Origin of the sequence: Micromonospora sp. AKA38, from assembly GCF_027925725.1 — a bacterium.
GTDB lineage: Bacteria > Actinomycetota > Actinomycetes > Mycobacteriales > Micromonosporaceae > Micromonospora.
The window spans coordinates 1-57,671 of sequence record NZ_BNEI01000002.1 but is presented as its reverse complement, the minus strand read 5'-3'; the positions used below and the strand labels follow the sequence as shown (position 1 = coordinate 57,671).

The following is a 57,671-nucleotide window of genomic DNA, read 5'->3' as shown; positions in this document are numbered from 1 at the left end:
CGCACTTCTCCGCCACGCTGCCGAACGTGAAGGAGCTGTTGTTCGAGCCGAGCCCGACGAGCACCAGGTCGATGTCGTGGGTCCGGGCCACCGAGCGGAGCTGGTCGAGCTGGGCGGCCACCTGCCGGCCCTTGGTCCGGCTGGCCGAGGCGTTGGCGATGTCGTACGGCTGCCCACCCGAGCAGGCCAGGTTGAACCGCGCGGCGATGCCCGGCAGCTCGGCCCGGAACAGCGAGGCGTTCGGTGAGCGGTGGCAGAAGTAGGCGTTGGCGTTCGCCGCCGACCATCCGGGGAAGCCCTGCGCGACGCCGTTGACGTCGACCACCGGGGAGTACCCGCCGGCGCCCTCGCCGCTGATGAAGCTGTCACCCAACGCCACCGCGGCGGTCGGCAGCGCCGCGGCGGCGGGCGCGGCGGGCGCCACGGCGGCCGGCAGCGCTGCCGTGGCGAGCGCCAGCGCCGCCACGAGCACGGAACGACGGAACACGGACATGCCCCACCTCACCCTCACACATAGAAACGTGAAAGATCCTCTGAGGTGGCGATCACATCACGGGCGTGTGACGGGCGTCAATGCCCGGACGCGTGGTCACGACCGGTGTTAACAATCCGCCCGCGAGCGACCGGGAAGACGAGCGGCGGCCCGGTCGTTGTCGGGCACGGACGCCGTCCCGCCCGTCGTCGGACAGCGCCGCCGGGGGTGGCCCGCGGGTCGACCCGGCAACACCGCACCCGGGTGCATCGGACCTGTCGGAGCGCCGGGCTAGGCTCGCTGCGGCGCGCCGCGCCCGGCGATCGCCGTGGGGACCGCTCACGGTGAACGGCACCACACCGCCGAGACCTGGGAGTACGACCAGTTGACCGCACAGCCTGAGATGCTCTACGGGGCCGACGACCTGACCCACCTGGAGGGCCTCGACGCCGTCCGCAAGCGCCCCGGCATGTACATCGGCTCCACCGACAGCCGTGGTGTGGGTCACCTCGTCAACGAGATCCTCGACAACTCCACCGACGAGGGTGTCGCGGGTCACGCCACCGCCGTCGACGTGATCCTGCACGCCGACGGCTCGGTCCAGGTCGACGACGACGGCCGCGGCATCCCCACCGACGTGCACGCCAAGTCCGGCATCTCCGGCGTCGAGCTGGTGCTCACCCGGCTGCACGCCGGAGGCAAGTTCGGCGGCTCCGGCTACAAGACCTCCGGCGGCCTGCACGGCGTCGGCGCCTCCGCCGTCAACGCGCTCTCCCGCCGCTTCGACGTCACGGTCCGCCGCGCCGGCAAGGTGCACGCCATGTCGTTCCGCCACGGCGTACCCGGGATCTTCGACGGCGACGGCCCGGACGCGCCGTTCACCCCCGGTCCCGGTCTCCAGGTCGTCGGCGCCGTGAAGCGTGGCCAGCGCACCGGCACCTCGATCCGCTGGTGGCACGACCCGCGGTACTTCGAGACCGGCGCCACGCTCGACACCGAGGCGGTCCGGCTCAAGCTGCGCAACACCGCCTTCCTGGTCCCCGGGGTGGCCTACCGGCTGCGCGACGAGACCGGCGAGCAGGCCGTCGAGGAGCGCTTCCACTTCCCCGACGGCCTGACCGACATGGTGGAGTTCCTCGCCCCGGCCGGTGACCGCCCGGTCTCCGGCACGCTGCTTGTCACCGGCGAGGGCACCTACCGCGAGAACGCCGCCGACGCCAACGGCGTCATGCAGTCCAACGTGCAGCGTCGCGCCGAGGTCGAGATCGCGTTCCGCTGGGGCACCGGCTACGACCGCACCGTCGAGTGCTTCACCAACACCATCCGCAACGCCCACGGCGGTACCCACCGCAAGGGCTTCGAGCGCGCGCTGGCCCGCACCCTCGCCGAGGCCGCCCGCACCACCCGGGGCCTGCTCAAGCCCAAGGAGGACGCGCCCACCCTGGACGACGTCCTGGAGGGCATGACCGCGGTGGTGCACGTGCGGATCCCGGAGCCGCAGTTCACCTCGCAGACCAAGGACGAGCTCTCCACCGCCGGCATCACCAAGGTGCTCCAGGGCCTGGTCGAGGCGCACCTCAAGAGCTGGCTGGACGACCGCCGCACCAAGGCCGAGGCCCGCACGGTGCTCCAGAAGATCGTCGACGCGGCCCGGGTCCGGCTCACCCAGAAGCAGCAGAAGGACGCGGCCCGTCGCAAGACCGCGCTGGAGGGCGCGGCCATGCCGGCCAAGCTGGTCGACTGCCGCGCCGGAGGCATCGACAGAAGTGAGTTGTTCATCGTGGAGGGGGACAGCGCCCTCGGCACGGGGCGCCTGGCCCGATCCGCCGAGTACCAGGCGCTGCTGCCGATCCGGGGCAAGATCCTCAACGTGCAGAAGGCCAACCTCCAGCAGGTGCTGGACAATGCCGAGTGCGCGGCGATCGTGCAGGTGCTGGGCGCCGGCTCCGGGCGGACGTTCGACCTGTCCACGCTGCGCTACGGCCGCGTGCTGATCATGGCGGACGCGGACGTCGACGGCGCGCACATCCGGACGCTGCTGATCACGCTCTTCGCCCGCTACATGCGACCGCTGATCGAGGCCGGCCGGCTCTACGCCGCGATGCCGCCCCTGCACAAGATCACCACCAGGGGGCGTAACCCGCAGACCGTCTACACCTACACCCAGGCCGAGATGGAGGCGACGGTCCGCAAGCTGGAGAAGGCCGGCAAGCAGATCGTCACCCCGATCCCGCGCTTCAAGGGCCTCGGTGAGATGGACGCCGACGAGCTGTGGGAGACCACCATGAACCCGGCCACCCGGGCGGTCCGCCGGATCACGCTCGACGACGTCGACGCCGCCGAGCGGATCCTCGAACTGCTCATGGGGGAGAAGGTCGAGCCCCGCCGCAACTGGCTCATCGACTCCGCCGACCGCGTCGACCGCGACGCCATCGACGCCTGACCACCGCGTTCGTTTCGGAAGGAAGCTGCACCATGGCACGCCGCAAGGACGACCGCGCGAAGGCCGATCTCTCCGCCTTCGACCAGGCCGGCGCCCGGGTCTTCGACAACCCGCTGGTCACCGAGGTTTCCGACTCCTACCTGGAGTACGCGTTCTCGGTCATCCACTCCCGCGCCCTGCCGGACGCCCGGGACGGGCTCAAGCCCGTCCACCGGCGCATCCTGTGGTCGATGCACGAGTCGGGGTTTCGGCCGGACCGGTCACACGTCAAGTCGGCCCGCGTGGTCGGCGACGTGATGGGCCGCTACCACCCGCACGGCGACACCGCGATCTACGACGCGATGGTCCGACTCGCGCAGGACTTCTCGCTCAACGTCCCACTCATCGACGGGCACGGCAACTTCGGCAGCCCGGACGACGGCCCGGCCGCGGCGCGCTACACCGAGGCCCGGATGTCGCGGGAGGCCATGCTGCTCGTCGGCGAGCTGGGTGAGGACACCGTCGACGTCGAGCCCAACTACGACGGCTCGCTGACCCAGCCCACCGTGCTGCCGGCCGCCTTCCCGAACCTGCTGGTCAACGGCGCGTCCGGGATCGCGGTCGGGATGGCGACCAACATGATCCCGCACAACCTCGGCGAGGTGGTCCAGGCCGCCCGCTGGTTGATCAACCACCCGGACGCGACGCTCGACAAGCTCATGGAGTTCGTGCCCGGCCCCGACCTGCCCACCGGCGGGCTGCTGCTCGGCCTGGACGAGGTGCGCCGGGCGTACGAGACCGGGCGCGGCGTGGTGCGGATGCGTGGCCGGGTGGAGATCGGCCCGCTGGAGGGCAGCCGGGGCCGGCAGGCCATCACCGTCACCGAGCTGCCGTACGGCGTCGGCGCCGAGAAGGTCATCGCGGCCATCACCAACGAGGTCAACAAGACCAAGCGGCTGACCGGCATCGCCGACGTCAAGGACCTCACCGACCGGGAGAACGGCACCCGCCTGGTGGTCGAGTGCAAGGTCGGGGTCAACCCGCAGGCGCTGCTGGCCGACCTCTACCGGCTGACCCCGCTGGAGCAGTCCTTCGGCGTGAACAACCTGGTGCTGGTGGACGGCCAGCCGCGTACGCTCGGGCTCAAGGAGCTGCTGGAGGTGTTCCTGGCCCACCGCTACGAGGTGGTGACCCGGCGCACCGCGTACCGCAAGCGCAAGCGGGAGGAACGGCTGCACCTGGTCGACGGCCTGCTGATCGCGCTGCTCGACATCGACAAGGTCGTGAAGCTGATCCGGGCCAGCGAGGACGCCCAGGCCGCCAAGGACGGCCTGATGCAGAAGTTCAAGCTCTCCGAGATCCAGGCCGGCTACATCCTGGACACCCCGCTGCGTCGGCTGACGAGGTACGACCGGCTGGAGCTGGAGGCCGAGCAGGAGAAGCTGCGCGGGGAGATCGCCGAGCTGTCGACGATCCTGGACGATGAGAAGGTGCTGCGGAAGCTGGTCTCCGACGAGCTGGCCGCGGTGGTGAAGCAGTTCGGCGTGCCGCGGCGCACCACGCTCGTCGACGGCGACCTGAAGGAGGTCCTGGCCGCCTCGGTGCCGGCCGGCCCGCTGGAGGTCGCCGACGACCCGTGTCAGGTGATCCTCTCCGCGACCGGGCTGGTCGCCCGCACCGCGGCCGAGTCGGAGGAGGCGGCCGAGGCGCGTCGCCGCAGCGGCCGGGTCAAGCACGACGCGGTACGCGCCGTGGTGCACTCCACCGCCCGGGGGCGGGTGCTGCTGGTCACCAGCGCCGGCCGGGCGTTCAAGATCGACGTCCTGCCGTTGCCGGTGCTGCCGGAGCAGTCCGGCACGGTGTCGCTGCGCGGCGGCATGTCGGCCGCCGAGCTGGTGCCGTTGGCGCCGGGGGAGACCGTGGTCGGGCTGGCGCCGCTGGGCCCGTCCGCCGAGGGGTCGCCCGGTCTGGCGCTGGGCACCCGGCAGGGTGTGGTGAAGGTGTGCGCGCCCGACTGGCCGGTCCGCTCGGACGAGTTCGAGGTGATCTCGTTGCGGGAGGGCGACGAGGTGGTCGGCGCGTCCTGGCTGACCGACGGCACCGAGGCGTTGGCGTTCGTCTCCTCGGAGGCGTCGCTGCTGCGCTTCCCGGCGTCCCTGGTCCGTCCGCAGGGCGTCAAGGGCGGCGGGATGGCCGGCATCAACCTCCCGGCGGGGGCGCGGGTGGTCTTCTTCGGCGCGGTCCGCACCGACGACCCGCGGCACGGCGAGCCGATGGTGGTCACCTCGACCGGCGCCACGGTCAAGGTGACGCCGATGACGGCGTACCCGGCGAAGGGACGGGCGACCGGCGGCGTGCGCGCGCAGCGGCTCCTCAAGGGCGAGGTGGAGCTGTCGGTGGCCTGGATCGGCCCGCGGCCGGTGGGCGCGACGGCCAACGGTGACCCGGTGGACCTGCCCCCGGCGGATCCGCGCCGTGACGGTTCCGGCTTCGCCGTGATGCTGGGCCCCACCGTCATCGGCCACCACATCGACCGCGACTGACCCCACCCCCCACCTCCCACCCCCACCCACCCCCCACCCCCTCACGTTGATCAAGGAGTTTGCGTCTGTTCCGGCGCACCGGCAGACGCAAACTCCTTGATCAACGCTCAGTCGACGGGTGCGGGTGGGGGGAGTGGTCGGGGTCGGGGTTGGGGGTGGTGTTGCGGAGGCGGGCGATCAGGCGCATGCCGTGGTAGATCGCCAGGGCGGCGGCGGTGCCCAGCGCGATGCCGTTGAAGGACAGGTCACCGACGGTCAGCGTGTAGTTGGCGGCGCCGACGATCACCGCGACCGCGGCGGTGAACAGGTTGACCGGGTCGTGGAAGTCGACCCGGTTCTCGATCCAGATGCGGGCGCCGAGCACCGCGATCAGGCCGTACAACGCGGTGGTGGCGCCGCCGAGCACACCGGCCGGCACGGTGAGGATCAGCGCGCCGAACTTCGGGCAGAGCCCGAGCAGGATCGCCGTGCCGCCGGCCACCCAGTACGCGGCGGTGGAGTAGACGCGGGTCGCGGCCATGACGCCGATGTTCTCCGCGTACGTGGTGGTGCCGGAACCGCCGCCGGAGCCGGCCAGCACGGTGGCGACGCCGTCGCCGAGGAACGCGCGGCCCATCTGCCGGTCGAGGTTGCGGCCGGTCATCGCCGCGACCGCCTTGACGTGCCCGGCGTTCTCCGCGATCAGCACCAGGATGACCGGGATGACCAGCACGACGGCGCGCAGGCTGAAGCTGGGCGTGTGGAACTCCGGCAACCCCACCCAGGCGGCCTGCCGCAGCCCGGTGACCGCCTGCTGGTCGAGTTGGCCGGTCAGCGCCGCGACCAGCCAGCCGACCACCACGCCGAGCAGGATCGACAGCCGGGCCAGGAAACCGCGGAACAGCACGGTGGTGACCAGGATGGCCAGCAGCGTGACCACGGCGATCAGCGGTTGCGCCTTGACGCCGGTGCCGGCGCCGCCGCCGTCCCAGGCGACCGGCGCGAGGTTGAGCCCGATCAGCGCGACGATCGCGCCGGTGACCACCGGCGGCATCAGGGCGTCGATCCACCGGGCGCCGGCCACGTGCACCACGACGCCGACCAGCGCCAGCGCGGCGCCCGCGACCACGATGCCGCCGAGAGCCGCGCCGATGCCGCCGTCGGTCTTGGCGGCGATCACCGGGGCGATGAACGCGAACGACGAACCGAGGTACGACGGCAGCCGGTTACCGGTGATCAGCAGGAACAGCAGCGTACCCAGGCCGGAGAAGAACAGCGTGGTGGCCGGCGGGAAGCCGGTGATCAGCGGCACGGTGAAGGTGGCGCCGAACATGGCGACCACGTGCTGCACGCCCACCCCGACGGTGCGCGGCCAGGAGAGCCGTTCGTCGGGATGGACCACGTCGCCGGGGCGTACCGACCGGCCGTCGCCGTGCACGGCCCACGTGGGGAACTGGGTCATCGCCTCGCCCTTTGTCTCGGGTGACGGGGGCGTGATCGACCCTGGGAGTTGTTTCTAGCACGGGGCCGGGTCAGGCCACCCCGGCGGGGCGGAACTGGACGCTGACCCGGGGCCCGACCGGGCGGGTGGTCTTCGGCACGGCGTGTTCCCAGGTGCGTTGGCAGGAGCCGCCCATCACCACCAGGTCGCCGTGGCCGAGCGGAAAGCGCAGGCCGGGGCCGCCCCCGCCGCGCGGGCGCAGCAGCAGCGGGCGGGGCGAGCCGAACGAGACGATCGCCACCATGGTGTCGGTGTGCGCGGAGCGGCCCTTGGTGTCGCCGTGCCAGGCGACGCTGTCCCGGCCGTCGCGGTAGAGGCACAGGCCGGCGGTGACGAACGGTTCCCCCAGCTCGGGCGCGTAGTGCCGGGTGAGCGCGTCGCGGGCGGCGGTGAGCACCGGGTGCGGCAGCGGTCGACCGGCGGCGTACCAGCAGAGCAGGCGCGGCACGTCGACCTCGGCGTCGTACATGGTGCGGCGCTCGGCCCGCCACGGCACGTCGTGCCGGAGCGTGTCGAGCACCGCGTCGGAGCCCCGCACCCAGCCGGGCAGGTGGTCGACCCAGGCGCCCCGGCTCAGCTCGTGCCGGGTCCGCCCGGCGAGCGGGCCGAGGGTCGGCCCGTGCTCGGCCAGGTCGAGCATCGAGGGCTGGTACGCGACGTCGGACACGCAGGCGATCGTACCCCGGCGGTCGAACAGGCGTACGACGGATCAGCGTCGCAGCATCCGGCGGACCGGGTCCGGGACGGCCTGCTTGATCCGCTCGCGCAGCCCCTGCGCGCGCAGCGTGCGCACGGTGTCGGCGAGCCGGCGGTTCTCGTCGTGGAGCCGCTGGATGCGGATCAGCAGCTCGGCCGGTCCGCTGGCGGCGGCCGGGCGGACCGCGGGCGGGAACTCGGTCTCCGCGACCCGCCTGTCGAACGCCGCGGCGCTGTCGCCGTCGGCGAACGAGGTGCCCAGGTCGTGCTTGGCCAGGAACGCGGTGATGGTGTCGAAGCGGGCCTTGTGGCCCTCGGTCAGCGCGGTGTAGTCGGCCTCGGCGTAGAGGTCGGCGGCGTCGACGTCGGCCGGCACGTCCCGCATGATCCGGTGCGGGATGCCGAAGTAGCGGGCCAGCTCCAGGGTCCGCGAGTCGTGCGCGAACAGGTAGCCGGGCGTGCCGGCGATCAACGCCGTGATGGTGCCGTGGATGCGGGTGCCGAAGTTGAAGTCGAAGCCGGACAGGTGCGCCATCCAGGTCCACGGGTCGACGAACATCCGCACCTTGTCCTCGACGAAGAGCGGGTGCGAGGTGTGCAGCGGCATCTCGCTGTGCTTGCCCCGGTGCTCGGGCGCGTCGCCGTAGAGCAGCGTGCCGAGCGTGCGCAGGTCCTGCGGCACGTAGCACAGGTTCGGGTAGCGCTCCCGGTGGTGGCGGACGACCGGGGCCATCGACGAGACGTACGGGGAGATGGTCAGCGCGATCCGGGCGTCGGTGGTCAGCTCCGGCCGGGTCTTCGCCAGCGTGAACGTGTCCCCGTGCAGGAACATCGACGGGCAGCCGATCTGCTCCACCGCGGAGAAACCGAGCGTACGCAGGTAGCTCTCGGTGATCTCGCCGCGCACCCCGATGCTGTGCGACCGGTCGAGCACCGCCCGGCAGAACGCGCTCACCGGCTCGTCGATCTGGCGGAGGTACTCCCGGTCGCCGTCGACGTTCGTCTGCACGCCGACGCCGAGGACCACCACCGGGATCTTCAGCCGCTCGATCAGCCGGGTCATCGGTTCGAGGCGGTTGATGAAGCTGCGCCGGAACGCGTTGGCCAGCGGAATGACGAAGACGTCGTACCGTTCGTTGATCTCGTCGGCGTCGCGCGGGTCGGCGAGCTTCCGGGTCGACGTGACCTCCGCCGTGGAGGTGGCCAGCAGCTTGTTCGCGGCGTGGCTGAAGACCAGGTTGCCGGTGTTGTCGCTGATCCAGTTGCCGGCGAAGGTCTCCTCGGGCGTCAGGACGTCGAACGGGCCCTTGCGGGCGCGGAGGAGGATCCGCTGGTGCATCCGGTTGCTCACCTTCCGTACGGGCCCGGCGGGCCCGGTGGGGCCCCGCCGCGCGGGAACGGAAATCCTATCCGCCGCCCGCCGGGACCGGCCCGGACGTCGCCGCGCCGGAATCCGCCCCCGGCGACCCGGTAAGGTGCCCGGGATGACCAGCGCCCCGACCACCACCCGTGCTCCGCGTCTGCCGTCGCTGACCGGGCTGCGGTGGATGGGGGCCCTGCTGGTCTTCGGCTTCCACGCGGGCACCATGCGGATCATCGCGGAGCCGCAGTGGCAGGCCGTGATGGGCAAGGTCTTCAGCCTGGGCCTCTCCGGCGTCGAGTTCTTCTTCATCCTCAGTGGCTTCGTGCTCGTCTGGTCGTACCGGGACGGCGAGTCGGGGTGGACGTTCCTGCGCCGCCGGGCGGCCAAGATCTACCCGAACCACGTGGTGACGTTCCTGGCGGCGCTGGCCGTGGCGGCCTGGTTCGCCGACCCGGTACTGCCGTGGGCCGCGATCGGGAACCTGTTCCTGGTCCAGGCGTGGATCCCGCTCAACGGCTACTTCTACAGCATCAACAACGTGAGCTGGTCGCTCTCCTGCGAGCTGGCCTTCTACCTGTGTCTGCCCCTGGTGGTGCCGTGGCTGCGCCGGGCGCGTACCGGCGTGCTCCGGGCCGTGCTGGTCGCCGCGCCGCTGCTCATCCTGGCGCTCTGGCCGGGCCAGCACCTGGTGCCCGAGGAGCAGCGGTGGTGGTTCACGCAGATCTTCCCGGTCACCCGCTCGTTCGAGTTCTGGATGGGAGCGGCGGCGGCCGAGCTGATGCGCCGCAACCGCTGGCGCGGCCCCGGACTGACCACCGCCAGCCTGGCCTTCGTCGCCACCTGGGCGGTCGCCGCGCTGTGGATCCGGGCCGAGTTTTGGGCGGCGCTGCTCGCCGTCGCGTACCTGCTGGTCATCACCGCGGCGGCGAACGCCGACGTGCGGGGCCGGCGGACCCCGTGGCGGTCCCGGCCGATGCTCTGGCTCGGTGAGGTCTCGTTCGCGTTCTACCTGGTCCACGTGCTGGTCATGGTGACCGTGCTGCGGCTCACCGGGGACTGGGGGACCGGGCTGCCCGGGTGGCGGGGCCCGCTCGCGGTGCTCGGCTTCCTACTGCTCACCCTGGCGCTCGCCGCCGTGCTGCACCGCTGGGTGGAGGAGCCGATGATGCGCCGCCTCGGCCCGTCGCGCCGGGCCCGCGGCGGTCCGGCCGCCGCCGCGCCGACACCGGGCGTGCCCGCACCGCGCGCGGCCGCCGACGACACCGGCGCGGCGTCCGCCGGGGAGCCGGACCCGTCGATCGAGTACGCCGGGCGGCGCCGGCCGGACTGAGCGGTCCACCCTGGTCAACGGCGTCGCGACACGCCGGGCGACGATGCGCCGTGCCCGGATCGGCGGTAATTTGTTCCCGTGGCTCCGATCGCGCTCACCTGTCCCGTGTGGTGGGTGGCGCGCTGGGTCGCACGGATGCTGGCCAGCCTGGCCGTGGTCGTCGCCTGTTCGCTGGGCGCCGCCACGCTGCCGACCGGCGTGTCCCCGATCGCACCCGCGGCGGCCGGCCCAGCCGCCGGGTTGCGGGCCGACGCCGCCGAACGGCCGAACGGCAGTGTCGCCGACCGGCAGGGCGACACCGCCGCCGAGCGGCAGGGCGACACCGTCACCGAGCGGCAGGGCGACACCGTCGTCGAGCGGCAGGGCGTCCCCGCCGTCGATCGGCAGCGGAGCCGCGTCGGCGTTCCCGAGCCGCAGCCGGTGGGCGATGCCCCGCCCCCGACCGGGCGGCACCCGTTCCCGGTCGGCCAGCCGCCGGCTCCGGCCGGTCCGCGGGCCCCGCCCGCCCGCTGAGCCGCCACGGGCCCGGCCCGTGACCGCGCCCACCGAACCTCACCCCGCACCGCCCCTCGGCGGCCCGGCGGCGCCCGGACTCCGGCCGCGCCCCGCCCCCGACCGGCCGTGCGGAGTTACCCGCCACTGTCTCCCGTGAGGTGCCGACCATGTCGCAGACCGTTCTCCTCAATTTCCTCACCGCCGTCCCCGAGGCCGCCGCCATCTGGTCGGCGCTGACCGTGCTCGCCCTCGTCCTGCTCGCCGTGCTGGTCGCTCGACCGGAACGCGACGGCGCGGGGGAGCCGGCACTCGAACCCGTCGACGCGGAGGCGCTCCACCGCGCCGACCTGGCCCGGTACGCCGACGAGGTGGCGATGGCCGCCGCCGGGGCCGCGCAGACCGCCCGTCGCCGTCGCGAGCAGTGGCTGACCGCCCAGAGCGAGGCCGAGCGGGCCTGGACCGCCTACGACGAGGCGGACGCCGCCGCCCGCCGCCTGGCCGGCGCCGGCGCGCTGCCCGCCCCGCACACACCCCGCACCCCTGCCGAGTACGCGGCGCGCGAACGCTGGCTGCACCACGCCGCCATGACGGCGCACTGGCGGGGGGAGCTGACCGCCCGCCAGCTCGCCGACGTGCTCGCCCACCGCAACGGGTGGGACCCGCGCCGGCACCCGGCCGAGCAGGAGATCGTGCTGGCCCGGACCGTCCGCGACGGGCGGCGGGCCGGCTGGGAGACGGCCGCCGAGCGGGAACGCCTCGCGTGGCGGGACGCCGAACTGGCCGCCGAGGCGGCCCGCACGCTCGCCGCCGAGGCGTGCGCGGCTGCCACGGCGCTGCGGCCGGTGCCCACGTCCCGCGTCTCGTCGGCGAGCCGCGTCCCGGCCCCGTCGGCGGTGCGGTGGCGTCCGGCCCGCGTCGGCTGAGCGTCCCGGGGAGCACGTCGACCGAATCGTTACCCGAAACCGGTGAGGCCGGTCACCGGTGCCGTCCGCCGGCGACCGTCCGGATCGATGGCCCCTGCTGCGCCCGCTGCCCGATTCTTCGTCGGCCGGATGTCCGCTTCCTGCCGCACGGCGCCGACGTAGCCGCTTGTCCCATTGAGGGAGGTCGGTGACCGGCTGTTCCGAATCCGTAGTCGTCGAGGATGTTTACGCAGGTGAGAGCGCTTGGCAGGGCCTGTACCCGCCGGTAGTGTCGGCGCGTCCGGTGCGGTTCCCGATCGCAGATGGCGACGCCGCGCCGACCCGCCTAATCGTGCATACGAACCGGGGACCCAACGCAACACCGGGGTGAATCCGCGAGCCCACGGCCGCGGTAGGGCGTACTTCCCGCCCGAATCCGTCAGCTAACCCGGTCGGCGGCCACGGAAGGAGTTCCATCCCGTGCCCACCACCCCCCGAACGTCTCCCCGCCTCCACGGCCCCGGGGTGCCGGCGCTCGCCTGACGCGACGCGCTTCCGACCCCGTCCCGCCCGGCATCCGGGCGACTTCCCGCGGCCGTCCCGCCCGCCAGCGCGTGTGAGTTCCTCCACGCGCGGGGTCGGCGCGTGCCGCCCACCCCGTGGAGGAAACCCGTGAAGTACCACCTGAAGCGCCACCTGCGTCGCCTCGCGACCGAGCGTCCGTACCAGATCATCGCCGGTTCGGCGGCGGCCCTCGTGCTGGCCGGTGGCACCGGCGCCGCGCTGACCGCCACCGACGACGCGCCGACCCGGCAGGAGAGCACCGCCGCGGTGGCGGAACTCGGCTCCCGCCTCGGCGACACCGCCAGCCGCAGCGAGGCGCGCATCGCCGTCCCGTCGCCGAGCGCGTCGCCGAGCGCGTCGCCGAGCGCGTCGCCGAGCGCCTCGCCCCGCCGCTCGCCCAGCGCCTCGCCCACGGCGAAGGTCGCCGACCCGGACACCACCCGCAAGGCCACGCCGAAGCCGCCGTCGAGCAAGGTGCTCGACTACGACTACCAGGCGCAGACCACCTACTACTACTGCGGCCCGGCCGCGGTGCGGAACGCGCTCAGCGCCACCGGCATCGAGCGCAGCCAGGACACGCTCGCCGTCGCGCTCGGTACCACCGAGATGGGCACCAACTCGGCCGAGGACACCACCCGGGTGCTCAACCAGCAGGTCAAGGGCGACCCGTACCGGACCCGCATGATCCCCGGCACGGCCACCAAGGCGCAGATCGACCGACTCCAGGCCGACGTGGTCAACGCGGTCCGCAACGGCCGGGCGGTGGTCTCGAACGTCGTCGGGGACGCCACCGACACCAACGGCGGCTGGCACTCGTTCCCGGGCGGCCACTACATCGCCGTGGTCGGCTACCAGAACGACGGTCGGACCGTACGGATCGCCGACTCGGCCGACCCGTCGCTGCCGGCGTACTGGATCAGCACCATCGATCTGGCGAACTGGATGGCCACGCGCGGCTACTCCGCCTGACCGTACGCGTCGAAGGCCGGCACCCCTGTCCGGGGTGCCGGCCTTCGCGTCGTCTCAGCTGTTCCAGTGCTTGCCGACGAGGTCGGTGGCCTGCTTCTCCCACTGCGCGTACGCGTCCGGGTAGGCCGACACCTGCACCGTCTGCGCGGCCTCGGTCAGCGGCATGTCCTGCCAGCCGTCAACCTGCTTCAACCCCTTCAGGAACGCAAGCGTCGAATACTCCGGATCGGTGATCTGCTCCGGGGTGCCCCAACCCGAGGACGGGCGCTGCTGGAACAGACCCAGCGAGTCATGGTCGTTGCGGTCGCCGAGATGGCCCAGGTTCTCCAGCTTCGACTCCTGCAACGCGGTCGCGATCGAGACCACCGCAGCCCGCTCCGGCAGCCCGGCCTTCTTCGTCGCCGCGATGATCGCCTTCACGTTCGCCGTCTGCTCGTCGTTCAGGTTGATCGTCGACTGCTCACCCTGCACACTCGCCACCGCCGTGACCGGCTTGGCCGTAGCGGCGTGCGCGGACTCGACATGACCGGCGATCGGACCGGCGAACACACCACCGGTGAAAGCCAGACCAGCAATACCCAGCACGCTCTTACGCAGCATCGTGTTCATGGCGGGGGCTCCATTCGGGGGTCAACGCACCGGGGGGGGTGCGGGCACCGTCAGGCGCACGAGAAAGTTCTGGCTGCTCGCGGGGCGGGGGGCCTCGTCGCGGCGCCGGAAGTGTGTGCAACGACCGGGGGTCCACCGTCATTCCCAGGCGGGGGGGCTTGCCTTCCTCGGCCGTGCACCCGTCTACAACGCCGCCGCCCCGTCGACGATTCCGCCGCCAGCGTGCCGCCCACCACCGCCGAACCGGACAATCCCCCCACTGAGGCATGCCCGCTACTGGAACGCTATGGATCTCTCACGCGCGCCCACACATCCACCGTGTTCCACTCGCCGCCCGCCCCCACCCGGCCGTGGCTGCGGACAGTCAGTGCTCCAGAGCCTGCGAACTTGATGGCGTGGACGGGTCAGGAGGGCGACCCGTCCACGCCATCAAGTTTGTAGGGCTGCGAGCGCAAGCAACGTCCGGCGTGCCCTACGCGTCGACACCGTTCCGCGCCCAGGTTGTGGAACGACGCGGGAGTGCCTCCGGTGTCCGCGGGCAGTCATCGCGTTCCATTCGCCCGGGCGGTGCCGGCCGTGCGTGGTCTCGCGCGTGGTGTCCGTGCGGTGGCAGACTGCGGCGTATGGGCGATGCGACGGCGACCCGCCACCTGGTGCTCCTGCACGGCATGGGCGCCACCGGCGAGGTGTGGTTGCCCTGGGCGCCGCTGCTGGAGCGTCGCTGGCAGGGGCGTTGGCTCGCCCCCGACCTGGCCGGCCACGGCTGGTCACCGCCGCTGCCGGAGGCCGGGTACTCGTTCGCGGCCCTGGCGCGGCGCGTGGCGGACGGGCTCGACGCGCTCCGGCTCGGCCCGCACGACCGGCTGGTGCTGCTCGGGCACTCGCTCGGTGGCGTGGTGGCGCTGTCGCTCGCCGCACGGCAGCGGGGCCTGCCGGTCGACGCGGTGGTCGGGCTGGGCATCAAGGTGGTCTGGTCACCGGCCGAGCTGGCCAAGGCGGACGAGTTGGCGGCCCGGCCGGTGACCTGGTTCGCCACCCGTGACGAGGCGGCCCGCCGCTACCTGCGGGTCTCCGGGCTCGCCGGCCTGTTCGCTCCCGACCATCCGGTGGTCGACGCGGGGCTGCGGCGGGAGGACGGCCGCGGGCACCGGAGCCACCCCGGCGGCGACGAGCGGGGCGGTGGACGGTGGCGGCTGGCCATGGATCCGGCCGGGTTCGCGGTGGGTGAGCCCGACGTGCCCGCTCTGCTGGCCGCCGCCGACGCGCCGGTGCTGCTGGCGCGCGGCGAAACGGATCCGATGGTGACGGACGCGCAGCTCAAGGCGTTCGGCGTGCCGGTGGCCACCCTGCCCGGGTTGGGCCACCACGCCCACGTCGAGGACCCGGCGGCGGTGCTCGCCCTGCTCGACCCCTATCTCTAGGCCGGACGCGGCGCCGGGACGGCCCAGTCCGGTTCCAGCTCGCGGCGGGCGGCGGAGAGGAACGCCTCGGCGTAGCCGTCGGCGGGGAAGTCGCCCAGGTAGCGGGTCCGGGCCGTCCAGCGTTCGGGGGCCTTCGGGTCAGTGTCGAGCAGCGCGGCGAGCACGTCGTCCACGTTGGACATGTCGCGGCGCAGCACGTAGCCGGCGGCCGCGAGCGGGAACCGCTCGACGAAGTGCGCGCCGTCGGCGCCGGTGTCGGTGACCGCGTACGGCTTGCCGGAGTAGAGCCAGTCGGAGATGACCCCGGAGACGTCGGAGACCAGCGCGTCGGCGCGGTTGACGCACTCGGTGAGCGTCAGCTCCCGGGCCGCCGCCGCGCCCCACAGGTGCGGCCGGCCGGTCTTCGCCTTGTCGGCGGCGAGCAGTTCGGTGAGCCGGGCGAGCTGCCGCGCCGAGGCCGGGTTCCGGTCGGTGTACGGGTGGGCGCGCAGGATCACCGCCGCGCCGCGGTCGATCAGTCGCCGGATCAGCGTCTCGGCCACCGGCAGCGAACAGTAGTTGGCGTCGGCGTGGTGCCCGGTCCAGGTGGGGGTGTAGAGGACGGTCGGGTGCGCCGACGCCGGCCTCGGCTCCCGGCGTACCTCGATGGCCTCGACCTGGGGGCGGCCGACCACGACGAACTTCTCGGCGGGGATCTCCACGCCGGCGCGGGCGTACCTGTCGATCGCGGCCTGGCCGGCCACGAAGATCTTGTCGAAGATCGCCGACACCGGGTTGGCGCTGGGCGCCTTGTCGCTGTCGCCGTGGTGCAACTGCACGTGGGTGAGCTGGTGGAACCGGATCACGTGGGCGTTCTTCGCGCCGTGGTTGACGTAGAACGCCGCCCGCAGGCTGGGCACCAGCGCCTCGTCGAGCGCCTTCAGGGTGGGGCAGAGGACCACCGGCGCGCGGGTGGCGGCGGCCACGGTGGACAGGAACTCGGGCTCGCGCACCACCACCAGGAACGGCCGGCCGATCCGCTCCAGGTAGGGCAGCCACATGGTGACCTGGTACTCCGACCCGGGCGGGGCGGAGAAGTGCAGCACGAACTCCGGCTGCTGCCGCCGCAACGCCCGGCCGACCGGACCGCCCCCGGCCGGCGGCCGGAACCGGCGCCGGGCGAGGTCGAACGCGATCGCGGCACAACCGGCGCCGACCAGCAGCGTGGCGGCCAGCGGCAGCCAGGCCGGCAGCGGCCACGCGGCGGCGAGCGCCACCAGGGCGAGCAGCACCAGCAGGGCGTCGCCGAGCCGGGCGGCGACGAGTGGCGTCCAGGAGCGGACCGGCAGGTTCGCCGCCCGGATCTCCAGCGCGCCGGCCTGCCGCAGCGGGCCGACCAGCAGCACCAGGCCGAGCAGGACCAGCGCGGTGGCGGCCAGCGCCGGATCGAACCCGTCGTCGGCGCGGCGGGCGTAGCCGACCAGGATCCCGGCGGCCACCAGCACCGTCTCGACGAGCCCGTCGGCGCTGGGCCGGACCCGGCGCTCCCAGGCGGCGGCGGCCAGCGCGGCGACCGCCAGCGCCAGGCCGGCGCCGGTGGCGCCGGTGAGCGCCACGACGAGGAACGCCAGCACCGCCAGCCCGCTGGTCAGTACCCGGGCGAGCAGCTTCCGGACCAGTTCACCACGCATCTGCACGTCCCTCGGGTCAGGCGCGGGTGGACAGTTCGGACCGGTGCGCGCCGGGCTGCGCCGGCACGTCGGCCACCGGCTCGCCGGGTGCCCGGCGGACGTCGACCACCTGCCCGGTCAGTTCGGAGATCAGCACGTCCAGGGAGGCCTGGGCGACCGCCTCGGAGGCGAGCAGCGTGTGCTCCGGCTCCTCGCCGAACGCCTTGGTCCGCATCGGGGTGGCGGTGCGTTCCGGGTTGACGCAGTTGACCCGTACGCCGAACTCCGCCCACTCGTCGGCGAGCGCCTGGGTGAGGTTGACAAGCGCGGCCTTGGTGGCCGAGTAGAGCGCGTACCGGGCCCGGCCCCGGGTGTAGGAGCTGGACGTGTAGAGCAGCAACTGCCCCTTGGTCTGCTGGAGGTACGGCAGCGACTGGCGGGCGATGGTGACCGGGCCGACGAAGTTGACGTGCAGGAGCCGGTCCATCGTCTCGTCGTCCATCTCGGCGAGCGCGCCCTTCTCCAGGATGCCGGCGGTGACCACCACGTGGTCGATCCGGCCGGTCGCCTCGAACGCGGTCTTCAGCGCGGCGGCCACGTCCTCGGCGCGCTCCACGTGCGTGCCGGTGCTGGACCGGCTGAACGGGAAGACCTGGGCGCCGTAGCCGCGGGCCAGTTCGGTGAGGTCGTGCCCGATGCCGTAGCTGCCGCCGAAGACCACGATGGTCCGGCCGGTCAGCTCCTCGGCGTAGCCGCGGTGGCTGAGCCGGGGCGCCTGGGCGGCGGCGAGCTGGAACAGCTTGTCGGCCAGGTGCACGTCGACCGGGTGGGTGACCTTGATGTTCTCGTCCGAGCCGTCGATCACCTTGATCGGCGTGCCGGGCAGGTAGCGCAGCACCACACCGCAGTCGTCGGTGGCGGCGAAGTCGGGGTCGCCCTCGGCCCGCCGGTACGCCTCCCGGATGGTGCCGGAGCGGAACGCCTGCGGGGTCTGGCCGCGGCGCAGCCGGGACCGGACCGGGATGTCGGTGATGCAGTCGTCCGCGTCGACCTGGACGATCGTGTCGGCGGACGGGATGGCCACGTCGACCGCCGAGTAGCTCCAGAGCGCGTTCACGCACTCGCGCACGATCCGCGCGCTGACCAGCGGGCGGACCGCGTCGTGGAAGAGGATGTTGACGTCGCCCTCGCCGACCGCGTCGAGCGCGATCCGGGTGGTGTCGTTGCGCGTCTCGCCGCCCTCGATCACCTTGGTGACCTTGCGGAACCCGGCGCCGGCGACGATCCGTTCGGCGTCCGGCACGTGGCCGGTGGCCATCAGCACGATGATCTCGTCGATCTCCGGCGCGGCCTCGAAGACGGCAAGCGTGTGCTCGATGATCGGCTTGCCGGCGATCTTCAGGAGCTGCTTCGGGATGCCCAGACCGAGGCGGGTCCCGGTGCCCCCGGCGAGGATCACGGCCACCGTACGCGTGGGGCGCCAGGGTGCCGGGCTCGCCGGCGCGGCGTCCGGTGCGGTGGTGTGGTCCTGCGTCATTGCCGTACCTCACTCTGGGTGAAGGGGATGGGTCCGGAAACCTTAACGCGTACGGCGGAGCGCACCGCCCGGACGGATCCCGGGTCGGTGCGCTCCGGCGGGTTACTTCTGGTTCTCGTAGGCGTCGCAGACCTCCTGGGTGGGGCCGTCCATCCGCAGGACGCCGCTCTCCAGCCAGATGGTGCGCTCGCAGGTGTCCCGGATCGAGCCGATCGAGTGGCTGACCAGGAACACGGTGCCGGCGCTGTCGCGCAGCTCCCGGACCCGCTGCTCGCTGCGGACCCGGAACTTGCGGTCGCCGGTGGCCAGCGCCTCGTCGATGAGCAGCACGTCGTGCTTCTTCGCCGACGAGATCGCGAAGCGCAGCCGGGCGCCCATGCCGGAGGAGTAGGTGCGCATCGGCAGCGAGGCGAAGTCGCCGCGCTCGTTGATCCCGGAGAACTCGATGATCTCCGGGGCGATGCGCTTGACCTCCTCCGGCGGCATGCCCATGGCCAGGCAGCCGAGCACCACGTTGCGCTCGCCGGAGAGGTCGTTGAGCAGCGCGGCGTTCACGCCGAGCAGGGACGGCTGGCCCTGCGTGTAGACCGCGCCCCGGGCCGGCGGGAGCAGGCCGGCGATGGCCCGCAGCAGGGTCGACTTGCCGGAGCCGTTGCTGCCGATCAGGCCGATGGCCTCACCCTCGTACGCGGTGAAGCTCACCCCCTTGACGGCGTGCACCTCGCGGATGTTCGGCGCCTTGGTGCGGGAGACGATCCGCTTGAGCGCGGAGACGGGGGTGGTGCCGCCGGCCGCGCCCTTGTGGATCCGGTAGATCACGTGCACGTCGTCCACCACCACGGTGGGGACGCGGCCCGAGTCGGTCACGGTGCCGGCGTTCACCGGCAGCGTCTGCTCAGCCACGGCCGTACTCCTTCTCTCCGCGCCAGAAGTAGACGAACCCGCCGACGCCCATGACGACCGCCCAGAACACGCCGAGCGCCCAGAGCTTCGGCGGGGAGCTCACCATGTTGGGCTGGTGCGAGTCGAGCAGCGCGTAGCGGGCCAGCTCGATGAAGACCAGCGGCGGGTTCCACTCCAGGATGCTGGCCGCCCAGGAGGGCAGGTGCTCGCGCAGCAGCGCCACCGGGTAGAGCACGCCGGAGGCGTACAGCCAGGTGCGCATCACGAACGGCATGATCTGCTTGAGGTCGGCGACCTTGGAGCCGAGGCGGGCCATCACCATGCTCAGCCCGACGTTGAAGATCGTCTGGAGCAGCAGCATCGGGGGCAGCAGCAGCCAGCGGAACGTGACCGGCTCGCCGGTGAGCAGCACGATCGCGGCCAGCACCACCATCGACATGAGGAGCTGCTGGAGCTGCACCAGGGTGACCGTGATCGGCAGCGCGGCGCGCGGGAACTGCAACGCCCGGATCAGCCCCAGGTTGCCGGTGATGGCGCTGGTGCCGTTCGTGGCCGCGGTCTGGGTGAAGATGAAGATGAACACACCGGTGCACAGGTACGCGATGAAGTTGTTCACGTTCCGGTGCTGGGCCAGGATCAGCCCGAAGATCAGGAAGTAGACCGCCGCGTTGGTCAGCGGGGTCAGCACCTGCCAGAGCTGGCCGAGCTGGGTGTTGCTCAGCGAGGACGCGACCTTCGCCCGCGAGTACGCGGTCATGAAGTGCCGGTACGCCCAGAGCCGGCGGGCGTACTCGCCCAGGGGCGGTCGTTCCCCGGCGACCCGCAGTCCGTACCGCCCGGCCAGTTGGGCCCGGGTCAGTCCGGATTCGGGGTCGGCCACCGCGGTGTTGGCCATGGTCAGGCGCTCCGATCTTTTCGTGCCGATGGGGAGCAGTGCGGTGAAGACATCCAGCGTGGCCGGGCGGGGAGGAGCCGCCTCGCTGCTGCATGGAAGGTAGTCCACCGAACGTCGGGACGCAACCGTACCGTCGTTGCGCTACATTGTCCCACGTGACGACCGAGAAGAGGCGTGCCCCGGCCGGCGCGGCGGTGCTGCGCGGCGAGATCACCAGCGCCATCCGCACCGCCGTGATGCAGGAGTTGGCCCAGGTCGGCTACGGGCGCCTCTCGATCGAGGCGGTGGCCCGCCGGGCCGGCGTGAGCAAGACCGCGATCTACCGACGTTGGCGTTCCAAGCTCGACCTGGTGCTGGACATGGTCTCCGCGGTGGCCGGGCGGAACATCCCGCTGCTGGACACCGGGAGCCTCCTGGGCGACCTGGAGATCCTGCTGCACGTGATGGCGCGTGCGTTGCGTCACCGACTGGCCGCGCAGATCATCCCGGACCTGCTGGCCGAGGCGGCGCGCAACCCCCAGATCGCCGAGAAGCTCCAGACCGCGCTGGACGACTACCAGCAGGCCGTCGGCCGGATCCTGATCGGCCGGGCGGTGGAGCGCGGCGAGCTGTCCCCGGACACCGACCGGCGGGCCGCGGTCGACCTGATCGTCGGGCCGGTCTACTGGCGGATGGCCATCTCCCGGGCCCCGCTGGAGGCGGCCGAGGTGCCCCGGATGGCCGCCGCGATCGTCGCGGCGCTGCGGGTAGCATGCTTGGGGCCTGCCCGCGACGAGGTGGAAGTATGAGTCACCCGTCGATCATGAACAGCGCGGAACATCCGGTCGGACACTGAGCGCGAACGCAGCGTTTTCCGTCCAGACCGTTACCATCCCCCCGAACGTCCCCCACAGTCACGCGTCGACAGGAGGAAGCCCCATGGCCGGGCCGCATCCAGAGTTCATTCCCCCAGCACGACCGATCATCGGCGAGGCCGAGATCGAGGCGGCTGTCCGGGTGCTGCGGAGCGGCCGGGTGGTGCAGGGCCCCGAGGTCGCCGCGTTCGAGGAGGAGTTCGGCGACCTGGTCGCCGGCCGGCACTGCGTCGCCGTCAACTCCGGCACGTCCGCGCTCCAGCTCACCCTGATGGCGCTCGGCTTCGGCCCGGGCGACGAGATCATCGTGCCCTCGTTCTCGTTCGCCGCCAGCGGCAACGCGGTCCGGCTGGTCGGCGCCGAGCCGGTCTTCGTGGACATCGAGCCGGGCAGCTTCTGCGTCGACCCGGAGGCGGTCGCCGCCGCGATCACCCCGAAGACGGTCGCCATCATGCCGGTGCACCTCTACGGCCACCCCGCCGCGATGGACCGGATCATGGCGATCGCGCAGCAGCACGGCCTGGCCGTCGTCGAGGACGCCGCCCAGGCGCACGGCGCCGAGCTGAACGGCACCCCGGTCGGCGCGTTCGGCACCGCCGGCTGCTTCAGCTTCTACCCGACCAAGAACATGCACTCCCTTGAGGGCGGCATGATCACCACCGCCGACGCCGGGCTCGCCCGCACGCTGCGGCTGTTGCGCAACCAGGGCATGGAGCAGCGGTACGCCAACGAGATCGTCGGCGCCAACATGCGGATGACCGACGTGGCCGCCGCCATCGGCCGGGTCCAGCTCGGCCAGCTCGCCGGGTGGACCGAGCAGCGTCGCGCGAACGCCAAGTTCCTCGACTCCGCGATCACCGGCATGGTCACCCCGCCGGTCGCCGACGGCGCGAAGCACGTCTACCACCAGTACACGGTGCGGGTGACCGGCGACCGCGACGCCGCCCAGGCCCGCCTCACCGAGCTGGGCATCGGCAACGCGGTCTACTACCCGACCCCGATCCACCGGCTCAAGCCCTACCTGAACGCCGACGGCCAGCCCGGCCCGTGGCAGCTGCCGGAGACCGAGCGGGCCGCCGCCGAGGTGGTCTCGCTGCCGGTGCACCCGTCGCTGAGCCAGGCCGAGCTGGAGCGGATCGCCGACGCGGCGAACGTCGCGGGCGGTGCCCGATGAGCGGGGGACGCAAGCTGCGCGCCGGGCTGATCGGCCTCGGCGCCATGGGCCGCAACCACGCCCGGGTGCTGTCCAACCTGGACGGCGTCGAGCTGGTCGGCATCGTCGACCCGGCCGGTGACACCACCGGCACGCTGCGCGCGCCGGTGGTGGCCGAGCTGAGTGACCTGCTGGCGCTGGGCGTCGACTACGCGGTGGTCGCCTGCCCGACCGCGCTGCACGAGTCGATCGGCCTGGAACTGGCCGCCAACGGTGTCTGCGCGCTGATCGAGAAGCCGCTCGCGCAGTCCGTCGAGGCGGCCACCAAGCTGGTCGACGCGTTCGAGGCGGCCGGCCTGGTCGCCGGCGTCGGCCACATCGAGCGCTACAACCCGGCGTTGCAGAGCCTGCGTACCCGGCTGGAGGCCGGTGAGCTGGGCGAGGTCTTCCAGGTGGTCACCCGCCGGCAGGGCCCGTTCCCGCACCGCATCGCCGACGTCGGCGTGGTGATGGACCTGGCCACCCACGACATCGACCTGACCGCCTGGGTGACCGGCCAGGAATACACCTCGGTCGCCGCCCGCACGGTCTCCCGCAGCGGCCGGCTGCACGAGGACATGGTCGCCGTGGTCGGCACGCTCGCCGACGGCACCATGGTCAACCACCTGGTCAACTGGCTGAGCCCGCTCAAGGAGCGGTCCACCGTGGTCACCGGCGACAAGGGCTGCTTCGTCGCCGACACGCTCACCGCGGACCTCACCTTCTACGCCAACGCCGCCATCGACACCGAGTGGGAGGCGCTGCGCGCGTTCCGCGGCGTGGCCGAGGGCGACATGGTCCGCTACGCCATCCCGAAGCGGGAACCGCTGCTGGTCGAGCACGAGCGCTTCCGCGACGCGGTCGAGGGCAAGCAGAGCGACATCGTCACCCTGCGGCAGGGTCTGCGTACCGTGCAGGTGGCGGCGGCGCTGCTGGAGTCCGCGTCCGACGGCAAGGTCGTGTCGGTCGTGTCGAGCGGCAGCGACGCGGAGCCGGCGCTGCGATGAGCCCCGCGCCGGTGCGGCGGACGGTCTCGGCGGTACGGCGGCGGATCCCCCGGCGGTGGCGCATCGCGCTCCGCCGGGCCGCCGCCGGCACGCGGCCCTTCCAGACCCCGTCGGTACGCGAGCTGTGTGAGCTGCCCGCCGGCACGCCGCTCCTGGTGCACGCCGGTGGGATCACGGCGGACCGGGCGCTGGACGGGGTGGTCCGTACGCTCGACCGGTTGCCCGAGTTCCACCTCGCGTTGGTCTGCGACGAGGCGGAGCAGACGGCGGCCCGGGAGCTGGTCGACCGCGCCGGCAGGGCCCGTCGCCGGATCCACCAGGTGCCACGCCCACGCGCGGTGACCGCCGCGTTCCTCGCCTCGGCGGACGTGGCGGTGTTCGGCTTCGACCCGGACGCCGGCCTGGCGCTGCTCGACACCTACCTCGCCGCCGGGCTGCGGATCGTCGCGGCGGACAGCCGGGTGGTCCGCGAGCACCTGGCCCGACACGGGACCGGCGAACTCTTCGCGCCCGGCTCGCTGCCCTCCTTCGCGAAGGCGGTGCAGCGGGCCCGGCAGCACGACGACGGGCCACCCGCGCCGGACGGGCCCACGGTCGCGCCGATCGAGGCCGGCACCCCGGGCCCCTGGCGGGCGCTCGGCGCCGGTCCGGTCCGGTTGGGGCTGGGCACCGCCAACTACGCCGGGCAGCTCTCCGCCCTGGCCGTGGCGCTCACCACCGCCCGGACGGACGTCGGCGTCGAGCTGGTGATGGCCAAGCCGCCGGAGACCTACCGCTACCCGGCCGACCGTTACCTGAACTACCCGGGCGAGCACCGGCTCGACGTGCAGGCGGAGCAGGCCCGCCGGGTGCTCGGCTGGTACACGCACCTGATCGTGGACGCGTTCCGCCCGGTGCTCGGCCGGGCCAACGGCGACGACATCGCCGCCGACCTGCCCGCGCTGCGCCGGGCCCGGCTCAAGGTCGCGCTGCTGGCGCACGGCAGCGAGATCCGCCATCCGGGCGCGCACCTGGAACGGCATGCCGAGTCCGCGTTCCGGGACGCCGACCCCGAGCTGCGCGAGCGGCTCACCACGGTGGCCGAACGCAACCGGCGCACCGCCGAGGAGAGCGGCCTGCCGTTCTTCGTGACCACCCCCGACCTGCTGGACGACGTGCCGTTCGCCACCTGGGCGCCGCTGATCGTCGACGTGGACGACTGGGCCTGCGACCGCCCGGTGCTGGAACGCGCCCGGCCGGTGGTGCTGCACGCGCCGTCGAAGCGGTGGACCAAGGGCACCGACCGGCTCCTGCCCCGGTTGCAGGAGCTGCACGACCGCCACGTCATCGAACTGCGCCTGGTGGAGGGGCTGCCGCACCACGAGATGCGCCGCCAGGTGCAGGACTGCGACATCGTGGTCGACCAGCTCGTGATGGGCAGCTACGGCACCTTCTCCTGCGAGGGGATGGCCGCCGGCAGGGTCGTGATGGCGTACGTCAGCGAGGGCCCGCACCGGGCCGCCGGCGTCCGCCCGCCGATCGCCAACGCCACGCCCGACACCCTCGTCAAGGCCATCGAATCGCTGCTCGACGACCGGCCCGCCGCGGTCGCCCTCGCCGCGGAGGGCACGCGTTACGTCCGTGACCACCACGACGGGCGACGGACCGCCGAGGTCTTCGACGCCTTTCTCCGATAGCCCCGCCCGCGCCCGCCCCCGTCAACGAGGAGAAGCACCCGATGCAAGCTGGCTCGAACACCGATGCCCGACCGACCCGGGGACGGGTGGTGATGCTGGTCGACAACGGGGTCCACGGCGACTCCCGGGTGCAGAAGGCCGCCCGATCCGCGGCGGACGCCGGCTGGGAGGTCGTCCTGCTCGGCATCCGCAACGCCCGCTCCGAGGTGGACACCTGGCGGATCGGCGGCGCGGAGGTGCGCCTGCTGCGCGTGCCCAAGCCGCTGCACCGGCTGCCCCGGGAGTACCGCCGCTCGCTGCGCCGGCCGCTGGCGTACGCGTCGACCAGCCGGGCCGCCTACCGGGTCCAGGAGATCAAGGCCTGGCAGGCCGACCTCTACGAGCGCCGGGTCCGCGCCCGGGCGCTCGACGGCGGGCCACCCGCGGCCGTGCGGCGGGCGGCCCAGTTGCCGTCCCGTGCCGCCGCCACGGCACTGGCCCGCTGGGTGCGGTTCCGCAACGGGGAGACCCACCGGCTGCGCAAGGCCCAGCTCGACCCGGAGGCGCCGCTGACCCGGCTGCCCATCCGGCTCTGGCAGAGCGTGCTGGGCAACCGCGCCTGGCGTCGGCTGGACCCCGGGTTGTGGGACTTCGAGCTGGCCTTCCGGACCGCGCTCGACGAGCTGAAGCCGGACATCATCCACGCCAACGACTTCCGGATGCTCGGCATCGGGGCGCGGGCGACGCTGCGGGCCCGGGCCGCCGGCCGGCACACCAAGCTGGTCTGGGACGCCCACGAGTTCGTCGGCGGCATCACCGGCCGGGCCGACAACCCGCGCTGGCTGCCGGCCCAGATCGCCTACACGGCCGAGTACGCGGCCTACCCGGACGCGGTGGTGACGGTCTCCGACACGCTCGCCGACCTGCTCCAGGAGACCCACGCCCTGCCCGAGCGGCCGGCCGTGGTGCTCAACGCGCCGATGGCACCGCCGGCCGAGGCCGAGGGCGAGGTGCCGGACCTGCGGGCGCTGTGCGGCGTGGACGACCGGACGCCGGTGCTCGTCTACTCCGGCGCGGTGAACCCGAGCCGGGGCTGCCAGATCATGGTGGAGGCGCTGCCGGAACTGCCCGACGTGCACGTCGCGTTCGTGACCATGAACCCGAACGGCGACAACACGTTCTCCGAGCGGCTGCGGGAGCGGGCCGTCGAGCTGGGCGTCGAGGACCGGGTGCACCTGCTGCCGTACGTGGCGCACTGGCAGGTGGTGCCGTTCCTGTCCGCCGCGGACGCCGGGGTCATCCCGATCCACCACAAGCCCAACCACGAGCTGGCGCTGATCACGAAGTTCCTGGAGTACTCGCACGCCCGCCTGCCCATCGTGGTCAGCGACGTGAAGACGATGGCGCAGACCGCGCGGGCCACCGGCCAGGGTGAGGTGTTCACCGCCGAGGACCTGGCCGACTACGCGCGCGCCGTGCGGGCCGTGCTCGCCGACCCGCAGCGCTACCGGGCCGCCTACGACAAGCCGGGCCTGCTGGACGGCTGGACGTGGGAGGCGCAGGCCCGCATCCTCGACGAGGTCTACACCTCGCTGCGGGGCGCGTCGCGCGCCGGCGGGGCCCGCCCGCCGGCGTCCCGGCCGGCCGAGGACGAGCAGCAGCTCGCGGGCACCTCGCGCTGACCCGACGAACGAGTTCGGCCGGCTCCCCGAGGGGGAGCCGGCCGATTCCGTTTCCGCCGGTCAGTCCGCGCTGGTCGGCGGCTCCAGCAGCAGCCGGTCGAAGTCCTTCTGGGTGACCGACCAGTCCCAGGTGCTCAACACGTGCGACGCCGCCGCCCGGCCCGCCTCGCGCCAGACCTCCTCCGACGCGGTGAGTGCCAGGATCCGCTCGGCGGCCTCCTCCGGCGTGCCCACCACCCAGTCGCTCGGGAAGAGCGTCCGGGCGCTGTGCTGCCGGCCGGCGAAGAACGGCCAGTCGCGGACCACCGGCACGGCGCCGCTGGCCGCGCCCTCGACGAGCGCGCAGTGGAAGCTCTCCCGCAGCGAGGTGCTGAGGATGACGCCGACGTCGGTGAGCGCGCCGGGCACGTCGTCGGTGCGGCCGGCCCGCACCACCGCGCCGGCCGCCTCCAGCTCGGCCAGCTCGGCGTCGAGGTCCCGGACGTACGCCGCGACCGCCGGGCTGAGCTCCGGGTTGAGCGGGTCGCCGACCAGCTTGAGGCGGTACCTGTCGTCGCGGCGGCGCAGCTCCCGCAGCACGGCGAGGGCCCAGCGCGGATCCTTGGCAAGGGAACTCAACCCGACCAGCCCGAGCGTGAACCGGCTGTCGGCGGAGACCTTCGGCGCCACGTACCGGTGCAGGTCCATGGCGTTGAAGATCATGTGCGTCCGGGGCCCCTGCGGGGCACGCAGCCGCGGCACCGCGGCCAGCGCCAGGTCGCGGAGGTGTTCGGAGACGAAGACCACGTCGTCCACCCGGGACCAGTCGGTCACGTGCGGCCACCAGCTGAACGCCTCGAAGCTGTGCAGCCGGACGACCACCCGGGTGGTGCCCGGGTCGATCATCGACAGCATCGCGGCGCCCAGGTTGCACCAGTCCACGAAGACCGTGTCGGCCCAGTCGAGGTGCGGACCCCACGCCTCCTGGACCTCGCCGGCCCGCTTGGAGGCGCCGGCGAGCATGTGGAGCGTCACGTTCGTGCGGCCGTTGCTGAGCACCGGGAGGATCGACTCCTCCATCAGGTTCAGCCGGCGGACCTCCACCCCGGGCATCGCCTCGTAGCGGTCCAGGATCGGCCCGAGGAAGTTGTCGTTCAGGCCGGTGAAGAAGAGCATCCGGTGCGGCCGGTCGGCGGGCGGGAACGCCGCCGGCTGCTGCCGGCCGCGCGGGGTCGCCAGCGCCCGGCCGGCGTCGCTGTCGTGCAGCGGCGCGAGGAACTTCTCCGGGTCCTCGGCCAGCGGCGAGGTGGTGCCGTCGAACTGCACGATCCGGTGGAACAGCAGGTTGAACGCGCGCAGCACGTGCGGCGCGGCCTTGCCCGGGTTGCGCTTCTTGAGGAAGCCGTCGGCCAGTTTGAGCTGGCCCCGCACCACGGTCATCAGATGCTCGGGCACCCGGCCCTGGCTCAGCTCCGCGTCGACGATCGGGCCGAGGAGCTGTCCCCTGGTCGTCGGGCTCTTCAGGCGGCCCTGCGCCGCCAACGCCACCCGCTTCGCGCTGGCGCCGTGCCCGGACTTGAGCATGGTGCCGGTGACCCGCTGGGCGATCTTGCCACGGTGCCGTTCCGGCAGGCCGGGCGCCGTGACGGCCCCCTGCCAGAACCAGCGCACCGGGCTGAGCTTCATGGCCCGCTTGCCGGTGCTCAGCTCGAACATCCGCTTCGCCAGGTCGACGGTCTGGTTGCGGGTCGCGCTCGTCAGCACGGACGGGGCGGGGCCGACGGTGTGCAGCCGGGGACGGCGGTAGCGCGCCGGGTCGGCCGACCGCTTCTCCACCGCGCGCAGCGCCGGGGCGATGCCGTAGACCGCGTCCGCGCGCCGGTGCCGCTGGGCCAACTGCCAGACCGTGTGCAGCGCCTGCGCGTCCAGCGCGACCAGGACGTCGGCGCGCTTGGCGTGCCGGCGGACCCACGGGTCGCGCTGGGCACGCAGCCAGGGCCGCCGGGCCGGGCTGGCCCGCTTGACCATCCGGCCGAACCGCGGGCCCAGTTCCTTGGCGGTCGGCAGCAGGTGCAGCTCGGCCAGCTCGGTGGCCGCCGGGATCCGCTCCGCCGGGTCGAACGTGGTGGCCACCCGTACGGTGACGCCCAGGGCGCGGAACTGCGTCAACGCGTCGGTGAGGACCGCCACCCGCCCGGGGACGGTGCCCATCACCATCAGGACCTCGATCATGACCTACCTTCTCGGGCCAGGACGCGCGCGCCGGCGGGGGACGTCCGCGGGGCGCCGGTGCCGAGGACCAGCTCGGTGACCTCGCGGACGGCGGGAATGAGCTGCTCCTCGCGGGCGTACTGCCGCGCCTCGGCGCGGGCCTTCGCCCGCTCCTGGGGGCCGGCCTCGCGGGCCATCGCGGCGGCCCGCCGGAACGCGCCGGCCAGCTCGGCCGGGTCCAACCCGACCGCGCCGGTCCAGAGCGGGTACGTCGACAGCACGGTGGAGGCGTCGTGGTCCGCCTCGTGGGCGGAGACCACCGGCATCCCGGTGGCCATGTACTCGTAGACCTTGCCGGAGGTCATGAACCGGCCACCGGTCACCATCAGCACCACCGCGTCCCACCGGGAGTAGAGGTCCACCACCTCGGCCTTGGGCACCGAGCCGCCGACCACCACCCCGTCGACGGCGGCGGCCCGGAGCAGCTCGGCGTGGGCGTTGTCGCCGCGCGCCCAGGCCGCGCCGATGTGGCCGCGGACCTCGAAGCGCGCGTCGGCCAGCGCCGGGTCCTCCGCGCGCGCCGTCCGCCACCCCTCCAGCACGGCGCTCAGCAGCGGCACCGGCAGGTTGAGCGCGCCGAGGTAGCCGAAGGTGAGCGGCCGGTCGGCGGGGGCGGGGAGCGTCTCGGCCGGGATGCTGGCCGCGTCGTAGCCGTTGCGCACGACCCGCATCTTGTGCGCCAGCTCCGGATAGCGTTCGCGGTACCAGCGGGAGATCGGCTCGTTGACGTTCCAGATGGCGATGGCGTTGGTCAGCAGCTTGATCTCCCACTGCCCGGAGACCGACTCCCGGGTGAACGCCTCGCCGTTGTTGATCACGTCGACCGACCAGCCGTCGCGGAAGTCCACCACGTACGGGACCTGGTGGGTCTCCCACAGCTTCCACGTGGCGGACAGGTTCACGTACGGGGCGCAGGTGGTGACCAGCAGGTCGACCGGCCGCTCCCGGTGGATCTGGAGCAGGGCCTTCTCCAGCGCGGGACGCCAGCCGCCGAAGACCGGCTCCGGGAAGATCTTCAGGTTCTGCTTGCGCAGGTCGGCCAGGTAGTCCAGGTGAGCCAGCGCGCGCTGCTCGGTGAACGCGCGGATGTCGGTCTCCAGGTCGTCCCGGAACAGCGGCAGCTTCACCACCCGGACGTGCGGGTCCACCCCCTGGGACAACGTGTGGTCCAGCCCGTACTCGCGCTCCCACGCCTCGTCCGCGATGGTGACCGCGGTCACGTCCCAGCCCGCCGCGGCGAACTGGTTCGCGGTCTCCCGCATCCGGTAGGCGCAGCTCTTGGCGGCCGGCGGAAAGCCGATGGCCAAATAGATCATGTGCGGTCGGGACCCGGACCGTCGCGGCCGGGGGAGCTTCAACGAGTCCCAGAGAGTTCGCCCGTTGTTCATCGATTCCGATCCTGGGAGGGTGGGGGAGAGCGGAACGGCCCTCGGACAGCCTGCGGACCCTACAATAACGCCGTCCCGCGCGCCGGACGTGCCACCGAGGGGTGGGGGTCACCGCTTTCGTAGACTGCTACGCCATGACCTCGCCCGCGCCCGACACCCGCGATCGTGAGCCCGTGCCCGCCGGGGACGCCGAGGTGGCCGGTGGCGACACCCCCGGTCCGGCGCCGGCGGCCGAGGGTCGTCCGGCTCGCCGGCGGTGGTCCCGGGTCGACGCGGTGGTCGCGCTGGTGTTCCTGCTCGGCGCGGTCTGGGTCACCGCCCGGGGCTGGCGGGACCCGGGCGGGCGACTGCTCGGCAGCCGCCCCAACGACCAGGGCTTCAACGAGTGGATGCTGGCGTACGCGGCGCACGCGGTCAGCCACCTGGAGAACCCGTTCTTCACCACGCTCCAGAACGCCCCGGCCGGGGTGAACCTGATGACCAACGTCGGGCTCCAGCTCCCCGGGCTGGTGCTCGCCCCGGTCACCCTGCTGTTCGGCGCGTCCTTCTCCTATCTGCTGTTCATCACGCTGAACCTGGCCGGCACCGGATACGCCTGGTACCACGTGCTCTCCCGGCACCTGGTCGACTCCCGGGCCGCCGCGTTCGTCGGCGGGCTGTTCTGCGCCTTCGCCCCGGCGCTGGTCTCGCACAGCAACGGTCACCCGCACATCACCGCGCAGTGGCTGGTGCCGTTCATCGTCTGGCGGGTGGTCGCGCTGTCCCGGGGCGGGCACGTGGTCCGCGACGGCCTGGTGCTGGGCGGGCTGGTGGTGGCCCAGTTCTTCGTGAGCCTGGAGATCCTCTTCCTCACCGCGCTCGGCTGCCTGATGCTGGTCCTGGCCCACCTGGCGGTGCGACCCCGCGACGCGCTGCGCCGGGCGCGCCCGATGCTGCCCGGGCTGGCGATCACCGCCGTGCTGGTGGGGGTCGCGGCGGCGTACCCGCTCTGGATGCAGTTCGCCGGGCCGCAGCACCGGGTGGGCCACCCGGGCACCCCGGACATCTACGCCCTCAAGCTCGGCTCGTACGTCAGGTACGCCACCCAGTCGGTGGCCGGCGGCCCGACCAGCGCGGTCGGCTGGGCGCCGAACACCACCGAGCAGGCCAGCTTCTACGGCTGGTCGCTGCTGGTGCTCGCGGCCGGCGCGCTGTGGTGGCTGCGGCGGGACGTGACGGCCCGGGTGCTCGGCGTCGTCGGCCTGGTCTCGGCGCTGTTCTCGATCGGCACCACCTGGACGTCCGGCACCCGCCGCACCGACATTCCGGCGCCGTTCGCGCTGGTGCAGGACCTGCCCGTGTTCGACTCCGTGGTGGTGGCCCGGTTCGCGCTGATCACCACCGTGGCGCTCGGTGTCCTGCTGGCCGTGGCCGGCGACCGGCTCGCCGCCCGGCGGGACGAGCCGTCCGGGCGACTGGCCGCCCGGGTCGGTGCCGTCGCGGTGGCCGCCGCGCTGCTGCCGGTGCTGCCGGTGCCGCTTGAGGCGCGGGGTCGCACGCCGGTGCCGGAGTTCGTCACCGGCGGGGCCTGGCGCGACCACGTGGCGCCCGGTCGCACCCTGGTGCCGGTGCCGGTCAACGGCATGACGTCGCTGTACTGGAGTTCGGCCGCGGTGGCCGGCTTCGCGGTGCCCGAGGGCTACTTCCTCGGGCCGGTCTCCGCCACCGACGCGACCGGGCGCTGGGGCGTCGACCCGCAGCCCACCGCCAAGCTGCTCACCGCCGTGTCCCGGGGCGAACGGGACACCGCGGTCGGACCGGCCGACATCGCCCAGGCCCGCACCGACGTGCGGTACTGGAAGGCCGACGCGGTGGTGCTGCCGGACCGGGGGGCGCGCCGCCACGACGACCTCAAGGTCGTGCTCGACGCGCTGTACGGCCCCGGCCGGCGGGTCGACGACGTGTGGCTCTGGGACGTCCGGCCGGTCACCCGCTGACCGCCCGGCGGCGGGCCGGTCAGGGCGACTTCGTCCAGATCAGCAGCAGGTACCCCCCGAAGTAGGCGGAGAACACGACGAGCGTCACCAGCACCGTGACGGCCCGGGCCCGACCGGCCCGGGCCAGGCCCACGGCCGCCGGCAGCAGCAGCGGGAACGCCGGCAGCAGGAACCGCGCCTTGGAGTGGTAGTAGCCGGCCGCGCCGAGCGTGGTCACCAGCAGCAGGCCGCTGTAGAGCAGCAGTTGCCAGGGCTGCCGGTCGAGCACGCTCAGCACGAAGAACATCAGCGACACCAACGCCACCACGGTGACCACCAGCAGCGGCAGCGCGGCCACCTGCACCAGCGCCTGCTGCCCCCGGTCGACGGTGTAGACGCCGAAGTCGAACGAGGTGCCCCAGCCGGCCGACTGGATGTGGAACCAGCCGTCCGGCCGTCCGGTCCGCGCCCCCACCCAGGCCAGGTACGCCAGCCAGCCGGCGGGCGCGAGCAGCAGCGCCGCGTACGGCCGCCAGCCGTCCCGCCGCCGGAGCACCGCCAGCAGCGCGGCCAGCCCGACCACCGGGATCAGGGACGAGGCGGTGGGCCGGGTCAGGCCGGCGAACAGGCAGACCACCCCGGCGGTGACCCAGTGCCGGCGCAGCAGCGCGTACAGCGTCCACGCGGCGAGCGCGGTGAACAGGCTCTCGCTGTAGCCCATCGACTCCACCACCGCGTGCGGCATTGCCGCCCAGAGCGCGGCGAGCAGGACGCCGGTGCGCCGGTCGTGCAGGTACGCGCCGATCGCGAACAGCCCCCACGCGGCGGCCAGCCCGGCCAGCCACGCCACCAGCAGCGCCGACTCGCGTGGGCTGAGCGGGGAGATCCGGTCCAGGGCCGCGGTCAGGCCCGGGTAGAGCGGGAAGAACGCCATGTTGCTCTGCGTCTTCTCGTACCCGTCGTACCCGTGCTGCGCGATGGCGAGGTACCAGCCGCCGTCGGCCCGGGTGAGCTGCTCGACCGGGTTGCTCCCCACGTTGCCGGCCCAGATCCAGACGGTCAGCAGCCCGATCAGGCGGATCACGGCGTAGACCGCCAGCGCGGGCAGCGCGGCGCGGGCGGCGTGGCGCAGCCGCCCGGCGGGCGTGGGCCGGGGCGGGTCGGGCGCTGCCGACGCCGGGCGGCTCGGTTCCTCGGTCGTCACCACGTCCATTGTCTGATCCATCCGCGCTGACCTGGTGTGATCCGGCGGCACGCGGGCCGTGGGCGGGCGGCGTGCCGCCGGCCCGGCGACGACCCGGGGCGTGCACCGGTCGTTGAACAGCATGGAGGGTAGCAATCGGCGCGACAGGTCACGGATCGCCGACGGCGGCCGGCGTGGCGGCCGGAACCGTTGTCGTAGACTCGCTCGGGTCCGCGGGCGCGGTGCTGGCGACGACGGAACGGGCAGGAATGGGATCTGACGGCACGACCGCAGCGGCGGGCACCCGGGGACGGGTGGTCATGCTGGTGGACAACGGGGTCATCGGGGACTCCCGGGTGCAGAAGGCGGCGCGGTCCGCCGCCGACGCCGGCTGGGACGTCGTCCTGCTCGGGCGCGCGCCGGTGGGCCAGCCGCAGAGCTGGCGGCTCGGCGCCGCCGAGGTGCGCCTGATCCCCATGGCCGAGCCGCTGTCCCGTCGCCGGCACGAGTTCCGCCGCGCCTGGCTGCGGCATCCGCTGGCGTACCCGCCGAGCGGCGTCGCCGCGCACCGCACCCAGACGGTCCGGGCGTGGCGCGCGGACCTGGCCGTCCGCCGGGCGGCGCTGACCACCGCGGCCCGCGAGTCCGGCGCCGGCCGCCCCGGCGGGCTGCCCTGGGCCACGCTGCGCGCCGAGGAGAAGCTGGCCGGCCTGACCCGTCGGTGGGTCGGGTTCCGTAACCGCCAGCTCACCCGCGCCCGCAAGGGCCGCAAGCTGGACGGCCCCTGGGACCGCGCGTACACGGCGTTCTGGCGTCGGCTGCGCGGCGACGGCGCGTGGCGCCGGCTGGAGCCCGGCCTGTGGGACTACGAGTTGGCGTACGGCCCGGTCGTCGACGAGCTGGCGCCGGACCTGATCCACGCCAACGACTTCCGGATGCTCGGCGTCGGCGCCCGCGCGAAGATCCGGGCCGCCGCCACGGGCCGGCGGATCGCGCTGGTGTGGGACGCCCACGAATACCTCCCCGGCGTGCAGCCGTGGCGGGACAACGCCCGTTGGCTGCCCGGCAACGTGGCGCACGAGCGGGAGTACGTGCCGTACGCGGACGCCACCACCACCGTCTCCGGCGGCCTGGCCGACCTGCTGCGCGAGGAACACCGGCTGGCCGAGCGCCCGGCCGTCGTGCTCAACGCCCCCGCGGTCGACGAGTTGCCGGCCGACCCGACCGGGCCGGTGCCGGACATCCGCGCGCTGTGCGGGCTCGGGCCGGACGCCCCGCTGCTGGTCTACAGCGGGGTGGCCGCCGCCAAGCGCGGGCTGGGCGTGCTGGTCGAGGCGCTGCCCCGGCTGCCCGGCGCGCACGTCGCCCTGGTGGTCAACAAACCCACCTCGGCGTACGTCAGGGGTCTGGTCACCCGGGCCGGTGAGCTGGACGTGGCGGACCGGCTGCACGTGCTGCCGTACGTGCCGCACCACCAGGTGGTCCGCTTCCTGGCCGGCGCGCAGGTCGGCGTCATCCCGATCCAGCACTGGCCGAACCACGAGATCGCGCTGATCACCAAGTTCTTCGAGTATTCACACGCCCGCCTGCCGCTCGTCGTCTCCGACGTGCGGACCATGGCCGAGACTGTCCGGGAGACCGGCCAGGGCGAGGTGTTCCGCGCCGAGGACGTGGCGGACTTCGTCCGGGCGGTCACCGCGGTGCTCGCCGATCCGGCGCGGTACCGCGCCGCGTACGACCGGCCGGGCCTGCTGACCGACTGGACGTGGGAGGCGCAGGCGCGGGTGCTCGACGACGTCTACGCCCGGCTGCTGCCCGACGCGCCGCCCCGCCCGGCCACGCCGGCGCCCGCGCCGGCTCCGGCGGCGGTTCCGGCTTCGGTGGAGGTGGGCGCGTGAGCCAGCCGGACGTGACGGTGGTGGTGGCCGTCTACAACACCATGCCGTACCTCACCGCCTGCCTGGACTCGCTGGTCGGCCAGACCATCGGCCGGGACCGGCTGGAGGTCGTCGCCGTCGACGACGGTTCCACCGACGGCAGCGGCGCGGAGCTGGACCGTTACGCCACCCGCTACCCGGGGACGGTCCGGGTGCTGCACCAGGCCAACTCCGGTGGCCCGGCGGCGCCGAGCAACCTGGCGCTGGACCACGCCCGGGGCCGCTACGTCTTCTTCGTCGGCTCCGACGACCACCTCGGGCCGGAGGCCCTGGAGCGCCTGGTCGCCGCCGCCGACCGGTGGGACTCCGACGTGGTGCTCGGCCGGATGGTCGGCACCAACAAGCGCTACGTGCACCAGGCGGCGTACGCCTGCACCGCGGAGCGGCTCGACCTGTTCGACAGCGCGCTGCCCTGGTCGCTGTCGAACACCAAGCTGTTCCGCCGGGACCTCGTCGAGCAGCACGGGCTGCGCTTCCGCACCGACATGCCGATGGGCAGCGACCAGCCGTTCACGCTGGAGGCGTGCTTCCGGGCGAAGAAGGTCTCGGTCCTCGGCGACTACGACTACTACTTCGCCGTCAAGCGGGACAACGCCCAGAACATCACCTACGCCAGCCGCTTCTCCGAGCGGTTGCGCTGCGCCGAGGAGCTGGTCGCGTTCGTGGCCGGCCTGATCGGGCCCGGCCCGAAGCGGGACGCGGTGCTGGTGCGCCACTTCAGCTGGGAGGTGGCGAAGCTGCTCCGCGAGGAGTTCCTGACCCTCTCCCCGGACGTGCAGCAGCACGTCCACGACCGGGTCCGGAAGCTGGCCGGGGCGTACCTCACCGAGGGCGTGCTCGCCCGGATGGAGCCGGCCCTGCGGGTGCGGCTGGCGGTGGCGCGCGACGGCGGGCTCGACGCGCTGCGCGAGCTGATCGGGCAGCAGGCCGACAAGACGCTGCCCGAGGTCACCGTGGACGACGGTCGCTGGTACGCCCACCACGTCGGGTTCCGCGACCCCGCGTTCGGCTACCCGGACGACTGGTACGACGTCACCGACCGTGCCGCCGCGCAGCTCGCGAAGCTGACCGCGACCGGGCTGGCCTGGGGGCGGGACGCCGCCGGTGCGCGGGCCCTGGTGGTCACCGCCCGGAGCCGGTGGGCGGAGCTGGCCGAGCTGAGCGCCGAGGCGCTGCGGGTGAGCGTGGGCGATCTCACGGGTGCCACGTCGGTGACGCCGGACGGGCCCGGTACCGTCGTACGGACCGACTTCGCGGTGGACCGGCTGTTGGCGGTCGTCGCGCCGAACGGGGAACGGCGGACGGTACGCGCCGAGGTGTCCGCGCTTGACGGGGCCGGCTCGGCGCCGATGCGCACCGACCGACCCGTCGCCGCGCCCAAGCTGCTGGCCCGCCACGGCGCCCGGTTGCACCTCGTCACACCCACCACGAACCACAAGGGCCACGTGATCGTCGCGATCACGCCGGTGACCCCCGGTCGGTTCCTTGCCCGCCTGCGCCGCATCTGGCCCTCTGGAGGAAAGTAGTTCATGAACATCTGCGTCGTCGCGCTCGGAAAGATCGGCCTGCCGCTCGCCGTGCAGTTCGCCTCGAAGGGGCACCGGGTGATCGGTGCCGACGTCTCCGAGCGGGTCGTCCAGCTGGTCAACGACGGTGCCGTGCCCTTCCCGGGTGAGGCCGACCTGGACGTCAAGCTGAAGGAGGCGGTCGCCGCCGGGCTGCTGTCGGCCACCACCGACACCGCCGCCGCGGTCGCCGAGTCGGAGGCGGTCGTCGTGGTCGTGCCGCTGTTCGTGGACGCCGAGGGCGTACCGGACTTCGGCTGGATGGACGACGCCACCCGGGCCATCGCCCGTGGCCTCAAGCCGGGCACGCTGGTCAGCTACGAGACCACGCTTCCGGTCGGCACCACCCGCAGCCGCTGGGCGCCGATGCTCTCCGAGGGCTCCGGCCTCACCGCCGGCACCGATTTCCACCTGGTGTTCAGCCCCGAGCGGGTGCTCACCGGCCGGGTCTTCGCCGACCTGCGCCGCTACCCGAAGCTGGTCGGCGGCATCGACGAGGCGTCCGCCGCGCACGGCGTGCGGTTCTACGAGGCGGTGCTCGACTTCGACGAGCGGGCCGACCTGGACAAGCCCAACGGCGTGTGGGACCTCGGTTCGGCGGAGGCGTCCGAGCTGGCCAAGCTCGCCGAGACGACCTACCGGGACGTGAACATCGGCCTGGCGAACCAGTTCGCCCGCTTCGCGGACACGGTCGGCGTGGACGTCACCAAGGTGATCGAGGCGTGCAACACCCAGCCGTACAGCCACATCCACTCGCCGGGCATCGCGGTCGGCGGCCACTGCATCCCGATCTACCCGCGGATGTACCTGTGGAACGACCCGGCGGCCACCGTGGTCCGCTCGGCGCGTGAGGCCAACGCCGCGATGCCGGACTACGCGGTCGACCTGCTCGCCGCCGCGTACGGCGACCTGACCGGGGTGGGCGTGCTGGTGCTGGGCGCCGCCTACCGGGGCGGCGTGAAGGAGACCGCCTTCTCGGGCGTCTTCCCGACCGTGGAGGCGCTGCGCCGGCGGGGCGCGACGCCCTACGTGTCCGACCCGATGTACTCGAACGAGGAGCTGGCCGCGCACGGCCTGCCCGGTTACGACGGTGAGCCGGTCGGCGCGGCGGTGATCCAGGCCGACCACGCGGAGTACCGCAACCTCACCCCGGCCGACCTGCCGGGCGTGACGGTGCTGGTGGACGGCCGTCGGGTCACCGACCCGGCCCGCTGGGCGGGCGTGCGCCGGGTGGTCATCGGCGGTTGATCAGGCTGCGCGGCGGGCCCCGGCCGGAACGGCCGGGGCCCGCTTCGTGTTGTGCCCCGGCGGGTACCGGGCGTGAAAGTCGTCGTCCGATGTTCACCTCTCGGACACCCCGGTAATACTTGCGTCACTTGACCCGTTTAGGGTCGCAGCCGTCCGGTATCGGGCCTCGCCGACAGCGGCGGGCAGACAGGGAGCGTGTCGTTGTTCAGCAGAGTACGCAGCCAGCAGGGCCTCGCCGCGGTGGGCGCGACGCTCCTCGGGTACGGCGTGATGATCCTCGCCGGGGCGCTCGGCCTGGTGGTCCCGTACGCGGTGGCCGCGGTGGTCGCCCTCGCCGGTGAGGCGGCCCTGGCCGTCCGGTACGCCGGGACGGCCGAGCTGCTCGCCAAGGCCGGTGTGGGCGCCACGTTCCGGCGGCTGCTGCGGGACCTGTCGGTGGTCCTGCTGGTGCTCGCCGCCGTGCGTCCGGGCGTCACCGGCACGGTTGGGGTGCTGCTGCTGCCCGCCGCCAGCTCGCGTCCGGGCCGCGGCCACCGCGCGGGCCCGCCGCGAGCGGTATCCCGGCACGTTCCTGCCCGACCTGGCCCGCTACGCGGTGACCGGCCGACGGGCCACCACCAACAACCACGCCGCTTCCGGTGCGTACCCGGGCGGCGGCGCTGGCCCGCCTCGTCGCCGGCGCGTTCGGGCGGCGGCGGGTGGTGCTGCTCGTCGAACCGGCGGCCGCCGACGGCGCGGTGGTCGCGGCCGGGGCCACCTGGCTCGGGCAGCACGGCGGTCCGGCCGTCTGGCTGGTGGGGGCCGGCGCGGCCGGGCCGGAAGGGTTGCCGGCGTTCCGGCTCGCGCCACCGCGCGCCCTGCTCCCCGGCGGCCCGGCGGTGGGGAAGCCACATCCGGGCAGCGACGTCGAGAAACGGCTGGAGGCGGCACTCGCGGCCGAGAGCTGGGCGGCCGGACGACGGTGGAACCAGAGCTTTCAGTCGCACGGCTTGGCCACGCCGGTGCGACTCGATCTACTGTGGCCGGACGAACGGTGCGTGGTGGAGATCGACGGGCCGGAGCACTGCCGTCCGGTCCACTACGAGGCGGACCGGCAGCGCGACGTCCAGCTCCAACTGGACGGCTACACGGTCCTGCGCTTCACGAACGCCCGGGTGATCCACGACGTCGGCGCCGTGGTCCAGCAGATCGGCACGTATCTGCGGGCCCGTCGCCGGGACATGGCGGAAGGACGGCAGCATGGCCGGCGATGAGCTGACCGCATCCGAGAGCGCGATCCTCGTCGTGCTCATGGCCGAGGCGCGGGAGGTGTTGAACACCGAACTCCGCGACCGTTACCAGCTTGACGTACGTAAGCCGCAGCGGGACAAGCTCACCCGTCTGCAGTACGTCGCCAGCCGCCGGAGCGGGTCGACGTACGCCCTCCAGCTCGACGACAAGGGCTGGGTACGCATGCAGACCGACCTCGACTTCACGCTGCGCGGCGCGTCCGCGCTCGGTGCCGCGTTGGCCGCCCTCCAGACCAATCTGCGTGAACGCGTCCTGGCGCGCAGCGGCTGCGCCACGCTGGCTGAGCTGTTCGCCCTGACCGACGTGCGCGCTCCGGCATCCGCTCCGGCGGCCGGGCCGACCGGGTCGATGGAGGCGCGCGTGGTCAGCGCCTACCGGGCGCTCGCCGACGAGCCGGGGGCCTGGGTGAGCCTGCGCCGGCTGCGCCCGTTCTTCGCCGACGTGTCGCGGGAGCACCTGGACGAGGCGCTGCGCGGGCTCAGCCGGAGCGACGGCGTGAGCATCGCACCGGAGTCGAACCAGAAGACGCTCACCGAGGCGGACCACGTGGCGGCGCTGCGACTCGGCGGGCAGGAGAACCACCTGCTGGCGATCGGCGTGTGATGGACGAGGCGGAACGGGCCGCGCTGGCAGCGCTGCGGTTCGACTGGGCGCCGGTGCCCGACGACGTGTGGCGCCCGCTGCCCTTCCACGTCGACGGCCTGCACCTCCCGGTCGTCCGGGACGTCCTCGCCGGCGTGGACGAGGCCGCGTCGAACCCGCACGGCAGCCCGCTCGGCCTGGTCGTCCAGGGTCAGCGGGGGTCCGGCAAGACCCACCTGCTGGGCGTGATCCGCGAGCGGGTGCAGGAGCGGGGCGGCTACTTCTTCCTGGTCGGCCTGCTCGACGCCGAAAGCTTCTGGGACGGGGTGCTCGCCGCGATGCTGGACGGCCTGGCCCGGCCGGTGCCCGGTAGCCCGGAGACGCAGCTCAAGCTGCTGCTGCGGCGCCTGTCGGCGCTGGTGGGCGCGCCCCGGACGGCCCGCCGGGCGGTGATGGGCGACACCGAACTCACCCGCGCCGCACTCGACGCGTTCCTGGAGGGGCTTGGCGACTTCGACAGGCACGCGGCCCGTACCTGCCAGGAGACGGCGCGGGCGCTCGCGCTGAGCGCCTCCGAGAACATCTCCCACCGGGACGTCGCGGAGAACTACTTCCTCTCCGGCGAGGAGATGACGCCCGGTGAACGCGCGGCCTGGGGGATGCGTCGGGTGCCGCGCCCGGCCCAGCAGATCGTGCAGGACCTGTCCTGGCTGCTGGCGCTCACCGGCCCGTCCGTGGTGGCGATCGACCAGATCGACACGCTGATCGCCCAGTTGGCGATCCAGAGCGACCCGGCCGTGGTGGGCGCCGCGATGAGCCCGGAGCAGGCGCTGACGCTGGCCCGGATGGCGGACGGCCTGATGTCGCTGCGCCAGACGACGCGGCGCACGCTGACCGTGCTCGCCTGCATCCCGAACTCGTGGACCATCATCCGGTCCACCGCCGCCGACACGGTGGCCGACCGGTTCCGGGAGACGCCGATGCTGCGCCGCATCGACGACGCCGACCTGGGCCGGGCGATCGTCGAGAAGCGGTTCGCGCTGCGCTACCAGGGGGTCGGATTCTCCCCGCCGTACCCCTCGTGGCCGGTGTCCCCGCGCGCCTTCGCCGGGGCCGGATCGTTCACCCCGCGCCAGTTGCTGATCGAGATTGACGGGCACATCCGGGCCTGCCTCGCCGACGACGAGGTCCGGGAGATGACCGGCCTGGGCGAACCGTCCGCCGCGTCGTCCCGGGTGCCCCGGCCCACTCCGGCGACGGCCACCGCCGAGGAGACGGACCGCTACGACGCCCGCTTCGCGGAGCTGCGAGCAGCCGCGGACCTCGTCGCGCCGCGCGATCGGGCGTCGGAGGACGGGACGATGCCGGCACTGCTGACCGCCGGGCTCACCGCCTGGATCCTGGAACGCGGCGACGCCGGGGCGGCGTTCAGCGTCGATCCGCCGCCGAGCACGGACCCGCCGCTGCACGCCCGGCTGCGCCTGACGCTGAACGAGCACACCGAGGACCAGGTGCACTGGTGTTTCCGGGCAATCAGCGACAACCACCACGGCAACGCGGCGCTGGCCCGGCTCCGCAAGGCGAGCGTGGCGTCGGCCCTGGACACCGGGCTGACGAAACGCAAACTGTTCCTGCTGCGCAACCGCGACTGGTCGACCAGCGCGGCCACCCGTAGGACGCTCGACGCGTTCCACGCGGCGGGCGGCCGGACGATCGGCCTGGACGACGAGGACCTGCGGACCCTCTCGGCGCTTCGGGTGATGCTCGCCGAGACCACCATGGACCTGCGAGGCTGGCTGGCGGAGCGGCGTCCGACCCGGAGCCTGGCGTTCCTGCGGCACGCGCTGGCGGACGTCGACGGGTGGACGGCGGCCGGCGGACCGCCACCGGCGCCCGCATCGACCCGGCCCGCGACCCGGCCCACGCCGCCCTCGGCCGCGAGCGGTCCCACGGCGGCGACCGGGTCGGCGTTCGTGGTGGGACACGGGTACGACGACGACGCGCCGGTCCCGCTGGCCCTGGAAGCGCTCCGGAAACACGCCACGATCTTCGCCGGCTCCGGGTCGGGCAAGACCGTGCTCATCCGCCGCATCGTCGAGGAGTGCGCCCTCGCGGGTGTCTCCGCCATCGTGCTCGACCCCAACAACGACCTCGCCCGGCTCGGGGAGGCGTGGCCCGACCCGCCGCCGCAGTGGCGGCCGGGTGACGCGGACCGGGCGGCGGACTACCTGGCCCACACCGACGTGGTGGTCTGGACGCCGCGCCGCAGCTCGGGCCGTCCGCTGAGCTTCCAGCCGCTGCCCGACTTCACCAGCGTGCGCGACGACCCGGACGAGTTCGGCGAAGCCGTCGAGGCGGCTGTCGTGGCGCTCGCGCCACGCGCCATGGTCACCGGACGGGCCACCCGGGCGCACCTGGGGCTGGCGGTGCTGCGCAAGGCCGTCGAGCACTACGGCCGGCGCGGCGGTTCCCGGTTGAAGGGCCTCGTCGACACGCTCGCCGACCTGCCGGACGGGATCATCCACCTGGAGGACGCCGACAAGATCGGTCTCGGCCTCGCCCAGACGCTCACCGCCGCCATGGTGAACGACCCGCTCTTCGGCGGCGAGGGCACACCGATGGACCCCGGTGTGCTGCTCACCCCCGCCGCCGGCAAGCGGTCCCGGGTCTCGGTCGTCAGCCTGGTGGGGCTGCCGTCCGACGACGTCCGCCAGAGTTTCGTCAACCAGCTCCAGATGGCGTTGTTCGCCTGGATCAAGAAGCACCCGGCCGGTGACCGGCCGCTGCTGGGGCTGCTCGTGATGGACGAGGCGCAGACGTTCGCCCCGTCGGGGGCGATGACCGCCTGCACCCAGAGCACGCTGGCGCTGGCCGCCCAGGCCCGCAAGTACGGGCTCGGGTTGATCTTCGCCACGCAGGCGCCGAAGGGGCTGCACAACCGCATCCCCGGCAACGCGGCGACCCAGGTGTACGGCCTGATGAACAGCCCCATCCAGATCGAGGCGGCTCGCGAGATGGCCCGGGCCAAGGGCGGGGACGTGCCGGACATCTCCCGGCTGACGGTGGGCGAGTTCTATCTCGCCGCCGAGGGCGCCGCGCCGCGGAAGATCCGCACGCCGCTGTCGTTGAGCCACCACCCGCGCAGCCCGCTCACGGTCGAAGAGGTGCTGGACCGGGCGCGCGGGACCGGTCGTGGTGGTTGATCGGTAGCCGAGAGTGACGGAAAGCTGCGCGCAAATTGCCCCCATGGGATTGTCATGACCACTTTGCGCAGCGTTCCGATGAGATGACTTTGTGCTGTATGCGCTGCCAGAAGCCTTGATCATCGATCTTCGAGAACATTGTGGACGCGGAGGCGTCTACATCCGCTGCCCGCCACGGATAGTAATTGGCGACCGAAGGGGGCAGGGGAACGATGAACGAAGCGCTGGCGGAACCGCTCACCGGCTATCAGGTGATGGCCGTGGCTGTGGCCGTCGCGGGGGCAGCGGCCGGACTGGTGCGCGCGTGGGTCGCGTACCGGGCACGCATACAGGAGGAACGCGAGGCGACGACACGTACCACAGCCCGGGTCACCTGGTTGATCAGGCTCGCGGAGACCGACCACGACATGGTGCGGATCGTGGAGCGCGACCGCGACGGGCACCGCGAGGTGGAGCTGGGTGGCCGCGGCGTGGCGAAGGCCGAGGCCGTCGAGGAGGCGGCGTGATGGAGTTCGAGGGCACCGCCGTCCTGACGACGGACCAGGCCGACCGCGAGACGGCACGGAAGGCTGAGGCCGCTCGCGTGAAGGCCGCGCACGACCAGGAGTTCGCCGTGTTCGCCGAGGCCTCCTACCACCAGGTCGAGCGGATCCTCAGGTCGGCGTGCCGGGACCGCGAGGTGGTCGAGGACGCGCTCAACGAGGCGTACCTGCACGGGCGGGTCAAGTGGTCCGAGCTGCGGGCCCACGACCGGCCGATCGGCTGGATCGTGGTCACCGCGCGGTTCAAGATCATGAAGGACCGTCAGCGGTGTCAGCGGGAGGCCGCGATGGCCCCGGAGGACCTGCCGCCGGTGCCGCGCTCGAACATCGCCGACGTGTGGGAGGCGCAGGAGACGCTGCGGGGCTGGTTGCACCAGCTCCCGACGCGGCACGCCGAGGTGTTCCAGATGGCGCAGGAGGGATTCTCCAACCAGGAGATCGCCCGCATCCTCGGGCTGACCGAGAACAGCGTCCGCTCCTACAAGGTGGCCGCCCGGCGAGGGCTGCGCGAGTTGGCCGAGGAGGCCGGCTACACCGGCCCGGACGGTCACCGGCGGCAGGGGGAGAGCCGTGGATCTCGATGACATCCTGGCCCTGGCCGAGACCACGCCCAGCCCGCTGGAACTCGCCCGGGCGCGGCGGGTCGCGCGCGCCGCGCAGAGCCAGTACGACGTTTCACTCGCCGAGGGCTACAAGATCCTGGTCGACGCCGACCTCGTCGACCCGTTGACCTGCGACGCAGACGAGGCGGCCCGGGTCGCGCGCGCCGCCCAACTGTCGAAGTTGGGCACCGTCACCTGGACGGCCGGTGGGACCGAGGGCGTCGGGCGGATCTTCTGGTCGGACGAGATGGCGCGGATCTTCGGGCACGCGCCAGGAACGTTCCGGCTCACCCCCGACACGCTTCTCGGCCTCGTGCATCCCGGGGACGCGGGGCGGGTCCGTGCGGCGGTCCGGGCCGTATGGGAGCGGAAGCGTCCCGGCGAGGTCGGCTTCCGGGTGATCCGCCCCGGCGGCAGCATCCGCCACGTGCACTGCCACCTGGAGATCACGACCGACCAGGGCGAGCCGTCCGGAATCGTCGCCACCGGTGAGGACGTCACCACGCTCGAACTCGCCCGGCGCGAACGTCGCCGGCTCGCCGTCCGCAGCCGCATGCTCTGCGCCGACCCGGCCGCGCGGGACGCCCTCACCGGGCTGGCGACCCGCGGCTACGTCATCGACAAGGTCGATCGGGCCCGCCGCACCACCGGTGGCGCCGTCGTCGTCGTGGCGACCGAACCCGCCACCCGGCTGCCGGAGGCACTCACCGACGAGGACCGCGACCAGCTGACCGCGGCGGTCGCCCGTCTCCTGCGTACGGTCGTCGGGAGCGAGCTGACGGGGGGCCTGGTCGGCTCCGGCCTGTGGGGAGTGCTCCTCACGCCGGCGGGGGACGACGCCGAGCGCCTGGCGGCTCGGATCGTCGAGCGGTTCCGGAACCACCTGTTCAGCGTCCGGCAGAAGACGGTGCGACTCAACACCTCGGCGGGCGTGGTGCATTTCGGCGGTGGGATCAGTGCGAGCGGATTCGACCTGCTCGTCGACGGCGAGCACGCGGCCCGCGACGCCCGCCGCAACGCGGCCTCCATCACCGTGCTCGACCAGCCGGTCGCCGACGGCGAGCGGGCGGACCGGTGCCGTTCCCGGGTGCGGCACGCGGTCTCGGCGAACAGATTCGCCCTGTACGCGCAGCCCATCGTCGATCTCCAGCTCAACCAGGTCACCCGCCACGAGATCCTGCTGCGGGTGCGGAGTGACACCGGTGAGCCGGTCGCACCCTGGGCCTTCCTCGACATGGCCGAGCGGGTCGGGGAGATCCTCACGGTGGACAAGTGGGTCGTCGACCACGCCCTGGAGTTGATCGGCCGGGGTGCCCAGACCTCCCACTACCAGGTCAACCTCTCCGGCAGGTCGCTCGCCGACCCGGGGCTGCTCGCCTTCGTGACCGAGGCGATCGACCGGCACGGCGTCAAGCCGGAGTGTCTGACGTTCGAGATCACCGAGACCGCCCTCATCGAGAACCGGAACGAGGCGCTGGCCTTCGCGACGGGGATCAGAGAGGTCGGCTGCCACCTGGCACTTGACGACTTCGGCACCGGCTACAGCACGCTCACCCATCTGAAGCAACTCCCGGTGGACCTCGTCAAGATCGACGGGACGTTCATCGTCGACCTCTGCCAGTCGCCGGCAAGTCAGGCCCTGGTGTCCATGCTGGTCAAGCTCTGTGAGGCGCTCGGCATCCGGGTCGCCGCCGAGTACGTCCAGGACGAGCAGACCATCGAGCTGCTGCGGAACCTCGGGGTCGACTTCGCCCAGGGTTACCGGACCGGACGACCCGAGCCGATAACCGTCAGCCGGACGGAGGCGCAGACGGTGGAGCTGGAACTGCGGTTCCCGCCGCAGTACACCGCGCTCGGCTGATCGTCGTCGGGCGCGGTGCGAGCCGCGGTCCGGACGAGTTGACGGATCTCGGTCGGTCCCCGCATCGCCTGACGCGGGGCACCCGGGGACTGGAAGTTTCGGCGACTGTGCCGAGCCAGCTTCTGGGCTCATTGACGTTGACCGATCAACATGTCGCGAGTATGTTGCGGTGAAGTTACCGGTAGTCTTCCGGAAGTTTCGGGGCCGGTGACCCGGACCGCGCACCACCGTCCCGGTGGTGTCCCCGCCAGGTGCGCGGTCCGTGCACACAGCCTTGCGCATCCTCATCCGATATGTAGAGGAGTGTCATGAAACGTCTACTAAGGCGTGGCCCCTACCGCCTGCTGCTGGCCGCCACCGCCGGCTCGCTGGCCCTGGCCGGGGCCGCACTTGTGGTGCCCGGCCCGGCCCAGGCCGCCAGCACGCTGGGCGCCGCCGCCGCGCAGTCGGGCCGCTACTTCGGCACCGCCATCGCGGCGAGCCGGTTGAACGACTCGACGTACAGCACCATCGCGGCGCGTGAGTTCAACATGATCACGGCCGAGAACGAGATGAAGCCGGACGCGACGGAGCCGAACCAGAACCAGTTCAACTTCAACTCCGGTGACCAGATCTACAACTGGGCCACCCAGCGTGGCCTGAAGGTGCGCGGTCACACGCTGGCCTGGCACGCCCAGCAGCCCGGCTGGATGCAGAACATGCAGGGCAGCACGCTGCGCAACGCGATGATCAACCACATCAACGGTGTGATGGCCCACTACAAGGGCAAGCTCGCCGCGTGGGACGTGGTGAACGAGGCGTTCAACGAGGACGGCAGCCGCCGTAACTCCAACCTCCAGGGCACCGGCAACGACTGGATCGAGGTGGCGTTCCGCACCGCGCGGGCGGCCGACCCGTCGGTGAAGCTCTGCTACAACGACTACAACATCGAGAACTGGTCGTACGGCAAGACGCAGGGTGTCTACCGGATGATCCAGGACTTCAAGTCCCGGGGCGTGCCGATCGACTGCGTCGGTCTCCAGACCCACTTCACCGGCGGCAGCTCGCTGCCGAGCAACTTCCAGACCACGCTGTCCAGCTTCGCCGCGCTCGGCGTGGACGTGGCGCTCACCGAGGTCGACGTCACCAACTCGTCGACCTCGCAGTACCAGGGTCTGACCCAGGCGTGCCTGAACGTGCCGCGTTGCATCGGCATCACCGTGTGGGGCGTGCGCGACAGTGACTCGTGGCGCTCCAACGAGAACCCGCTGCTGTTCGACGGCGGCGGCAACAAGAAGGCCGCGTACACCTCGGTCCTGAACGCGCTCAACGCGGACGGCCCCGGGCCGACCACCTCGCCGACCGCGACGCCGACCTCCGGGCCGACCACGCCGCCGCCGTCCGGCGGCGCCAGCCGGATCGTCGGCAGCCAGTCCGGCCGGTGCGTCGACGTGCCCAACTCGTCGCAGACCAACGGCACCCGGGTGCAGCTCTACGACTGCCACGGCCAGACCAACCAGCAGTGGACGTACACCAGCAGCAAGCAACTGACCATCTACGGTGGCAGCCGCTGCCTGGACGCGGCCGGCTCCGGCAACGGCGCGGCGGTCCAGATCTACGCCTGCAACGGGCAGGCCAACCAGCAGTGGAACGTCAACTCCAACGGCACCATCAGCGGCGTGCAGTCCGGCCGCTGCCTCGACGTCTGGGGCACCGCCAACGGCCAGCAGGTCCAGCTCTACGACTGCAACGGCCAGGCCAACCAGCAGTTCCGGCTCGTCGCCAACTGACCGACAGGCGGTGGCTCACCGTGGTGACGGTGGGCCACCGCAGTCGTCGGGCAGGTCGTCGTCCTCGCAGGTGCGGCCGTGCGCCATCAGGTCGCGGAAATCCGCCATCTTGTGCCGCATCACCCGCAGGTCCTCGTCCAGCTCGGCGCGGCGGCGGTGCAGCCGTTCCTCCTGCTCCTGAAGGATCCGCAGCCGCTGCGCGGAGTGCTCCGGGTGCCGGGGCCGAGCGCCACGAAATGGCCCGGCGGGGCGTCCGCGGTCAGCGCCTCGGCCGCGTGCAGGTCGGTGTGGCAGACCCCGCACCAGGTGACGCGGACCGCGAGGTCGTCCGGGCGCAGAGCCCGGCGTTCGAACGTGTACGGCGTCCAGCTTCCGCCGGGCGACGTCAGTGCCATGCCTGTCGTCTGTGCCATGGCGGCGACGCCAGGCGCTGGAGTTCGCTCCAGCGCAAGCCTCCGCTCAGCCGGCGGTCTCCAGCGTCGACCCGATCGTGGCGAAGCCGCCGCCGGTGCGGGCGGTGTCGGCGATGGCGGTGAGCACCTCCAGCACGTGCAGCCCGCGGTTGCCCGTCGCCTGCGCCGGTCTTCCGGTCCGGATGGCCTCGGCCATGTCCACCAGCCCCATCCCCATGAACCCGTCGGACCCCCGCGGGCCGGGGAGCACCTCGACGAAGTCGGTGCCCGGCCCCTTCAGCAGCACCGGGCCACCCCACGAGTTGGCCTGCGCGGCGACGATGGTGCCCTCGGTGCCGTGGATCTCCAGGTGCGGCGTACGCGTCGCCGCGACGTCGAAGCTGGTCACCAGCGTGCCCAGCGCCCCGCCGGCGAACTCCAGCACGGTGTTGATGTGGGTGAGGGTCTCCACCCGGAAGGTCGACCCGGCGCGGGGCCCGGTCAGCACCTCCCGCTGCGCCCGCGCCGTGCCGCCCAGCGCCCCCACCCGGACGACGGGACCCATCAGCGCGGTCAGCACCGTGAGGTAGTACGGCCCGATGTCGAACAGCGGGCCGGCGCCCTCCTGGTAGAGGAACTCGGGCTCCGGGTGGAACCGCTCCGGCCCGGGATTCATCATCGCGGCGGCCACCGAGGTCGGCGTGCCGATCGCGCCCCGGGCGACGAGCGCCGCACAGGTCCGCGCCCCGACGCCCAGGAACGTGTCCGGCGCGGTGCCGACCCGTAACGACCGGGCCCGCGCGGCGTCGAGGACGCGGCGAGCGTCGGTCATGGTGGTGGCCAGCGGCTTCTCCGTGTAGACGTGCTTGCCGTGCGCCAGCGCGCGCAGGCTCACCTCGGCGTGCGCCCGGGGCGGGGTGAGGTTGAGCACCAGGTCGAGACCCGGATCCGCCAGCAGGTCGTCGACCGGGAGCACCGCCGGCACCCGGTGGGCGGCGGCGAGCGCCCGGGCCCGCGCCGGGTCGGCGTCGGCGCAGGCGGCGACCGTGACGGCCGGCTGGCCGGCCAGGTTGGCGAGGTACCGGGAACTGACGTTGCCGCATCCCACCACGCCGACCCGGACCGGTCCCCGTGCGTCGGCCATGTCAGGAGAGCCTGATCTCTCGACCGGTCCGCGCTGACTCGTAGATCCCGTCGAGCATGCGCATCACCTCCGCGCCGTGCGAGACGGGCGCGACCTCCTCGGCCTCGCCGAGGCAGAGCGCGACGAAGTGCGCGATCTCGTTGGCGAACCCCTCGGCGAAGTCGAACGACAGATGGTCGATCTGGGGTGCCACGTTCAGCACAGTGTCCTGCATCTCGGTGGCGATGCGCAGCGCCGGTTCGAGTTCCGCGCCGCCGCGCTCGCCGAAGACCGCCACTTCGAGGCGGTCCTCCAGCGCGTGCAGCGAGTAGCTGGTCTCCAGCATCAACGACGCGCCGTTGTCGAACCGGATCAGCGCGGCGGCGAAGTCCTCCACGTCGCTGCGCGTCGGGTCGTAGTCGGCGACCTTGTAGCGCGACAGCGAGGTGACGTTCGCCCGGTTGCCGAGCGGCGAGTGGGTGACCGCGCTGACGGTGACCGCCCGCGGCGTGCCCATGAAGTACCAGCAGAGGTCCAGGACGTGCACGCCGATGTCGATGAGCGGCCCGCCGCCGGACCGCGCCCGGTCGGCGAACCAGCCACCCGGGTTGCCGAGCCGTCGGATGTTCGTCGCCCGCGCGTGGTAGACGTCGCCCAGCATCCCGGCGTCGACGAACGACCTGAGCACCAGCGCGTTCGCGCCGAACCGCCGGACGAAACCGACCTGGAGATGGCGGTCGTTGCGCGCGACCGCGTCGACGAGCGCCTGCGCCTCCCCGGCGGTACGACTCAACGGCTTCTCCACCAGGACGTGCTTGCCGGCGTCCAGCGCCGCGGTGGCGATCTCCGCGTGGGTGTCGTTCCAGGTGCAGATGCTCACCGCGTCGATCTCCGGATCGGCGAGCAGGCCGTCGAGCGTGGGATGGACGCGGGTCACGCCGAACGTCTCCGCCTTCTGCGCGCTCCGCTCCTGGTTGACGTCGAACACGCCGGCGAGATGGACGTCCGGGTTGGCGGCGTACGCGCCCAGGTGCATGTCCGCGATGCTGCCGACGCCGATCACGCCCACGCCGAGCCGGCTCATGAGGGGGCCCCCGCCTCGGCGAAGAGCCGCTTCGCGTTGGCCAGGCCGATCGGGTTCGCCATCAGGCACTCCTCGATGCCCTCGAACTCGATGGAGACGAAACCGTCATAGCCGGCGTCGAGGATCCCCCGCACGATCCGGCGCATGTCCAGGTCGCCGTAGCCGACGATGGAGCCGAGCAGGTACGTGCCGCCGGGGGTGTGGTGCCAGCCGTCGCCGGGGAACTGCGAGCGGACGTAGAAGTCCTTCAGGTGCACGATGCTGGCGTACGGCGCGTTGCCGGCGACCGCCACCACCGGGTTGTCGTCCACCGACATGAAGTTGCCGACGTCGAGCGTGGTCTTGAAGTTCGGCTCGTCGACCAGGTGGATGAGCCGTCGGACCCGCTCGCCGCCGTTCATCAGCAGCCCGTGGTTCTCCACGCTGGTGGTGATGCCGTACTGCGCGGCGTAGCGGGCGATCTCCTGGCACGCCTCGACCATGCGGGGCAGCAGCGCCTCGAACTCGGCGACGTCCCTGGCCCGGTGCGCCCACTTGGCGACGTCGTGGCGGAAGAGCGTGATGCCCAGCTCGGCGGCCACGTCGAGGTGCCGCTTGACCCGCTGCATGTGCCGGTCGGCGTCGGCGCCGAGCAGGTCGGCCGGGACGACCAGGTTGGACAGCGTGACGCCCTGGTCGGCGGCGCGGGTCTTGATCTCGCGTACGAGATCGGGGTCCTGGTCGAGGGTGGAGGTGTCGTTGGAGATCTCCGGGGAGAGCGACACGGTCGCGATCTCCATGTGGGTGGCGTCGCTGGCCGCGATCCAGTCGATGACCTCGAAGAGGCTCATCCGGCCGGTACGCAGGTGCTGGTAGAAGGAGTAGGAGCTGAAGCCGAATTGCACGATGTTTCCTTTTCCTAGAGGGCGGCGTACCGGCGGCGTCGTTCGGCCTGGCGGACCGGGTCGGGAATGGGGGACGCCATGAGGAGCCGGTTGGTGTAGGGATGCTCCGGCCGGGACGTGACCACGTCGCCGTCGCCGGTCTCGACGATCCGGCCCTTGAGCATCACCGCGACCCGGTGGCAGACGTAGCGGACCACCGACAGGTCGTGGGAGATGAAGAGATACGCGACGCCGGTCTTCTCCTGCACGTCGATGAGCAGGTCGAGGATGCGGGCCTGGGTGGACAGGTCGAGCGCGCTCACCGGCTCGTCGCAGACGATGAGCCGGGGTTTCAGCGCCAGGGCGCGCGCGATGGCGATGCGTTGCCGCTGCCCGCCGGAGAACTCGCGCGGATACCGGCGGCCGGCGTCCGCCTCCAGGCCGATCTGGCGCAGCAGCTCACCGATCCGCGCGGTGGCCTCGGCCCGGGCCACGCCCTGGGCCCGCAACGGCTCGGCGAGGATGGTCTCCACGGTCATGGCCGGGTTGAGCGACGAGTACGGATCCTGGAAGACGACCTGGATGTCGCGGCTCAACGCGCGGCGGGCGCGCCGGTTCGCGCGGGTGATGTCGACGCCGTCGAACGTGACCGTGCCGCCGGTGATCGGGGCGAGGCCCAGCACGGCACGGCCCAGCGTGGTCTTCCCGGAGCCGGACTCGCCGACCAGACCGACCGTCTCGCCCGCGCCGACCCGCATCGAGACGGCGTGCAGCGCGTGGAACGACGGGCGACGCCAGCCGGCGCCGCGGTAGACGACGTCGACGTCGCGGATGTCGAGCAGGGGCGTGCCGGTGTCGTCGGGGGCGCTCACGACCCCACCTCCTGGAGGTCGCCGCGCTCCCGCCGGGGCGGCGCGTCTTCGAGGGTCGCGTTCAGGAGCATGCGGGTGTACTCGTGTCGCGGGTTCGCGAAGAGGCCGGCGACCGGCTGCTGCTCGACGATGAGGCCGTCGCGCATGACCGCCACCCGGTCGCAGATGTCGGCGACCACACCCAGGTTGTGGGTGACCAGGACGAGCCCCATGTCGCGCTCGCGTTGCAGGCCGCGGAGGAGTTCGAGGACCTCGGCCTGGACCGTGACGTCGAGCGCGGTGGTCGGTTCGTCGGCGATGAGCAGCTCCGGGTCGCAGGAGACGGCACCGGCGATGAGCACACGCTGGGCCATGCCGCCGCTGAGCTGATGGGGATGGGCGGCGAGGGTACGCGGGGGGTCGGGGATGCCGACGCGGTCCAGCAGGTCGAGCGCCCGCGCGGTCGCGGCCTTCCGGGACAGGCCGAGCCGGTGCCGCATCGGTTTCGTGAGCTGGGCGCCGATCGTGAAGGACGGGTCGAGGTTCGACATCGGCTCCTGCGGCACGTACGCCATCCGGGTGCCGCGCAGCTTGCGCAGCTCGCTCTCGCGCAATCCCACGAGCGACTGCCCGTCCAGCGCGAGCTGCCGGGCGGAGACGGTGGCGTCGGGTGGCAGGAGCCCGAGGATCGCGAACGACGTCTGGGACTTCCCGGAGCCGGACTCCCCGACCAGGCCGAGGACCTCGCCGCGCGCGACGTGCAGCGACACGCCGCGTACCACCTCCTTAATGGTGCCGTCCTCCGCCACGTACCGGACCGCCAGGTCCTCGACGCGCAGGAGGGTGTCGGCGGGCGGCGCGTCGCCGAACGCGGCCCGGTCGGCCGGCGTCTCGCCGGTCTCGATCCGGTCGACCGGGGTGTCGCCGGTGCGGGCGGGGCGGGCCGCGCGCTTGGCCTTGCGCCGCAGGCTGATCCCGAGCGAGTCGGCGAGCGCGGTGCCGAAGAGCACCAGCGCCATGACCGTGAGGCCGATCGCCACGCCGGGCGCGATCACCAGCTCGGGGGCGCGGTGGAAGTTCTGGAACGCGTTGCTCAGCTCGCCGCCCCAGCTCGGGCGCTGCGGGTCACCGAAGCCGAGGAACTCCAGCCCGGACTGCACGATGATCGCCATGCCGAAGATGAACGAGGACCGCACGAGCACCGGCCCCAGCACGACGGAGAGCACGTGCCGGAAGATGATCCGGACGTCGGACAGCCCGGCGACGCGGGCGGCGTCGAAGTACAGCTCCTCGCGTACGCCGATCACGGCGCTCCGGGTCAGCCGGAAGATGTCCGGCGAGGCGAGCACCCCGAGCGTGATCATCGTGGGGGCGAGGCCGCTGCCGAGCGAGGCGATCACCACGATGATGATCAGGATCTCGGGCAGGGACATCAGCATGTTGAAGATCCAGCTAGACACCCCGTCGAACCACTTCGCGCGGTAGCCGGCGAGCAGGCCGGCGGGAATCCCGCACAGCAGCGCGACGGTCACCATGATCGCGCCGGCCTGGAGGCTCACCCGGCCGCCCCACAGCAGCCGACTGAGGATGTCCCGGCCGTTCCCGTCGGTGCCCAGCGGGTGGTCGCCGCTCGGCGGCCGGAGCGCCTCGGAGAGCACCACCAGGTTGGGGTCCTGCGGGGCGAGGAGCGGGGCGAGGACGCTCGCGGCGACGATGGCGAGCAGCACGGCGCCGGCCACCACGCCCATCGGGTTGCCGAGGAAGGCGCGGAGCCTTCTGGAGGTGCGGCCCGCACGGACCGTCGTGTCGGCGCTCATGCGTTGCGTACCTTCGGATTCAAAGCGGCGTAGAGGATGTCGACCGTCAGGTTGACGAGCACGACGACGAGCACGGTGAAGAGCAGGACGCCCATGATGACGGGGATGTCGCTGTTGCCCGAGGCGTTGATGGCGACCGCGCCGATGCCCTGGAGGCCGAACACCCGCTCGATGATGGCGGCGCCGCTCATCGCGGCGATGAACTGCAACGAGAGCATGGTCAACGCCGGCGGCGACGCGTTGCGCAGCACGTGCACCAGCAGGATGTGGCGTTGCGACAGGCCCCGGCTGCGGAGCGTCCGGACGTACGCCTGGCCGTTGACGGTGATCACGGAGTTGCGCAGTTGCTGGGCGATGGCGGCGATCGACCCGATCGACAGCGCGATGATCGGCAGGGTGATGGACCAGAGCCAGCCGCTGGGTGAGTCGCCCAGGTGGACGTAGCCGGTGGCGGGGAACCAGCCCAGCCGTACGGCGAAGACCAGCGCCAGGATGATCGCCACCCAGAAGTTCGGCAGGCTGAAGCCGAGCACCATGACCACCTGGAGCGCGCGGTCGAACGTCCCGGGCCGGGTCGCCGCGAGCAGCCCGAGGACGACGCCCAGGACGGCGGCCACCAGGACGGCGCCGAGCGCGAGGGACACGGTGACCGGCAGGCGCGAGACGATGAGGTCCATGACGTCGGCGTTCTGCGCGGACGAGACACCCAGATCGCCCCGCGCGACGTGTCCCAGCCAGTCCAGGTACTGCTGGACGACCGGCCGGTCGAGGCCGAGCTGCGCGCGCTTGACCGCGACCTGTTCCTCCGTGGCGTAGAGGCCGAGCGCGCCCCGGGCGGGGTCGGAGCCGGTGAGCATGAGGAAGAAGAACATCCCCGTCACCACCGTGAACGCCAACAGCAGGCCCGTGGCCAGTCGCCGGCCGATGAAGCCCAACATGCCTGCTACCTCCTAGCTGACCTGGGGTGGTCCGCCGGGTGGGCCGGTGGTGACCGGCCCACCCGGGGATCGACGGGCGGGTTACTTGGCCGGGGCGAAGAAGCGCAGGCTCGGCATGAGCTGTGCCTGCTGCATGGTCACGTCGATGTCCGGCTTGAACAGGTAGACGTTCTCCTGCGTGACGATCGGGGCGAACCAGGCCTGCTCCACCAGGTGGGTGTTCAGCTCCTTGTAGAGCGCCGCCTGCTTGTCGCCCTGCGCCGCGGGGATCTCCTTGAGCAGCCGGGTGACGGTGTCGTCGGTGTACTTGAAGTTGTTCCACAGCGACGTCGGGGTGAGCTTGTTCAGCACGTCCGTCCAGGCCGGGATGTTGGTGGAGAAGGAGAGCATGAACGCCGGCTGGCCCTTCAGGGTCTCCAGGCCGCCGTTGGCGAAGCCGTTGACCGGCACCTGCTCCACCGTGATGCCCACGTCGGACAGGTACTGCGCGACGATCGGCACCAGCGGGGACATGAAGCCCTCACTGAACGAGATCTTGATTTTGAAGCCGTTGCCGTAGCCCGCCGCCGCCAGCAGTTCCTTCGCCTTCGCCGGGTCGTACGGGTAGCGCTCGTTCAGCTCCGGCACCCACGCCTCGCTGGCCGGGTTGAACGTCTGCGTGGAGACCTGGCCGAACCCGCCGTAGTGGGTCTCCAGGATGGCCTTGCGGTCGAGCGCGTGGTTGATCGCCTGCCGCACCCGCACGTCGCCGAGCGCCGCCGACGCCTTGCCGGCCCGGTCCTGGAGGATGATGCCCTGCCACTCGCCGGGCACCGTCTTGACGGTGAGCCCGTCGGTCTTCGCCTTCGGCACCATGTCGGAGGTCCCGTACATGAACTGGATCTGACCGGTCGCGAGCGCGTTGTAGCGGGCGGTGAACTCCTCGTACGGACGGATCACCACGGTCTCGAACGGGAACGCCTCGCGGTTCCAGTAGCCCTCACGCGCGGTGAACTTGTAGCTGACGCCCTTCTCGGACGCGCCGGCGTCGAGCAGGTAGGGCCCGGAGCCGACCGGGGTGGTGGCGATGCCGCCCGCAGCGAGCGCCTTGGGGCTCACCATGTATCCCAGGTACGTCGCCAGGCCGGCGAGCAGGCCGGGGCTGGGCTCGCTGAGGTGCAGACGGACCGTCTTCGGGTCCACGACCTCGACCCGTTCGATCGCCCGGGCCGCCTCGGACGCGCTGCCGGCGCCCTTCTTCCGCGCCTCGATGTTGACCTTCACCGCCTCGCCGTCGAGTGCGGTGTCGTCGCTGAACGTGACGCCGTCGCGCAGCTTCAGCGTGAGTTCGGTGAGGTCGTCGTTGTACGCGTACTCGGAGGCGAGGTTGCCTTCGATCTTCGAGTCGGCGGTCTTGCGGAGCAGCGGGTCGTAGACGGCCTCCGCGTAGTGGATGACCGCGCCCTCCTTCATCTCCGCCGGGTCCCAGGTCAGGACGTCGCCGTTGTTGCCGAGGACGAGTTGGGCGGAGCCGGCCTCACTGGCCTGCCCGCCACCGCTACAACCGGCGAGGGCGAGAGCGACTGCGGCAAGCGCTGCCGTCAGCGTGCGGGGTAGTTGCACCATGTTCCCTTCTGTTGCTGCAAAGCCAGCGCCGGTCGGCGTCGGGTCAAGCGATTCCGAGCTGTTGGCTCATGACCATGGCGGTCGCGCCGCGCAGGACGATGTCGTCGCCCAGCTCGGAGAGCCGGAGGACGATGTCGCCGTGGACCTCGGTCAGGGCGCGCCGGCGGATGGTCTCCATCGCGGCCGTGGCCAGCGGCCCCTCCAGCACCCGGTGCGGTCCGCTGAGGACGATCTCGGAGATGTTGAGCGCGGCCACGATCGGTGCCAGCACGGAGCCGAGCGCCTCGCCCGCGACGGTCAGCACCCGGGCGCGCTCCGCGTCGGTGCGGGCCCCGGACAGGTCCTCCTGGATGCGCCGGGTCGACAGCCAGGTCTCCAGGCAGCCGGTCTTGCCGCACACGCAGGGTCGCTCGCTGCCGGCGTCCACGACCACGTGGCCGATCTCGCCGGCCGCGAACCGACTGCCCAGGATCGGGGTGCCACCGAGCAGCAGACCCGCCCCCACGCCGACGCCGACCCGGACGAGGAGCGTGTCCGCGGCGCTCTCGCCGTAGCTGCGTTCGGCGAGCGCGGTGGCGTTGGCGTCGTTGGACACGACCACCGGGCAGGCGAAACGCTCGCTGAGCAGCGCCTGGAGGTGGATGTCCTGCCAGCCCAGGTTGGGTGCGCTGAGGACGACGCCGCCGAGGTCCACGATGCCCGGCGTGCCGATGCCGATGCCGAGGAGCGGCGCGGTCACCTGCCGGTGTAGCGCCTCGACGAGACCGGTCACCTTCGCCAGGGCGTCGGCGCCGGTGCTGCCCTCGATCTCGACCTGCTGGCGGGCCACCACGGTGCCGCCGAGGTCAAGGACGGCCCCCGGTAGAGCGTCGAGTGGCTCAGGTCCAGGGCGACGGTCTGGTAGGCGCGCTCGTTGAATTCGAGCATCATGGCCGGCTTGCCCGGCCGGGTCCCGGCCCGCGTGCCGACCTCGACCACGAGGT

The 57,671-nt window shown here is 72.6% G+C and carries 44 protein-coding genes and 1 riboswitch (1 of these 45 running past the window's edge); of the genes, 23 read left to right on the top strand and 21 right to left on the bottom strand.

Going from position 1 to position 57,671, the window contains the following annotated elements; genetic code table 11:
• On the bottom strand, nucleotides 1–493 hold the 5' portion of the coding sequence (locus TPA0908_RS03885) for an SGNH/GDSL hydrolase family protein (protein WP_281934730.1). The gene continues 764 nt to the left of window position 1, outside the view; only the first 493 of its 1,257 coding nucleotides appear in the window; it begins with the start codon at nucleotides 491–493; its stop codon lies off the left edge, out of view.
• 382 nt (nucleotides 494–875) lie between these two features.
• Between TPA0908_RS03885 and TPA0908_RS03880 the strand changes: the two genes are divergently transcribed.
• Nucleotides 876–2,915, top strand: a complete 2,040-nt coding sequence (locus tag TPA0908_RS03880) for a DNA gyrase/topoisomerase IV subunit B (RefSeq protein ID WP_281936231.1) — start codon at nucleotides 876–878, stop codon at nucleotides 2,913–2,915.
• A gap of 32 nt (nucleotides 2,916–2,947) precedes the next feature.
• Nucleotides 2,948–5,437, top strand: a complete 2,490-nt coding sequence (locus tag TPA0908_RS03875; RefSeq protein ID WP_281934729.1) for a DNA gyrase/topoisomerase IV subunit A — start codon at nucleotides 2,948–2,950, stop codon at nucleotides 5,435–5,437.
• Nucleotides 5,438–5,537: 100 nt separating this feature from the next.
• On the opposite strand, the gene TPA0908_RS03870 is transcribed toward TPA0908_RS03875, so the two are convergent.
• The 3 genes from TPA0908_RS03870 to TPA0908_RS03860 form a co-directional block, all read right to left on the bottom strand.
• A complete protein-coding gene (locus TPA0908_RS03870) occupies nucleotides 5,538–6,878 on the bottom strand; it encodes a uracil-xanthine permease family protein (protein ID WP_281934728.1) in 1,341 nt (446 codons plus the stop codon).
• 70 nt (nucleotides 6,879–6,948) lie between these two features.
• Nucleotides 6,949–7,584, bottom strand: a complete 636-nt coding sequence (locus tag TPA0908_RS03865; protein WP_281934727.1) for an alpha-ketoglutarate-dependent dioxygenase AlkB — start codon at nucleotides 7,582–7,584, stop codon at nucleotides 6,949–6,951.
• A gap of 42 nt (nucleotides 7,585–7,626) precedes the next feature.
• Nucleotides 7,627–8,952, bottom strand: a complete 1,326-nt coding sequence (locus TPA0908_RS03860; protein WP_281934725.1) for a polysaccharide pyruvyl transferase family protein — start codon at nucleotides 8,950–8,952, stop codon at nucleotides 7,627–7,629.
• 145 nt (nucleotides 8,953–9,097) lie between these two features.
• On the opposite strand from TPA0908_RS03860, the gene TPA0908_RS03855 reads away from it, so the two are divergent.
• From TPA0908_RS03855 to TPA0908_RS03840, 4 genes are all read left to right on the top strand, one after another.
• Complete coding sequence (locus TPA0908_RS03855; RefSeq protein ID WP_281934723.1) at nucleotides 9,098–10,306, top strand: acyltransferase family protein; 1,209 nt, start codon at nucleotides 9,098–9,100, stop codon at nucleotides 10,304–10,306.
• Nucleotides 10,307–10,384: 78 nt separating this feature from the next.
• The gene (locus tag TPA0908_RS03850) at nucleotides 10,385–10,819 is read left to right on the top strand and encodes a hypothetical protein (protein ID WP_281934721.1); all 435 of its coding nucleotides are present in this window, start codon (nucleotides 10,385–10,387) and stop codon (nucleotides 10,817–10,819) included.
• A gap of 149 nt (nucleotides 10,820–10,968) precedes the next feature.
• Entirely contained in the window at nucleotides 10,969–11,724 is a 756-nt protein-coding gene (locus TPA0908_RS03845) for a hypothetical protein (RefSeq protein ID WP_281934719.1), read from the top strand.
• Nucleotides 11,725–12,036: 312 nt separating this feature from the next.
• Nucleotides 12,037–12,176: riboswitch (cyclic di-AMP (ydaO/yuaA leader) on the top strand.
• Between the two features lie 199 nt (nucleotides 12,177–12,375).
• Nucleotides 12,376–13,236: a C39 family peptidase gene (locus TPA0908_RS03840; protein WP_281934717.1), complete on the top strand. Its 861-nt coding sequence runs from the start codon at nucleotides 12,376–12,378 to the stop codon at nucleotides 13,234–13,236.
• Nucleotides 13,237–13,290: 54 nt separating this feature from the next.
• On the opposite strand, the gene TPA0908_RS03835 is transcribed toward TPA0908_RS03840, so the two are convergent.
• On the bottom strand, nucleotides 13,291–13,845 hold the full coding sequence (locus TPA0908_RS03835; RefSeq protein ID WP_281934715.1) for a hypothetical protein: 555 nt from the start codon (nucleotides 13,843–13,845) through the stop codon (nucleotides 13,291–13,293).
• A 623-nt stretch (nucleotides 13,846–14,468) separates the two neighbouring features.
• Here TPA0908_RS03835 and TPA0908_RS03830 point away from each other — a divergent pair.
• Nucleotides 14,469–15,266 carry an alpha/beta fold hydrolase gene (locus TPA0908_RS03830; protein ID WP_281934713.1) on the top strand — a complete coding sequence of 266 codons (798 nt, stop codon included), beginning with the start codon at nucleotides 14,469–14,471 and terminating at the stop codon, nucleotides 15,264–15,266.
• On the opposite strand, the gene TPA0908_RS03825 is transcribed toward TPA0908_RS03830, so the two are convergent.
• From TPA0908_RS03825 to TPA0908_RS03810, 4 genes are all read right to left on the bottom strand, one after another.
• Nucleotides 15,263–16,936, bottom strand: a complete 1,674-nt coding sequence (locus tag TPA0908_RS03825; protein ID WP_281934711.1) for a CDP-glycerol glycerophosphotransferase family protein — start codon at nucleotides 16,934–16,936, stop codon at nucleotides 15,263–15,265. The genes TPA0908_RS03830 and TPA0908_RS03825 overlap by 4 nt on opposite strands.
• A gap of 16 nt (nucleotides 16,937–16,952) precedes the next feature.
• Nucleotides 16,953–18,452: a bifunctional cytidylyltransferase/SDR family oxidoreductase gene (locus tag TPA0908_RS03820; protein WP_281934709.1), complete on the bottom strand. Its 1,500-nt coding sequence runs from the start codon at nucleotides 18,450–18,452 to the stop codon at nucleotides 16,953–16,955.
• Nucleotides 18,453–18,554: 102 nt separating this feature from the next.
• A complete protein-coding gene (locus tag TPA0908_RS03815) occupies nucleotides 18,555–19,355 on the bottom strand; it encodes an ABC transporter ATP-binding protein (RefSeq protein WP_107156656.1) in 801 nt (266 codons plus the stop codon).
• Nucleotides 19,348–20,250 (bottom strand): ABC transporter permease, encoded by a 903-nt coding sequence (locus TPA0908_RS03810; protein ID WP_107156657.1) that lies wholly within the window; start codon nucleotides 20,248–20,250, stop codon nucleotides 19,348–19,350. The genes TPA0908_RS03815 and TPA0908_RS03810 overlap by 8 nt, the downstream gene beginning before the upstream one ends.
• A 155-nt stretch (nucleotides 20,251–20,405) precedes the next feature.
• Between TPA0908_RS03810 and TPA0908_RS03805 the strand changes: the two genes are divergently transcribed.
• The 5 genes from TPA0908_RS03805 to TPA0908_RS03785 all read left to right on the top strand — a co-directional run bounded on the left by TPA0908_RS03805 (nucleotide 20,406) and on the right by TPA0908_RS03785 (nucleotide 26,640).
• Nucleotides 20,406–21,038, top strand: a complete 633-nt coding sequence (locus TPA0908_RS03805) for a TetR/AcrR family transcriptional regulator (RefSeq protein ID WP_281934705.1) — start codon at nucleotides 20,406–20,408, stop codon at nucleotides 21,036–21,038.
• 130 nt (nucleotides 21,039–21,168) lie between these two features.
• On the top strand, nucleotides 21,169–22,278 hold the full coding sequence (locus tag TPA0908_RS03800; protein WP_281934703.1) for a DegT/DnrJ/EryC1/StrS family aminotransferase: 1,110 nt from the start codon (nucleotides 21,169–21,171) through the stop codon (nucleotides 22,276–22,278).
• Nucleotides 22,275–23,303 carry a Gfo/Idh/MocA family protein gene (locus TPA0908_RS03795; RefSeq protein ID WP_281934701.1) on the top strand — a complete coding sequence of 343 codons (1,029 nt, stop codon included), beginning with the start codon at nucleotides 22,275–22,277 and terminating at the stop codon, nucleotides 23,301–23,303. Before TPA0908_RS03800 ends, TPA0908_RS03795 begins: the two co-directional genes overlap by 4 nt.
• Nucleotides 23,300–24,979 (top strand): glycosyl transferase family 1, encoded by a 1,680-nt coding sequence (locus tag TPA0908_RS03790; RefSeq protein ID WP_281934699.1) that lies wholly within the window; start codon nucleotides 23,300–23,302, stop codon nucleotides 24,977–24,979. The genes TPA0908_RS03795 and TPA0908_RS03790 overlap by 4 nt, the downstream gene beginning before the upstream one ends.
• Before the next feature lie 41 nt (nucleotides 24,980–25,020).
• Entirely contained in the window at nucleotides 25,021–26,640 is a 1,620-nt protein-coding gene (locus TPA0908_RS03785; RefSeq protein ID WP_281934697.1) for a glycosyltransferase family 4 protein, read from the top strand.
• A 60-nt stretch (nucleotides 26,641–26,700) separates the two neighbouring features.
• Here TPA0908_RS03785 and TPA0908_RS03780 read toward each other — a convergent pair whose 3' ends face one another.
• Nucleotides 26,701–28,851: a glycosyltransferase gene (locus tag TPA0908_RS03780; protein ID WP_281934695.1), complete on the bottom strand. Its 2,151-nt coding sequence runs from the start codon at nucleotides 28,849–28,851 to the stop codon at nucleotides 26,701–26,703.
• Complete coding sequence (locus TPA0908_RS03775) at nucleotides 28,848–30,206, bottom strand: glycosyltransferase family protein (RefSeq protein WP_281934693.1); 1,359 nt, start codon at nucleotides 30,204–30,206, stop codon at nucleotides 28,848–28,850. Before TPA0908_RS03775 ends, TPA0908_RS03780 begins: the two co-directional genes overlap by 4 nt.
• A 206-nt stretch (nucleotides 30,207–30,412) precedes the next feature.
• Between TPA0908_RS03775 and TPA0908_RS03770 the strand changes: the two genes are divergently transcribed.
• Complete coding sequence (locus tag TPA0908_RS03770; RefSeq protein WP_281934692.1) at nucleotides 30,413–32,254, top strand: hypothetical protein; 1,842 nt, start codon at nucleotides 30,413–30,415, stop codon at nucleotides 32,252–32,254.
• Between the two features lie 19 nt (nucleotides 32,255–32,273).
• Here TPA0908_RS03770 and TPA0908_RS03765 read toward each other — a convergent pair whose 3' ends face one another.
• Nucleotides 32,274–33,458, bottom strand: coding sequence for a glycosyltransferase family protein (locus tag TPA0908_RS03765; RefSeq protein WP_281934691.1), 1,185 nt, complete (start codon nucleotides 33,456–33,458; stop codon nucleotides 32,274–32,276).
• Nucleotides 33,459–33,736: 278 nt separating this feature from the next.
• Here TPA0908_RS03765 and TPA0908_RS03760 point away from each other — a divergent pair, with 278 nt between their 5' ends.
• From TPA0908_RS03760 to TPA0908_RS03715, 10 genes are all read left to right on the top strand, one after another.
• On the top strand, nucleotides 33,737–35,314 hold the full coding sequence (locus tag TPA0908_RS03760) for a glycosyltransferase family 4 protein (RefSeq protein WP_281934689.1): 1,578 nt from the start codon (nucleotides 33,737–33,739) through the stop codon (nucleotides 35,312–35,314).
• Nucleotides 35,311–36,879 carry a glycosyltransferase gene (locus tag TPA0908_RS03755; RefSeq protein ID WP_281934687.1) on the top strand — a complete coding sequence of 523 codons (1,569 nt, stop codon included), beginning with the start codon at nucleotides 35,311–35,313 and terminating at the stop codon, nucleotides 36,877–36,879. The genes TPA0908_RS03760 and TPA0908_RS03755 overlap by 4 nt, the downstream gene beginning before the upstream one ends.
• Nucleotides 36,880–36,882: 3 nt before the next feature.
• Complete coding sequence (locus TPA0908_RS03750; RefSeq protein ID WP_281934685.1) at nucleotides 36,883–38,166, top strand: nucleotide sugar dehydrogenase; 1,284 nt, start codon at nucleotides 36,883–36,885, stop codon at nucleotides 38,164–38,166.
• Between the two features lie 638 nt (nucleotides 38,167–38,804).
• A complete protein-coding gene (locus tag TPA0908_RS03745; RefSeq protein WP_281934683.1) occupies nucleotides 38,805–39,419 on the top strand; it encodes an endonuclease domain-containing protein in 615 nt (204 codons plus the stop codon).
• The gene (locus TPA0908_RS03740; RefSeq protein WP_281933471.1) at nucleotides 39,406–40,059 is read left to right on the top strand and encodes a hypothetical protein; all 654 of its coding nucleotides are present in this window, start codon (nucleotides 39,406–39,408) and stop codon (nucleotides 40,057–40,059) included. The genes TPA0908_RS03745 and TPA0908_RS03740 overlap by 14 nt, the downstream gene beginning before the upstream one ends.
• Nucleotides 40,059–43,241: a helicase HerA domain-containing protein gene (locus TPA0908_RS03735; RefSeq protein ID WP_281933469.1), complete on the top strand. Its 3,183-nt coding sequence runs from the start codon at nucleotides 40,059–40,061 to the stop codon at nucleotides 43,239–43,241. Before TPA0908_RS03740 ends, TPA0908_RS03735 begins: the two co-directional genes overlap by 1 nt.
• A 212-nt stretch (nucleotides 43,242–43,453) precedes the next feature.
• Nucleotides 43,454–43,747, top strand: a complete 294-nt coding sequence (locus TPA0908_RS03730; protein ID WP_281933467.1) for a hypothetical protein — start codon at nucleotides 43,454–43,456, stop codon at nucleotides 43,745–43,747.
• Nucleotides 43,747–44,367, top strand: a complete 621-nt coding sequence (locus tag TPA0908_RS03725) for an RNA polymerase sigma factor (RefSeq protein WP_281934604.1) — start codon at nucleotides 43,747–43,749, stop codon at nucleotides 44,365–44,367. Before TPA0908_RS03730 ends, TPA0908_RS03725 begins: the two co-directional genes overlap by 1 nt.
• Nucleotides 44,354–46,246, top strand: coding sequence for an EAL domain-containing protein (locus TPA0908_RS03720; protein ID WP_281933465.1), 1,893 nt, complete (start codon nucleotides 44,354–44,356; stop codon nucleotides 46,244–46,246). The genes TPA0908_RS03725 and TPA0908_RS03720 overlap by 14 nt, the downstream gene beginning before the upstream one ends.
• Before the next feature lie 308 nt (nucleotides 46,247–46,554).
• Entirely contained in the window at nucleotides 46,555–48,015 is a 1,461-nt protein-coding gene (locus tag TPA0908_RS03715) for an endo-1,4-beta-xylanase (RefSeq protein WP_281934682.1), read from the top strand.
• Between the two features lie 119 nt (nucleotides 48,016–48,134).
• Here the strand turns inward: TPA0908_RS03715 and TPA0908_RS03710 are convergent, their stop codons facing one another.
• The 9 genes from TPA0908_RS03710 to TPA0908_RS03670 all read right to left on the bottom strand — a co-directional run bounded on the left by TPA0908_RS03710 (nucleotide 48,135) and on the right by TPA0908_RS03670 (nucleotide 57,607).
• Nucleotides 48,135–48,428, bottom strand: coding sequence for an alcohol dehydrogenase catalytic domain-containing protein (locus tag TPA0908_RS03710; protein WP_281933464.1), 294 nt, complete (start codon nucleotides 48,426–48,428; stop codon nucleotides 48,135–48,137).
• 46 nt (nucleotides 48,429–48,474) lie between these two features.
• A complete protein-coding gene (locus TPA0908_RS03705; protein ID WP_281933463.1) occupies nucleotides 48,475–49,551 on the bottom strand; it encodes a Gfo/Idh/MocA family protein in 1,077 nt (358 codons plus the stop codon).
• A 1-nt stretch (nucleotide 49,552) separates the two neighbouring features.
• A complete protein-coding gene (locus tag TPA0908_RS03700) occupies nucleotides 49,553–50,614 on the bottom strand; it encodes a Gfo/Idh/MocA family protein (protein ID WP_281933462.1) in 1,062 nt (353 codons plus the stop codon).
• Nucleotides 50,611–51,498, bottom strand: coding sequence for a sugar phosphate isomerase/epimerase family protein (locus TPA0908_RS03695; protein WP_281933460.1), 888 nt, complete (start codon nucleotides 51,496–51,498; stop codon nucleotides 50,611–50,613). Before TPA0908_RS03695 ends, TPA0908_RS03700 begins: the two co-directional genes overlap by 4 nt.
• Nucleotides 51,499–51,512: 14 nt before the next feature.
• Nucleotides 51,513–52,349 carry an ATP-binding cassette domain-containing protein gene (locus TPA0908_RS03690; RefSeq protein ID WP_281933458.1) on the bottom strand — a complete coding sequence of 279 codons (837 nt, stop codon included), beginning with the start codon at nucleotides 52,347–52,349 and terminating at the stop codon, nucleotides 51,513–51,515.
• Nucleotides 52,346–54,145, bottom strand: coding sequence for a dipeptide/oligopeptide/nickel ABC transporter permease/ATP-binding protein (locus tag TPA0908_RS03685; RefSeq protein WP_281933457.1), 1,800 nt, complete (start codon nucleotides 54,143–54,145; stop codon nucleotides 52,346–52,348). The genes TPA0908_RS03690 and TPA0908_RS03685 overlap by 4 nt, the downstream gene beginning before the upstream one ends.
• Nucleotides 54,142–55,083: an ABC transporter permease gene (locus tag TPA0908_RS03680; RefSeq protein WP_107157937.1), complete on the bottom strand. Its 942-nt coding sequence runs from the start codon at nucleotides 55,081–55,083 to the stop codon at nucleotides 54,142–54,144. The genes TPA0908_RS03685 and TPA0908_RS03680 overlap by 4 nt, the downstream gene beginning before the upstream one ends.
• An 81-nt stretch (nucleotides 55,084–55,164) precedes the next feature.
• Nucleotides 55,165–56,688: an ABC transporter substrate-binding protein gene (locus TPA0908_RS03675; RefSeq protein WP_281933455.1), complete on the bottom strand. Its 1,524-nt coding sequence runs from the start codon at nucleotides 56,686–56,688 to the stop codon at nucleotides 55,165–55,167.
• A 43-nt stretch (nucleotides 56,689–56,731) separates the two neighbouring features.
• Nucleotides 56,732–57,607, bottom strand: a complete 876-nt coding sequence (locus tag TPA0908_RS03670; protein ID WP_281934601.1) for an ROK family protein — start codon at nucleotides 57,605–57,607, stop codon at nucleotides 56,732–56,734.
• Between the last annotated feature and the right edge of the window lie 64 nt (nucleotides 57,608–57,671).

Coding starts and splice junctions, on each gene's coding strand:
- TPA0908_RS03715 (WP_281934682.1), top strand. CDS start 46,555: ATGAAACGTCTACTAAGGCGTGGCCCCTACCGCCTGCTGCTGGCCGCC.
- TPA0908_RS03820 (WP_281934709.1), bottom strand. CDS start 18,452: ATGACGCAGGACCACACCACCGCACCGGACGCCGCGCCGGCGAGCCCG.
- TPA0908_RS03860 (WP_281934725.1), bottom strand. CDS start 8,952: ATGCACCAGCGGATCCTCCTCCGCGCCCGCAAGGGCCCGTTCGACGTC.
- TPA0908_RS03845 (WP_281934719.1), top strand. CDS start 10,969: ATGTCGCAGACCGTTCTCCTCAATTTCCTCACCGCCGTCCCCGAGGCC.
- TPA0908_RS03680 (WP_107157937.1), bottom strand. CDS start 55,083: ATGTTGGGCTTCATCGGCCGGCGACTGGCCACGGGCCTGCTGTTGGCG.
- TPA0908_RS03875 (WP_281934729.1), top strand. CDS start 2,948: ATGGCACGCCGCAAGGACGACCGCGCGAAGGCCGATCTCTCCGCCTTC.
- TPA0908_RS03870 (WP_281934728.1), bottom strand. CDS start 6,878: ATGACCCAGTTCCCCACGTGGGCCGTGCACGGCGACGGCCGGTCGGTA.
- TPA0908_RS03800 (WP_281934703.1), top strand. CDS start 21,169: ATGGCCGGGCCGCATCCAGAGTTCATTCCCCCAGCACGACCGATCATC.
- TPA0908_RS03790 (WP_281934699.1), top strand. CDS start 23,300: ATGAGCCCCGCGCCGGTGCGGCGGACGGTCTCGGCGGTACGGCGGCGG.
- TPA0908_RS03810 (WP_107156657.1), bottom strand. CDS start 20,250: ATGGCCAACACCGCGGTGGCCGACCCCGAATCCGGACTGACCCGGGCC.
- TPA0908_RS03780 (WP_281934695.1), bottom strand. CDS start 28,851: ATGATCGAGGTCCTGATGGTGATGGGCACCGTCCCCGGGCGGGTGGCG.
- TPA0908_RS03770 (WP_281934692.1), top strand. CDS start 30,413: ATGACCTCGCCCGCGCCCGACACCCGCGATCGTGAGCCCGTGCCCGCC.
- TPA0908_RS03710 (WP_281933464.1), bottom strand. CDS start 48,428: ATGGCACAGACGACAGGCATGGCACTGACGTCGCCCGGCGGAAGCTGG.
- TPA0908_RS03675 (WP_281933455.1), bottom strand. CDS start 56,688: ATGGTGCAACTACCCCGCACGCTGACGGCAGCGCTTGCCGCAGTCGCT.
- TPA0908_RS03825 (WP_281934711.1), bottom strand. CDS start 16,936: ATGCGTGGTGAACTGGTCCGGAAGCTGCTCGCCCGGGTACTGACCAGC.
- TPA0908_RS03740 (WP_281933471.1), top strand. CDS start 39,406: ATGGCCGGCGATGAGCTGACCGCATCCGAGAGCGCGATCCTCGTCGTG.
- TPA0908_RS03685 (WP_281933457.1), bottom strand. CDS start 54,145: ATGAGCGCCGACACGACGGTCCGTGCGGGCCGCACCTCCAGAAGGCTC.
- TPA0908_RS03785 (WP_281934697.1), top strand. CDS start 25,021: ATGCAAGCTGGCTCGAACACCGATGCCCGACCGACCCGGGGACGGGTG.
- TPA0908_RS03760 (WP_281934689.1), top strand. CDS start 33,737: ATGCTGGTGGACAACGGGGTCATCGGGGACTCCCGGGTGCAGAAGGCG.
- TPA0908_RS03730 (WP_281933467.1), top strand. CDS start 43,454: ATGAACGAAGCGCTGGCGGAACCGCTCACCGGCTATCAGGTGATGGCC.
- TPA0908_RS03750 (WP_281934685.1), top strand. CDS start 36,883: ATGAACATCTGCGTCGTCGCGCTCGGAAAGATCGGCCTGCCGCTCGCC.
- TPA0908_RS03765 (WP_281934691.1), bottom strand. CDS start 33,458: ATGGATCAGACAATGGACGTGGTGACGACCGAGGAACCGAGCCGCCCG.
- TPA0908_RS03830 (WP_281934713.1), top strand. CDS start 14,469: ATGGGCGATGCGACGGCGACCCGCCACCTGGTGCTCCTGCACGGCATG.
- TPA0908_RS03880 (WP_281936231.1), top strand. CDS start 876: ATGCTCTACGGGGCCGACGACCTGACCCACCTGGAGGGCCTCGACGCC.
- TPA0908_RS03835 (WP_281934715.1), bottom strand. CDS start 13,845: ATGAACACGATGCTGCGTAAGAGCGTGCTGGGTATTGCTGGTCTGGCT.
- TPA0908_RS03855 (WP_281934723.1), top strand. CDS start 9,098: ATGACCAGCGCCCCGACCACCACCCGTGCTCCGCGTCTGCCGTCGCTG.
- TPA0908_RS03795 (WP_281934701.1), top strand. CDS start 22,275: ATGAGCGGGGGACGCAAGCTGCGCGCCGGGCTGATCGGCCTCGGCGCC.
- TPA0908_RS03700 (WP_281933462.1), bottom strand. CDS start 50,614: ATGAGCCGGCTCGGCGTGGGCGTGATCGGCGTCGGCAGCATCGCGGAC.
- TPA0908_RS03725 (WP_281934604.1), top strand. CDS start 43,747: ATGGAGTTCGAGGGCACCGCCGTCCTGACGACGGACCAGGCCGACCGC.
- TPA0908_RS03735 (WP_281933469.1), top strand. CDS start 40,059: ATGGACGAGGCGGAACGGGCCGCGCTGGCAGCGCTGCGGTTCGACTGG.
- TPA0908_RS03705 (WP_281933463.1), bottom strand. CDS start 49,551: ATGGCCGACGCACGGGGACCGGTCCGGGTCGGCGTGGTGGGATGCGGC.
- TPA0908_RS03775 (WP_281934693.1), bottom strand. CDS start 30,206: ATGATCTATTTGGCCATCGGCTTTCCGCCGGCCGCCAAGAGCTGCGCC.